The sequence below is a fragment of the Streptomyces sp. NPDC001393 genome, from assembly GCF_053597455.1.
This window is the reverse complement of the sequence record NZ_JBSFIH010000037.1, coordinates 1-57,002: the sequence shown is the minus strand read 5'-3', so window position 1 is coordinate 57,002 and position 57,002 is coordinate 1. Positions and strand designations below refer to the sequence as shown.

Annotated in this window: 45 protein-coding genes, 1 tRNA gene and 9 pseudogenes (1 of these 55 running past the window's edge); 26 read left to right on the top strand and 29 right to left on the bottom strand. The window is 69.2% G+C overall.

Annotated elements, in window-relative coordinates; all coding sequences use genetic code 11:
• On the top strand, window positions 1–574 hold the 3' end of the coding sequence (locus ACWC2T_RS31260) for a PQQ-dependent sugar dehydrogenase (RefSeq protein WP_450673690.1). Its footprint begins 1,457 nt before the window's first position; the window shows 574 of its 2,031 coding nt (coding positions 1,458–2,031); its start codon lies off the left edge, out of view; the stop codon is at window positions 572–574.
• Between the two features lie 16 nt (window positions 575–590).
• Here the strand turns inward: ACWC2T_RS31260 and ACWC2T_RS31255 are convergent, their stop codons facing one another.
• Both ACWC2T_RS31255 and ACWC2T_RS31250 read right to left on the bottom strand, forming a co-directional pair.
• The gene (locus ACWC2T_RS31255; RefSeq protein ID WP_450673689.1) at window positions 591–2,417 is read right to left on the bottom strand and encodes an AMP-dependent synthetase/ligase; all 1,827 of its coding nucleotides are present in this window, start codon (window positions 2,415–2,417) and stop codon (window positions 591–593) included.
• A gap of 349 nt (window positions 2,418–2,766) precedes the next feature.
• Window positions 2,767–4,254, bottom strand: a complete 1,488-nt coding sequence (locus ACWC2T_RS31250) for an MFS transporter (protein WP_450673688.1) — start codon at window positions 4,252–4,254, stop codon at window positions 2,767–2,769.
• 127 nt (window positions 4,255–4,381) lie between these two features.
• Between ACWC2T_RS31250 and ACWC2T_RS31245 the strand changes: the two genes are divergently transcribed.
• Window positions 4,382–5,353, top strand: a complete 972-nt coding sequence (locus tag ACWC2T_RS31245; protein ID WP_450673716.1) for an Lrp/AsnC family transcriptional regulator — start codon at window positions 4,382–4,384, stop codon at window positions 5,351–5,353.
• 6 nt (window positions 5,354–5,359) lie between these two features.
• Here the strand turns inward: ACWC2T_RS31245 and ACWC2T_RS31240 are convergent, their stop codons facing one another.
• Complete coding sequence (locus ACWC2T_RS31240) at window positions 5,360–6,229, bottom strand: LysR substrate-binding domain-containing protein (protein WP_450673687.1); 870 nt, start codon at window positions 6,227–6,229, stop codon at window positions 5,360–5,362.
• A gap of 158 nt (window positions 6,230–6,387) precedes the next feature.
• Here ACWC2T_RS31240 and ACWC2T_RS31235 point away from each other — a divergent pair, with 158 nt between their 5' ends.
• Window positions 6,388–7,404 (top strand): bile acid:sodium symporter family protein, encoded by a 1,017-nt coding sequence (locus ACWC2T_RS31235; protein ID WP_450673715.1) that lies wholly within the window; start codon window positions 6,388–6,390, stop codon window positions 7,402–7,404.
• Here ACWC2T_RS31235 and ACWC2T_RS31230 read toward each other — a convergent pair.
• On the bottom strand, window positions 7,354–9,231 hold the full coding sequence (locus ACWC2T_RS31230) for an exo-alpha-sialidase (RefSeq protein ID WP_450673686.1): 1,878 nt from the start codon (window positions 9,229–9,231) through the stop codon (window positions 7,354–7,356). The two genes, ACWC2T_RS31235 and ACWC2T_RS31230, sit on opposite strands and share 51 nt — an antisense overlap.
• Before the next feature lie 140 nt (window positions 9,232–9,371).
• Window positions 9,372–10,289 (bottom strand): quinone oxidoreductase family protein, encoded by a 918-nt coding sequence (locus ACWC2T_RS31225; RefSeq protein ID WP_450673685.1) that lies wholly within the window; start codon window positions 10,287–10,289, stop codon window positions 9,372–9,374.
• Window positions 10,290–10,417: 128 nt separating this feature from the next.
• On the opposite strand from ACWC2T_RS31225, the gene ACWC2T_RS31220 reads away from it, so the two are divergent.
• The gene (locus ACWC2T_RS31220) at window positions 10,418–10,855 is read left to right on the top strand and encodes a MarR family winged helix-turn-helix transcriptional regulator (protein WP_351212080.1); all 438 of its coding nucleotides are present in this window, start codon (window positions 10,418–10,420) and stop codon (window positions 10,853–10,855) included.
• Window positions 10,856–10,874: 19 nt separating this feature from the next.
• Window positions 10,875–11,411 (top strand): isochorismatase family protein, encoded by a 537-nt coding sequence (locus ACWC2T_RS31215; protein ID WP_450673684.1) that lies wholly within the window; start codon window positions 10,875–10,877, stop codon window positions 11,409–11,411.
• 133 nt (window positions 11,412–11,544) lie between these two features.
• Here ACWC2T_RS31215 and fdhD read toward each other — a convergent pair whose 3' ends face one another.
• From fdhD to ACWC2T_RS31195, 4 genes and pseudogenes are all read right to left on the bottom strand, one after another.
• Complete coding sequence (gene fdhD, locus ACWC2T_RS31210; RefSeq protein ID WP_450673683.1) at window positions 11,545–12,393, bottom strand: formate dehydrogenase accessory sulfurtransferase FdhD; 849 nt, start codon at window positions 12,391–12,393, stop codon at window positions 11,545–11,547.
• A gap of 7 nt (window positions 12,394–12,400) precedes the next feature.
• A pseudogene (locus ACWC2T_RS31205) lies at window positions 12,401–12,809 on the bottom strand (4Fe-4S dicluster domain-containing protein); the annotation flags it as partial.
• A pseudogene (locus ACWC2T_RS31200) lies at window positions 12,809–13,114 on the bottom strand (molybdopterin-dependent oxidoreductase); the annotation flags it as partial. The pseudogenes ACWC2T_RS31200 and ACWC2T_RS31205, both read right to left, overlap by 1 nt.
• Window positions 13,081–13,560: pseudogene (locus ACWC2T_RS31195) on the bottom strand (ketopantoate reductase C-terminal domain-containing protein); the annotation flags it as partial. The pseudogenes ACWC2T_RS31200 and ACWC2T_RS31195, both read right to left, overlap by 34 nt.
• 179 nt (window positions 13,561–13,739) lie before the next feature.
• Between ACWC2T_RS31195 and ACWC2T_RS31190 the strand changes: the two are divergent.
• The 4 genes from ACWC2T_RS31190 to ACWC2T_RS31175 all read left to right on the top strand — a co-directional run bounded on the left by ACWC2T_RS31190 (window position 13,740) and on the right by ACWC2T_RS31175 (window position 17,076).
• The gene (locus ACWC2T_RS31190) at window positions 13,740–15,080 is read left to right on the top strand and encodes an OFA family MFS transporter (protein WP_450673682.1); all 1,341 of its coding nucleotides are present in this window, start codon (window positions 13,740–13,742) and stop codon (window positions 15,078–15,080) included.
• On the top strand, window positions 15,055–15,183 hold the full coding sequence (locus ACWC2T_RS31185) for an MFS transporter small subunit (RefSeq protein WP_450673681.1): 129 nt from the start codon (window positions 15,055–15,057) through the stop codon (window positions 15,181–15,183). The genes ACWC2T_RS31190 and ACWC2T_RS31185 overlap by 26 nt, the downstream gene beginning before the upstream one ends.
• A 138-nt stretch (window positions 15,184–15,321) precedes the next feature.
• Window positions 15,322–16,269 (top strand): beta-ketoacyl-ACP synthase III, encoded by a 948-nt coding sequence (locus ACWC2T_RS31180; protein WP_450673680.1) that lies wholly within the window; start codon window positions 15,322–15,324, stop codon window positions 16,267–16,269.
• A 129-nt stretch (window positions 16,270–16,398) separates the two neighbouring features.
• Window positions 16,399–17,076: a GntR family transcriptional regulator gene (locus ACWC2T_RS31175; protein WP_450673679.1), complete on the top strand. Its 678-nt coding sequence runs from the start codon at window positions 16,399–16,401 to the stop codon at window positions 17,074–17,076.
• On the opposite strand, the gene ACWC2T_RS31170 is transcribed toward ACWC2T_RS31175, so the two are convergent.
• Both ACWC2T_RS31170 and ACWC2T_RS31165 read right to left on the bottom strand, forming a co-directional pair.
• On the bottom strand, window positions 17,077–17,856 hold the full coding sequence (locus ACWC2T_RS31170; RefSeq protein ID WP_450673678.1) for a low temperature requirement protein A: 780 nt from the start codon (window positions 17,854–17,856) through the stop codon (window positions 17,077–17,079).
• Window positions 17,853–18,029, bottom strand: a complete 177-nt coding sequence (locus ACWC2T_RS31165) for a low temperature requirement protein A (protein WP_450673677.1) — start codon at window positions 18,027–18,029, stop codon at window positions 17,853–17,855. Before ACWC2T_RS31165 ends, ACWC2T_RS31170 begins: the two co-directional genes overlap by 4 nt.
• A gap of 33 nt (window positions 18,030–18,062) precedes the next feature.
• Between ACWC2T_RS31165 and ACWC2T_RS31160 the strand changes: the two are divergent.
• Window positions 18,063–18,726, top strand: a pseudogene (locus ACWC2T_RS31160) (aldehyde dehydrogenase family protein); the annotation flags it as partial.
• A 174-nt stretch (window positions 18,727–18,900) separates the two neighbouring features.
• Window positions 18,901–18,985: transfer RNA gene (locus tag ACWC2T_RS31155), tRNA-Leu, on the top strand.
• Window positions 18,986–19,139: 154 nt separating this feature from the next.
• Here the strand turns inward: ACWC2T_RS31155 and ACWC2T_RS31150 are convergent.
• Window positions 19,140–19,451: a hypothetical protein gene (locus tag ACWC2T_RS31150; RefSeq protein ID WP_450673718.1), complete on the bottom strand. Its 312-nt coding sequence runs from the start codon at window positions 19,449–19,451 to the stop codon at window positions 19,140–19,142.
• A 206-nt stretch (window positions 19,452–19,657) separates the two neighbouring features.
• Window positions 19,658–19,810, bottom strand: a pseudogene (locus ACWC2T_RS31145) (recombinase family protein); the annotation flags it as partial.
• Window positions 19,811–20,053: 243 nt separating this feature from the next.
• Between ACWC2T_RS31145 and ACWC2T_RS31140 the strand changes: the two are divergent.
• A complete protein-coding gene (locus ACWC2T_RS31140) occupies window positions 20,054–21,712 on the top strand; it encodes an N-6 DNA methylase (protein WP_450673676.1) in 1,659 nt (552 codons plus the stop codon).
• A gap of 42 nt (window positions 21,713–21,754) precedes the next feature.
• Here the strand turns inward: ACWC2T_RS31140 and ACWC2T_RS31135 are convergent, their stop codons facing one another.
• From ACWC2T_RS31135 to ACWC2T_RS31125, 3 genes are all read right to left on the bottom strand, one after another.
• Window positions 21,755–23,884, bottom strand: coding sequence for a UvrD-helicase domain-containing protein (locus tag ACWC2T_RS31135; RefSeq protein ID WP_450673675.1), 2,130 nt, complete (start codon window positions 23,882–23,884; stop codon window positions 21,755–21,757).
• A gap of 66 nt (window positions 23,885–23,950) precedes the next feature.
• Window positions 23,951–25,189: an McrC family protein gene (locus tag ACWC2T_RS31130; protein WP_450673674.1), complete on the bottom strand. Its 1,239-nt coding sequence runs from the start codon at window positions 25,187–25,189 to the stop codon at window positions 23,951–23,953.
• On the bottom strand, window positions 25,186–27,003 hold the full coding sequence (locus ACWC2T_RS31125) for a DUF4357 domain-containing protein (protein ID WP_450673673.1): 1,818 nt from the start codon (window positions 27,001–27,003) through the stop codon (window positions 25,186–25,188). The genes ACWC2T_RS31130 and ACWC2T_RS31125 overlap by 4 nt, the downstream gene beginning before the upstream one ends.
• A gap of 98 nt (window positions 27,004–27,101) precedes the next feature.
• Between ACWC2T_RS31125 and ACWC2T_RS31120 the strand changes: the two genes are divergently transcribed.
• The 4 genes from ACWC2T_RS31120 to ACWC2T_RS31105 all read left to right on the top strand — a co-directional run bounded on the left by ACWC2T_RS31120 (window position 27,102) and on the right by ACWC2T_RS31105 (window position 31,317).
• Complete coding sequence (locus ACWC2T_RS31120; RefSeq protein ID WP_450673672.1) at window positions 27,102–27,413, top strand: calcium-binding protein; 312 nt, start codon at window positions 27,102–27,104, stop codon at window positions 27,411–27,413.
• A gap of 50 nt (window positions 27,414–27,463) precedes the next feature.
• Window positions 27,464–28,669: a hypothetical protein gene (locus ACWC2T_RS31115; protein ID WP_450673671.1), complete on the top strand. Its 1,206-nt coding sequence runs from the start codon at window positions 27,464–27,466 to the stop codon at window positions 28,667–28,669.
• A 230-nt stretch (window positions 28,670–28,899) separates the two neighbouring features.
• Complete coding sequence (locus ACWC2T_RS31110; RefSeq protein ID WP_450673670.1) at window positions 28,900–29,400, top strand: hypothetical protein; 501 nt, start codon at window positions 28,900–28,902, stop codon at window positions 29,398–29,400.
• A 75-nt stretch (window positions 29,401–29,475) separates the two neighbouring features.
• Window positions 29,476–31,317: a DUF262 domain-containing protein gene (locus ACWC2T_RS31105; RefSeq protein WP_450673669.1), complete on the top strand. Its 1,842-nt coding sequence runs from the start codon at window positions 29,476–29,478 to the stop codon at window positions 31,315–31,317.
• A gap of 54 nt (window positions 31,318–31,371) precedes the next feature.
• Here ACWC2T_RS31105 and ACWC2T_RS31100 read toward each other — a convergent pair whose 3' ends face one another.
• Window positions 31,372–31,842: an ATP-binding protein gene (locus ACWC2T_RS31100; RefSeq protein ID WP_450673668.1), complete on the bottom strand. Its 471-nt coding sequence runs from the start codon at window positions 31,840–31,842 to the stop codon at window positions 31,372–31,374.
• Window positions 31,843–32,025: 183 nt separating this feature from the next.
• Between ACWC2T_RS31100 and ACWC2T_RS31095 the strand changes: the two genes are divergently transcribed.
• Together ACWC2T_RS31095 and ACWC2T_RS31090 are read left to right on the top strand one after the other, a co-directional pair.
• Window positions 32,026–32,892 (top strand): helix-turn-helix domain-containing protein, encoded by an 867-nt coding sequence (locus ACWC2T_RS31095; protein ID WP_450673667.1) that lies wholly within the window; start codon window positions 32,026–32,028, stop codon window positions 32,890–32,892.
• Window positions 32,889–33,074, top strand: a complete 186-nt coding sequence (locus ACWC2T_RS31090; protein WP_450673666.1) for a DUF397 domain-containing protein — start codon at window positions 32,889–32,891, stop codon at window positions 33,072–33,074. Before ACWC2T_RS31095 ends, ACWC2T_RS31090 begins: the two co-directional genes overlap by 4 nt.
• Before the next feature lie 115 nt (window positions 33,075–33,189).
• Here ACWC2T_RS31090 and ACWC2T_RS31085 read toward each other — a convergent pair whose 3' ends face one another.
• From ACWC2T_RS31085 to ACWC2T_RS31075, 3 genes and pseudogenes are all read right to left on the bottom strand, one after another.
• Entirely contained in the window at window positions 33,190–34,440 is a 1,251-nt protein-coding gene (locus ACWC2T_RS31085; RefSeq protein WP_450673714.1) for a hypothetical protein, read from the bottom strand.
• 1,677 nt (window positions 34,441–36,117) lie between these two features.
• Window positions 36,118–38,043: pseudogene (locus ACWC2T_RS31080) on the bottom strand (Eco57I restriction-modification methylase domain-containing protein); the annotation flags it as partial.
• A 473-nt stretch (window positions 38,044–38,516) separates the two neighbouring features.
• Window positions 38,517–40,573 (bottom strand): annotated as a pseudogene (locus tag ACWC2T_RS31075) (C-terminal helicase domain-containing protein); the annotation flags it as partial.
• Here ACWC2T_RS31075 and ACWC2T_RS31070 point away from each other — a divergent pair.
• From ACWC2T_RS31070 to ACWC2T_RS31035, 8 genes and pseudogenes are all read left to right on the top strand, one after another.
• Window positions 40,573–41,388: pseudogene (locus ACWC2T_RS31070) on the top strand (CpaF family protein); the annotation flags it as partial. The pseudogenes ACWC2T_RS31075 and ACWC2T_RS31070 sit on opposite strands and share 1 nt — an antisense overlap.
• Window positions 41,388–42,302 carry a type II secretion system F family protein gene (locus ACWC2T_RS31065; protein ID WP_450673665.1) on the top strand — a complete coding sequence of 305 codons (915 nt, stop codon included), beginning with the start codon at window positions 41,388–41,390 and terminating at the stop codon, window positions 42,300–42,302. The pseudogene ACWC2T_RS31070 and the gene ACWC2T_RS31065, both read left to right, overlap by 1 nt.
• On the top strand, window positions 42,299–43,198 hold the full coding sequence (locus ACWC2T_RS31060; protein ID WP_450673664.1) for a type II secretion system F family protein: 900 nt from the start codon (window positions 42,299–42,301) through the stop codon (window positions 43,196–43,198). Before ACWC2T_RS31065 ends, ACWC2T_RS31060 begins: the two co-directional genes overlap by 4 nt.
• 45 nt (window positions 43,199–43,243) lie before the next feature.
• A complete protein-coding gene (locus tag ACWC2T_RS31055) occupies window positions 43,244–43,441 on the top strand; it encodes a hypothetical protein (protein ID WP_450673663.1) in 198 nt (65 codons plus the stop codon).
• Between the two features lie 3 nt (window positions 43,442–43,444).
• Entirely contained in the window at window positions 43,445–43,858 is a 414-nt protein-coding gene (locus ACWC2T_RS31050; protein ID WP_450673662.1) for a TadE/TadG family type IV pilus assembly protein, read from the top strand.
• Window positions 43,859–43,908: 50 nt separating this feature from the next.
• Window positions 43,909–44,289, top strand: a complete 381-nt coding sequence (locus tag ACWC2T_RS31045; RefSeq protein WP_450673713.1) for a TadE/TadG family type IV pilus assembly protein — start codon at window positions 43,909–43,911, stop codon at window positions 44,287–44,289.
• Entirely contained in the window at window positions 44,286–44,735 is a 450-nt protein-coding gene (locus ACWC2T_RS31040; RefSeq protein WP_450673661.1) for a Tad domain-containing protein, read from the top strand. The genes ACWC2T_RS31045 and ACWC2T_RS31040 overlap by 4 nt, the downstream gene beginning before the upstream one ends.
• A gap of 45 nt (window positions 44,736–44,780) precedes the next feature.
• Window positions 44,781–47,633, top strand: coding sequence for a BTAD domain-containing putative transcriptional regulator (locus ACWC2T_RS31035; RefSeq protein ID WP_450673660.1), 2,853 nt, complete (start codon window positions 44,781–44,783; stop codon window positions 47,631–47,633).
• A 468-nt stretch (window positions 47,634–48,101) separates the two neighbouring features.
• On the opposite strand, the gene ACWC2T_RS31030 is transcribed toward ACWC2T_RS31035, so the two are convergent.
• From ACWC2T_RS31030 to ACWC2T_RS30990, 9 genes and pseudogenes are all read right to left on the bottom strand, one after another.
• Window positions 48,102–48,578, bottom strand: a complete 477-nt coding sequence (locus tag ACWC2T_RS31030; protein WP_450673659.1) for a hypothetical protein — start codon at window positions 48,576–48,578, stop codon at window positions 48,102–48,104.
• Between the two features lie 183 nt (window positions 48,579–48,761).
• Entirely contained in the window at window positions 48,762–49,628 is an 867-nt protein-coding gene (locus ACWC2T_RS31025) for an immunity 49 family protein (RefSeq protein WP_450673658.1), read from the bottom strand.
• A gap of 468 nt (window positions 49,629–50,096) precedes the next feature.
• Window positions 50,097–50,471, bottom strand: coding sequence for a hypothetical protein (locus ACWC2T_RS31020; protein ID WP_450673717.1), 375 nt, complete (start codon window positions 50,469–50,471; stop codon window positions 50,097–50,099).
• Window positions 50,472–50,550: 79 nt separating this feature from the next.
• Window positions 50,551–50,796, bottom strand: a pseudogene (locus ACWC2T_RS31015) (DUF6308 family protein); the annotation flags it as partial.
• A 130-nt stretch (window positions 50,797–50,926) separates the two neighbouring features.
• Entirely contained in the window at window positions 50,927–52,363 is a 1,437-nt protein-coding gene (locus ACWC2T_RS31010) for a DUF6177 family protein (protein WP_450673657.1), read from the bottom strand.
• A 488-nt stretch (window positions 52,364–52,851) separates the two neighbouring features.
• The gene (locus ACWC2T_RS31005) at window positions 52,852–53,307 is read right to left on the bottom strand and encodes a hypothetical protein (protein ID WP_450673656.1); all 456 of its coding nucleotides are present in this window, start codon (window positions 53,305–53,307) and stop codon (window positions 52,852–52,854) included.
• A 27-nt stretch (window positions 53,308–53,334) separates the two neighbouring features.
• On the bottom strand, window positions 53,335–55,554 hold the full coding sequence (locus tag ACWC2T_RS31000) for a hypothetical protein (RefSeq protein WP_450673655.1): 2,220 nt from the start codon (window positions 55,552–55,554) through the stop codon (window positions 53,335–53,337).
• On the bottom strand, window positions 55,554–55,955 hold the full coding sequence (locus ACWC2T_RS30995; protein WP_450673654.1) for a DUF6507 family protein: 402 nt from the start codon (window positions 55,953–55,955) through the stop codon (window positions 55,554–55,556). Before ACWC2T_RS30995 ends, ACWC2T_RS31000 begins: the two co-directional genes overlap by 1 nt.
• Before the next feature lie 230 nt (window positions 55,956–56,185).
• Window positions 56,186–56,317, bottom strand: coding sequence for a hypothetical protein (locus ACWC2T_RS30990; RefSeq protein WP_450673653.1), 132 nt, complete (start codon window positions 56,315–56,317; stop codon window positions 56,186–56,188).
• Between the last annotated feature and the right edge of the window lie 685 nt (window positions 56,318–57,002).

Here is a 57,002-nt window from a genome sequence, read left to right as displayed (position 1 = left end):
CGAGGCCCAGCAGCCCGACCTCGCGCAGGACAGGAACTCCCTCAACGGCAAGATCCTGCGCATGACCACCGACGGAAGGCCGGCCCCCGGCAACCCCTTCGGCAATTACGTCTACTCCTTGGGCCACCGCAACCCGCAGGGCCTCGCCTTCGACCGCAACGGGCGGCTCTGGGAGGCGGAGTTCGGCAACAGCTCCAAGGACGAACTCAACCTCATCAAGCCCGGCGCGAACTACGGCTGGCCCATCTGCGAGGGCAGCTGCAACGTCGCCGGCATGACCAATCCCAAGGCCACCTGGAACGTCTCCGAGGCCTCGCCGAGCGGCATCGCCGTCGTCCGCAACGTGATCTACATGGCGTCCCTGCGCGGCGAACGCCTGTGGCGCATCCCCATCAACGGCGACACCGAGAGCGTCGGCACACCGAGCGCGTACTACGTCGGCACCTACGGTCGGCTGCGCACCGTGACCAAGGTGCCGGGCGCCGACCAGCTGTGGCTGTCCACCACCAACTGCGACAACAACGGAGGCGCCGCCGACGGGTCCGACAGGATCTTCAAGGTGACGATCAGTTGACGCCCCATCAGAAGAGTCACGTCCGGTAGAGCGCCTCGACCTCGTTGTCGTAGGCCTTCTCGATCGCCTTCCGCTTCAGCTTCAACGACGGTGTGAGCAGGCCGTGTTCCTCGGTGAAGGGCTGCGCCAGGATGCGGAAGGTACGGATCGACTCGGCCTGGGAGACGAGGGTGTTGGCGGCGACCACCGCCCGCCGCACCTCCGTCTCCAGGTCCGGGTCGCGCACCAGCTCGGCCGGCGTCATCCTCGGCTTCCCGCGCATCTGCAGCCAGTGCTCGACGGCCTCCTGGTCGAGGGTGACCAGGGCGGCGATGTAGGGCCGGTCGTTGCCGACGACGATGCACTGGTTGACCAGCGGATGCTCGCGGACCCGCTCCTCCAGCACGCCGGGGGAGACGCTCTTGCCGCCGGAGGTCACCAGGATCTCCTTCTTGCGGCCGGTGATGGTCAGATAGCCGTCCTCGTCGAGCGAGCCTAGGTCGCCGGTGGCCAGCCAGCCCTCGTGCAGGGTCTCGTCGGTGGCCTTCGGGTTGTTGAGATAGCCCTGGAAAACGTTTCCGCCGTGCAGCCAGATCTCCCCGTCGTCGGCGATGTGCACGGTGACGCCGGGGATGGCCTGGCCGACGGTGCCGTAGCGGGTGCGCTCGGGCGGGTTGGCGGTCGCCGCGGCCGTCGACTCGGTCAGGCCGTAGCCCTCGTAGATCTGCACACCGGCGCCCGCGAAGAACAGGCCCAGCCGGCGGTCCATCGCCGAACCGCCGGACATCGCGTTGCGGATCCGCCCGCCCATCGCCGCACGGACCTTGGAGTACACGAGCTTGTCGAAGAGCTGGTGCTGCATGCGCAGCCCCGCCGATGGGCCGGGCCCGGTGCCCCACGCCTTGGCCTCCACGGCGTCCGCGTACTTCACCGCGATGTCGACCGCCTTCTCGAACGGCCCGGACCTGCCTTCCTTCTCCGCCTTCCGGCGGGCCGCGTTGAACACCTTCTCGAAGATGTACGGCACCGCGAGGATGAAGGTCGGCCGGAAGGCCTGCAGGTCGGGCAGCAGGGCGGCGGCGTTCAGCTGCGGCTGGTGCCCGAAGCGGACCCGGCCGCGGATCGCGGCGACCTCCACCATCCGCCCGAAGACATGCGCGAGCGGCAGGAACAGCAGGGTGGAGGCTTCGTCGTCCTTCTTGGTCTGGAACACCGGCTGCCAGCGCTCGATCATCGTGTCCGCCTCGTACATGAAATTGGCGTGCGAGAGGACACAGCCCTTGGGGCGGCCGGTGGTGCCGGAGGTGTAGATGATCGTGGCGACGGAATCCGGGGTGACCGCCTGCCGGTGCCGGTGCACCAGCTCGTCGTCCAGATGCGCCCCGGCGTCGTACAGCTCCTGTACGCAGCCGGAGTCCAGCTGCCACAGCTGGCGCAGCTGGGGGAGGCGGTCGATGACGGTGGCGATGGTCATCGCGTGGTCCTCGTGCTCCACGATCGCCGCGGACACCTCGGCGTCGTAGAGCATCCAGAAGCACTGTTCCGCCGAGGACGTGGGGTAGACGGGCACCACCTGGGCGCCGATCGACCACAGGGCGAAGTCGAACAGGGTCCACTCGTAGCGGGTGCGGGACATGATCGCGACCCGGTCGCCGAAGCGGATGCCGCGCGCGAGGAGCCCCTTTGCGAGGGCCAGGACCTCGTCGCGGAACTCGGCGGAGGTGACCTCGCGCCACTGCCCGGCGGCGTCCTTGCGGCCGAGGGCGATGTGGGTGGGGTCCGTCCGGGCATGCTCGAAGACCGCGTCGGCCAGACCGCCCACCGGCGGTGCCGACGTGAGCGGCGGGTTGGTGAACTCGCGCAATCCTCGCTCCCCGGTCCTCACTGCTTGGTCACGCCCGTGATACGCGGCACAGCGCGGTGAAAGCTACCCCACGCCGTCACCGGGCGGGAGGGGGTCGGAAACCGAGCAAACGTCACGTTTCCCCCGGGCGGGTACGGGAAAATGCCCGCACATGGGGAAGGGCCGGACACGATACTGACGGGTCAGTAAGTTCCGGTCCCGTAATCTCCACCGAATCTGTACGCGCCGATTACGGCACACCCCGTACCAATCAGCGCAAACAAGGCGTGGACCAGGCCCGGCAGACGCACCTCGTCGAGGGCGGCCCCGGAGCACCTCCCGGAACCGCCCTCGACGCCGCGCCCCGTGGTCAGCGGTGCACCGGCACCGCCTCCTCCGCCTCCGCCCCGGCGGCCTTCCGCTGCGCGGGCCGGTCCGCCCGCACGAGCAGCAGCACCAGCGCGCCCGCGGCCATGCCCGCGAGCCCCGCCACCACCAGCGCCCCGTTCAGGCCGGAGGCGAACGCGGCGCGCAGGGTGTGCTCCGGGAAGCCGCCGCGCAGCGCACCGGCTCCGCCGCCGGCCAGGGCGTGGGCCGCGCCGCTGGGCAGCGGGCCGGTCATCCGCGCGGTGAGCAGCGTGCCGAAGACGGCCACGCCGAGCGCGTACCCGAGCTGCCGGACGGTGTTCACCGCACCGCCCGCCATCCCGGCCCGCTCCGGCGGCACCGCGGCCAGCGCGGCTCCGGCCACCGTCGGACCGACGAACCCGGTGCCGGCGCCGACCAGCACGAACCCGGGCACCAGAGCCGTCCAGGAGGCACCCGCGTCCAGGACGGCCTGGCACAGGTTGCCGGTGCCGATCAGCAGCAGGCCGCCGCCTATGGTGAGCCGCGCCGGCACTCCGTGCAGCAGCCGGCCCACCAGCACGGCCACGAGCATCGCCGCCACCGTCATCGGGAGCAGCGTGAGCCCGCCGCGCACCGGCGACATTCCCAGCAGCGTCTGCATCCAGATCGACAGGTACGGCGTCACGCCGAAGGCCGCCCCGTTGAAGGCGAACGCCCCCAGCAACACCCCGACGAACGCGGGCCGCCGCAGCAGGGCCAGGTCCAGCAGCGGATGGGCGGCGCGCCGCTCCACCACCACGAACAGCACCAGCGCCAGCGCCGCGCAGCCGAACGCCGCGAGCGCCCCCGGCGCCGTCCAGCCGTCCTCGCCGGCCCGCACCACCGCGTACGTCACCCCGCCCCCGAAGCCGGCGAACGCGGCCATGCCCGCCCAGTCCACCCGCATGCCCCGCGGCCCCCGGGACTCGGGCACCACCCGCAGCGTCAGCCACACCTCGACGACGCTCACCGGCAGGTTCACGAAGAAGATCCACCGCCAGCCGGGACCCTCGGTGAGCAGCCCGCCCAGCACCGGGCCGACCGCCGCCGCCCCGCCGCTCACCGCGCCCCACACGCCGAGCGCCGCCGACCGCTGCCTGCCCTGGTAGACCGAGCCCAGCAACGGCAGCGTCGTCGCGAACATCGCGGCCGCGCCCACCCCCTGCAGCGCCCGTGCCGCCACCAGCACGGCCGGCCCCGTCGAGATCCCGCACAGCAGCGAGGCCGCCGCGAACAGCAAGACGCCCGCCACATGCACCCGGCGGCGTCCGAGAATGTCGGCGGCGGCCCCCGCCCCGAGCAGCAGCGCGGCCAGCGCGAGCGCGTAGCCGTCCACCACCCACTGCAGATCACCCAGCGACGCGTGCAGCGAAGCGGCCATGTCCGGCAGCGCCACCACCACGATCGTCACGTCCAGCAGCAACATGAACGTGCCCAGGCACACGGCCGTGAGCGTCCCCCAATTGCGCATGTCCTCCCACTCCCCACAATTCCGTACGACGGCGTTCGATCGCTCCGTACGATGGCCCCGGCACGGCCGATCGGATGCGTGTGCCTCGTACAACCGGTGGAATCCGACAGGAGGGCACGTGCTGGGGATGGAATCCGACAAGCTGGACCTGCTCGACCTGCAGCTGTTGTCCGCACTGGAGGTCGACGCCCGGGCCTCCTTCAGCCGCATCGCGTCCGTGCTCGGCGTCTCCGACCAGACGATCGCGCGCCGCTACCGGCGCCTGTGCGCGGAAGGAGGCCTGCGCGTGATCGCCGTGCGGGACGGCTACGTGCTGGGCCAGGACCAGTGGATGCTGCGGATCCGCTGCGCCCCGGACGGCGCCCTGGCCATCGCGCAGGCTCTCGCCAAGCGCCCCGACACCTCCTGGATCGGCCTCGCCTCGGGCGGCACCGAGGTGCTGTGCGTGACTCGGCCGCGTCATCCGGGCGACCACGACGACCTGCTGCTCGGCAGACTGCCGCGCACCCCGAGCGTGGTCGAGATCCGCGCCCACCAGCTCCTGCACCGCTTCTACGGCGGTGCCGCCGGCTGGACCAGCAAGTTCGGCGCCCTCACCGACGAGCAGATCGCCGCTCTGCGCCCCGCCCTCGAAGCCGTCCCCGGACCGCCCCGCCTCGAACCCGAGGACGAACCCCTGCTGGCGGTGCTGGAACGCGACGGCCGCGCCTCGTACCCGCGACTGCAGCGGGCGACGGGCCGCTCCGAGTCCTCGCTCAAGCGCCGGCTGGCGCAGTTGCGCGCCTGCGGGGCGGTGTACCTCGACACCGAGTACCAGACGGAGACACTCGGCTACCCCGTCGCCGCCCTCCTGTGGATCACCGCCGCCCCGGCCGCTCTGCACTCCGTCGGCGAGGCCCTGGCCCGGCACGAGGAGACGGCCTGGGTCTCCGCGACGGCCGGACCGTCCAACCTCCTGGTCACCGCGCTGGCCCGCAGCACCGCCGGTCTCTACGCCTACCTCAGCGGTCCCCTCGGACAGCTGGAGGGAGTGCAGCACGTGGAGACCACGCCGTTCCTGCGCCGGGTCAAGCAGCTGACGTACCCGGTGCCCCGCTGACGGCTCTCAGCCACCCCGCCGCCGCAGCCGCTCCCCGCCCGCCAGGACGGCCGTGGCCAGCGCGCTCGCCGCCTCCTCCGCCGTGCCCCGGCGCCGGCCGTGGACGAGGACGAAGTCGACCTTGCCCAGGTCGGGCAGCCCGGCGCGGTCCGGCAGACGGAAGAGGCCGGGCGGGACCAGGCGCCGGGAGTGGGCCATCACGCCGAGCCCGGCGCGGGCCGCCGCGATCAGTCCGTTGAGGCTGCCGCTGGTGCATACGATCCGCCAGTCGCGGCCCTCGCGCTCCAGCGCGTGAAGCGCGCGGGCCCGGGTGATGCCGGGCGGCGGATACACGATCAGCGGGACGGGCCGGTCCGCGTCCAGGCGCAGCCGCTCGGCGCCGATCCACACCAGGTCGTCGCGCCAGACCAGTTCGCCCCGGGGATCCTCCGGGCGCCGCTTGGCCAGCACCAGGTCCAGCTTCCCGGCGGCCAGCTGCTCGTGCAGGGTGCCGGACAGCTCCACGGTCAGCTCCAGGTCGACCTCCGGATGGTCGTAGCGGAAGGCCTCCAGGATCTCCGGCAGCCTCGTGAGCACGAAGTCCTCGGACGCGCCGAACCGCAGCCGGCCGCGCACCCGGGTGCCGGTGAAGAACGCCGTCGCCTGCTCGTGGACCTGCAGGATCCGGCGCGCGAAGCCCAGCATCGCCTCGCCGTCCTCGGTCAGCTCCACCGCATGGGTGTCCCGGGTGAAGAGCTGCCGCCCGGTTGCGTCCTCCAGCCGGCGCACATGCTGGCTGACCGTGGACTGGCGCAGCCCCAGCCGGCGCGCGGCCTGCGTGAAGCTCAGGGTCTGGGCCACGGCGAGGAAGGTGCGCAGCTGCGTCGGGTCGTACACGCCTGCCAGGCTACCTGGCTATCGCGAAACGTGATGACAGTCAGAGTGGTGTGCGGGATTCCCGATCGGTGTGCCGTGGAGCACGATGGAGGGGGCCCCTGGGGGCCCGCGAACGAACGGAACGGAGCACTGTGAAACGCCTGTCCTGGCCGGGTTGGATGCCGGTCGACCCGTACATCGTGCTGCTGATCGGGACGGTGGGCCTCGCGGCGTTGTTCCCGGCCCACGGCACCGCCGCGCATGCCGCCTCCGGTGCCTCCACGGCCGCGATCGCCTTCCTCTTCTTCCTCTACGGCGCCCGGCTCTCCACGAGGGAGGCGGTGGACGGACTGCGCCACTGGCGGCTCCACGTCACCGTGCTGGTCTGCACGTTCGTTCTCTTCCCGGTGTTCGGGCTGGCGGCGCGCGCCCTGGTGCCCGTACTGCTGACCCAGCCGCTCTACCAGGGACTGCTGTTCCTGACGCTCGTGCCGTCCACGATCCAGTCGTCCATCGCGTTCACCTCGATCGCCCGCGGAAACGTGCCCGCGGCGATCTGCGCGGGCTCCTTCTCCTCCCTCGTCGGCATCGTCCTGACCCCGCTGCTGGCGGCCGGGCTGCTCGGCAACAGCGGCGGGGGGTTCTCCGCCGACTCCCTGGTCAAGATCGTGCTCCAGCTGCTGGTGCCGTTCCTGGCGGGGCAGGTGCTGCGGCGCTGGATCGGTGGGTTCGTCGCCCGGCACAAGAAGGTCCTCGGGCTGGTCGACCGCGGCTCGATCCTGCTGGTCGTCTACACCGCCTTCAGCGAGGGCATGGTCCGGGGCATCTGGCACCAGGTCAGCCCCGCCCGGCTCGGCGGACTGCTCGCCGTCGAGGCCGCACTGCTCGCCGTGATGCTCCTGCTGAGCTGGTACGGCGGCAGGGCGCTCGGCTTCGGCCGGGAGGACCGGATCGCCATCCAGTTCGCCGGCTCGAAGAAGTCCCTGGCCTCCGGGCTGCCCATGGCCAGTGTCCTGTTCGGCGCCCACGCCTCCCTCGCCGTGCTGCCGCTGATGCTGTTCCACCAGATGCAGCTGATGGTGTGCGCGGTCATCGCCAAGCGCCGGGCCCGGGACCCGGAGGAGGCCCCGGGCGTCGTCGGCGGGTCAGCGGCTCACCTGGTCCAGGGGCAGCCACAGGACCGTGTCCTTCGGTGACCGCAGCGCCCTGGGATCCGCCAGCTCCGCGTCGGTGAGGGCCCGGTCCCAGACGTGCACCTCGTCGATGGCGCCGGTGAAGAAGGCCCGGCTGTCCATGCGCTGACCGATGTGCACGCCGAAGGGGGAGTTGCGGCTCACCGAGCCCGGTACGTCGGCGACGGACCACTGCACACCGTCGACGAACAACGCCAGCCGCCCTCCGCCCCGGCGCAGCACGAGGTGATGCCACTGGCCGTCGTTGTATGCGGTATCCGTGCGCACATACGCGGTCTGCGGCGCGATCGCCCCGTCCCGTACCGTGATCAGCCCCTGTATGCGGTGGTTCGCGGGCTCCCCGCGCACCCACACCTGCGGCTGGGTGGTGCCGACCCCGCCCATCCACAGCAGGGGCTGCTCCCCGGTCGTGGCCGTGTACCGGAACCACAGGGACGCCGTGAAGCCCCTCGTCCCCAGGGGCAGTTCGGGGCGGAAGGGCAGGCGTAGGGCGCCGTCGGTGCCGTCGAACCGCAGCGCGCCACCGAAGACCCCGGCCGTCTCCTCGGCGCCGCCGAGCACCGCGGCCGGGCGGGCGTGCGGGGCGAGGTCGGCGGTGACCGGGTCGGGGCCACGGCGCGGGGCGAGCCAGTCCTCGGTGAAGCGGGCGAAGCGGATCTCGTCGCGTGCGTCCACCGCGCCGCCCTCGTAGACCAGCCCCACCGTGTCGGTGTCGAGACGAGCCATGTCGGAATAGCCGGACCAGTCCGTGGTGACGACCGTGCCACGGTCCACGCTGTCCCAGGTGCGGCCGCCGTCGTAGGAGGAGCGGATCATCATCGTGCGCCGCCGGTCGGGGTCGCCGGGGCAGGCCAGCAGCAGGCGGTCGCCCAGGCGCAGCAGCGAACCCTCCACCTGCGGGGCGTACAGGTCGGGCAGGTCGTGGAAGGGTGCGGTGAAGCTGCTCCCGCCGTCGCGGCTGACGGCCTGGGTGCGGTGGCCCAGGTCGGTGCCGTCCTGCTCGCGGCCGCTGACCAGGACGGAGCCGTCGCCGCGCTCGGCGAGGGCCAGTTCGGAGGGCTTCTGCCGGAAGGTGCCGTCGTCGGCGATGGGCCAGGTGTCGGTGGCGCCGATCCGCCAGTGGCCGCCGTGGTCGTCACTGACGATCAGCGCCGCGTGGTTGGCGGTGACCCGGGTGCCGTCCCAGGTCTCGGTGTTGACCCCGAAGACCAGCCGGCCCGCGTACCTGCCCTTGGTGAGCTGGATACCGTGTACCGGCCCGGTCGCGTACCAGGAGTTCCAGTCGGCGGGCAGGATCTCCGGGCTCAGGTCGCGCGGTACCGACCAGGTCCGTCCGTCGTCGTCGCTGTACTGCAGGTGCGGGGTGCGGTCGCAGGGGATCGAACAACTGGCGCTGTCGGTACGGCCGGTGTTGTACGTCTCCGCGAGCCAGACCCGGCCCGTTGCGCGGTCCACGATCGGCGCGGGGTTGCCGTGCGTGTCGCCGCCGCCGTCGTTGACCACCTGCAGCGAGCCCCAGGTGCGGCCGCCGTCGATGGAGCGCTTGAGCACGATGTCGATGTCGGCGGCGTCCCCGCAGTTGAGGACCCTGCCCTCGGCGAACGCCAGCAGCGTGCCGTCGGTCGCCCGCACGATGGACGGTATGCGGAAGCAGGCGTAGCCGGGGTCCTGGGAGGCCCTGAACAGGACCTGCTGCTCGAACTCGGGGTCGGCTGCGGGGGATTGGGCATGTGCCGGGTGCGGAGTTGCGAGCGGCACCAGGAGCAGCGCCGCCGCGGTGAGGGCGGCGGCGAGTACCGCTCTGAGACGGGCGCGGAGACCTGACGGCATGGTGCGACCTTGCCCTTCGTCGGAGGACATCCAGACATCCGCACATCCGGACATTCCATGTCCAACGCGCGCCCCAACGACGGTAGTTGGGGCCAGGTCGCCTCACAAGAAGCGTGCAGCACATGGAGCGCGTGCGGGGGCTACGGGCGCAGCACCACCTTGCCGAGGTTGGCCCGCCGCTCGATCGTCTCGTGCGCCTTCGCCGCGTCCTGAAGTGCGAACTCCGCGTGCACGGCGGGCTTCAGGGCGCCTTCGGCGAACAGCCGCCACAGCTCCCGGCGCCACTGCTCGTACAGGTCCGGCCGGCCGCGGGCGATCAGGGCCATCTGGAACCCGATCACCGATTTCGCGCCCACCAGCAGGTCGTAGGCCCGGACGGTGCCGCCGCCCGAGCTGTAGGCGACGAGGCGGCCGTGCGGGGCCAGGGCGGCGAGGGCGGGAGTGAGCAGGTCGCCGCCGACGGCATCCAGTACACAGTCGACGGGATCTCCCCAGCTGTCGTCGCCGTACCGAACGCAGTCGTCCGCGCCGAGCGAGCGGACGAAGTCCGCCTTCCCCGGGTCGGACACGGCCCCCATCACCCGCCCGGCACCCCGCGCCCGCGCCAGTTGCACGGCCAGGTGGCCGATCCCGCTGGCCGCCGCCGTGATGAGGACCGCCTCGCCCGGTGCCGCCCGCGCCGCCTCCAGTGCCCCGTACGCCACCAGGCCGCTGCGCACCAGTGCGATCGCGTCCACGGCATCGGCGCCGTCCGGGACGGGGGAGGCCATGGCCTCGTGCAGCAGGGCGAAGTCGGCGTACCCGTGCCCGAAGCACATCCCCGTCACCTGCTCGCCCGCCCGGAAGCGGGTCACGCCCTCGCCGACCGCCACCACCTCGCCGGCGATCTCGCCGCCCAGCGCGATCGGCTCGGCGGCCTCGGTGACCTTGCGAACCACGGGCAGGGTGACGCCGATCGCGGCGCAGCGCACCAGCAGCTCGCCGGGGCCGGGCTCGGGGACCGCCGCCTCCTCCAGGAACAGCGGTCCGCCGGTGGATTCGTATCGGACGCGACGCATCGCACACACCTCCAGGGCGGGTACGCCCGGCACCTCGATCGTTGGGAACACCCATGAACTCGTTGGGAGCCCCAACGGTAGCCGAGTTTCATTGGGAGGTCCAACGGTTTCTCGGATAGGCTGCCGACATGGCCGACGCACCCCTGCCCGCGATCCGCTCCCTGCCCAGCTGGCACCTCGGCCGAGCCGCAGCCCGGGGCCGTTCCCTGGTCGCCGGCGCGCTGGCGGCCGAGGGTCAGAAGATGTGGCACCACGTGGTCCTGTCCGCCGTCCGCGACCTCCAGCCCGTCGCCCAGGCCGACCTCGGCCGCAGCGTGGGCCTGGACCCCAAGGACCTGGTCGGCGTGCTCAACGACCTGCAGTCCGCCGGCCATGTCCTGCGCGCCCCCGACCCCAGGGACCGGCGCAAGAACGCCGTGTCCCTCACCGACGACGGCGCCCGCCTCCTGGTGCGCTGTGAGAAGGCGGCCCGCGAGGCCAACGACGAGCTGCTCGCCCCGCTGTCCGCCGCCGAACGCGATCAGTTCATGGGCCTGTTGATCCGGATTTCCGGCACGGACGGCTAACGGCGGCTAACGTTCCGTCATGACCGCAGCTTCCGTCCTCGACCCGCAGCGCACCGCCCTGGTCCTCGTCGACCTGATGGAACGCATCGTCGCGCTGCCCCTGGAACCCCGCAAAGGCACCGAAGTACTGGCCACCGCCGAAGAGCTGGCGCAGACCTTCCGCACCGCCGGAGCACCCGTCGTCCTCGTCCGGGTCGAACGCCCCTCGCTCGCCGACCAGCCGCCCGGCAGCGGACTCGTGCCCGGTCTCGCCAGGCACGGCGACCTGGAGGTGGTCAAGCGGACCATCGGCGCCTTCCAGGGCACCGGCCTGGACGAGCGGCTGCGCGAACGCGGCGTCACCACGCTGGTGTTCGGCGGCATCGCCACCAACCTCGGCGTCGAGTCCACCGCCCGCGCCGCCGCCGACCTCGGCTACGACCTCGTCTTCGTCGAGGACGCCATGGCGGCCTTGACCGCCGCCGAGCACGAGGCGTCCGTCCGGCTGGACTTCCCGAGACTGGGCACGGTGACGAGGGGGGCCGAGGTGACCTTCGCCCGACAGCGCCCAGCATGATCCGCCAGGGCCAGGGCCCGCCCCGGTGTCGAGAGGGCGAACGCACGCAGGCGCGAAGCGCTGAGCACGATCGGCCTCTCGACACCGGCTGAGGCGCCCCGAAGGCGTACGAAGCAATACGAACCAAAAAGAGTCAGCCCTGGGCGGCCGCCTCGCGCAGAGCGATGCGGTCCTCGCCCGCGTACACGTTCATCGAGCTGCCCCGCAGGAAGCCCACCAGCGTCAGACCCGCCTCGGCGGCCAGGTCCACCGCCAGCGAGGACGGCGCGGACACGGCCGCCAGCACCGGGATGCCCGCCATCACCGCCTTCTGCGCCAGCTCGAACGAGGCCCGCCCGGAGACCAGCAGGATCGCCCGCGACAGCGGCAGACCGCCGTTCTGCAGCGCCCGCCCGACCAGTTTGTCGACCGCATTGTGCCGGCCCACGTCCTCCCGTATGTCCAGCAGCTCGCCGTCCTCGGTGAACAGGGCCGCCGCGTGTAGGCCCCCGGTCCGGTCGAACACCCGCTGGGCCGCCCGCAGCCGGTCGGGGAGGCTCGCCAGCAGCTCCGGGGCGACCCGGACCGGGGGAGTGTCGGCGATCGGGAAGCGCGCGGTGGTGCGGACGGCGTCCAGGCTGGCCTTGCCGCACAGCCCGCACGAGGAGGACGTGTAGACGTTCCGCTCCAGGGTGAAGTCGGGGAGGGCGACGCCGGGCGCGGTCTTCACGTCGACCACGTTGTAGGTGTTCGAGCCGTCCACCGTCGCGCCCGCGCAGTAGACGATGTTCTGCAGATCGTCTGCAGTCGCCAGTACACCCTCGCTCACCAGGAAACCCGCCGCCAGCGCGAAGTCGTCGCCCGGGGTGCGCATGGTGATCGCGAGCGGTGTGCCATTGAGCCGGATCTCCAGGGGTTCCTCGGCGACGAGCGTGTCCGGCCGGGTGGAGAGTGCCCCGTCCCGGATGCGGAGGACCTTGCGTCGTTCCGTGACTCGTCCCATGTCCTGATCAGCCCCGGTTCTGTACGTGCTGGTAGCCGAAACGGCCCTTGATGCAGAGATTGCCGTGGGTCACCGGGTTGTCGTGCGGCGAGGTGACCTTCACGATCTCATTGTCCTGCACGTGGAGCGTGAGGGTGCAGCCCACTCCGCAGTACGCGCACACCGTGGACGTCCGCGTCTGCCGCGACTCGTCCCAGGTGCCCGCTGCCCGCTGCCCGCATGTCGAACTCCGTCTTCGGCGCGAGCGCCCCGGTCGGGCACACCTCGACGCAGTTCCCGCAGTACACGCACGCCGAGTCGGTGAGCGGGGCGTCGTGCTCGACGGCGATCCGCGCGCCGAAACCGCGCCCGGCGACCGAGATGGCGAAGGTGTTCTGCCACTGGTCGCCGCAGGCGTCGACGCACTTGCAGCACAGGACGTGCCGCCACCCGAGCCGAACGCCACCGACAGGCCCGCGACGCTCGGCGCGTGACAGGTCCGGTTGCAGGCGTCGACGTTGTGGGTGCCCATGACGACCCGGGCGAACTTCTGCGCCACGTAGTTCGTCTCGTTGGTGGCGCGGGAGCAGGAGAACATCCCGAGTGCGCCCTTGTCGCGTTCCAGGCCCCGGGCCGCCCGGTCCAGCGCCTCCTCCCAGCTCGCCCGGCGGAAGGGTGCGTCGCGGCTGTCCCGGACCAGCGGGTGGGTCAGCCGGGTGTAGGTCTTCGGTTGCCGTTTCCTCGTGCGGCGCTCCTCAGCGCGAGCAGGTCCGAGATGGCGTGTAAGGTGCGCAGCGCGGGCACCTCGACGCCGGTGATCTCCGCCAGTTCGACGACGGCCGCGAGCAGCACGTCCAGCTCCAGCGGCTTGCCGCGTTCCAGGTCCTGAAGGGTGGAGGTGCGGTGGTCGCCGACGCGTTCGGCTCCCGCGAGCCGGCGTTCGACGCAGACACCGACTGTGCAGCCGAGGGCCTCGGCGACCGCGAGCGTCTCGCGCATCATGGTCTCGATGACCCGGGGGGTGCCGCCGTGCAGGCACATCTGCCGCATGGTGGCGCGGGCGAGCGCGCTGATCGGGTTGAAGGAGATCCTCCCGCGCAGCTTGACCCAGATGTCCCCGCGCAGGTCACGCTCCACCGGGCACCTCGGCCCGCCGGTCCGCATGACCTCGCTGAGGTCCAGACAGCGCGCGGCAGGCGCCGATGGCGCCGGCGCCGAGAACTGCATACTCGCGTCGGCCCCTCTCCCCGACACTTCCACGGCATGGGTTCGCACGGCGACCGTTGAACGCGTCCCGGATACCGTTCACCGCATACGGTCGACCGCGGCCTTCTCAACTCCCGCTCCCCGACCTACCGTCCGCGGGCATGAGCAGCCACCCTCTCGCACCCCCGGGCTGGAGCCGCTGGCTCGTCCCGCCCGCCGCCCTCTCCGTCCATCTGTCCATCGGGCAGGCCTACGCGTGGAGTGTGTTCAAGCCGCCGCTGGAGTCCGCGCTCCACCTCGACGGCACGCAGAGCGCGTTGCCCTTCCAACTGGCGATCGTGATGCTCGGTCTGTCCGCCGCGTTCGGCGGCACCCTCGTCGAACGCAACGGGCCCCGCTGGGCCATGACCGTGGCCCTCGTCTGCTTCTCCTCTGGCTTCCTGATCTCCGCGCTCGGCGCCCAGACGAGGCAGTACTGGCTGATCGTCCTCGGCTACGGCTTCGTCGGCGGGATCGGGCTCGGCATCGGCTACATCTCGCCCGTCTCCACGCTGATCAAGTGGTTCCCGGACCGGCCCGGCATGGCCACAGGCATCGCCATCATGGGCTTCGGCGGCGGCGCGCTGATCGCCTCGCCCTGGTCCGCGCAGATGCTCTCCTCCTTCGGCACCGGCCACTCCGGGATCGCCCTCGCGTTCCTGGTGCACGGGCTGTCGTACGCCGTCTTCATGGCGCTCGGCGTGCTGCTCGTGCGCGTGCCGCGCGCGGACACTCCCGCGACGAGCGCGAGCGCGAACGGGCCGCGTGTCGTCGACGGCGTGCAGGTGTCCGCCCGCAGCGCGGTGCGCACCCCGCAGTTCTGGCTGCTGTGGATCGTGCTGTGCACGAACGTGACCGCCGGCATCGGCATCCTGGAGAAGGCCGCCCCGATGATCACGGACTTCTTCGCCGACAGCTCCACCCCGGTGTCGGCCTCGGCGGCCGCCGGTTTCGTCGCCCTGCTGTCGGCGGCCAACATGGCCGGCCGGATCGGCTGGTCGTCCGCCTCCGACCGGATCGGCCGCAAGAACATCTACCGCTGCTACCTCGGCGTCGGCGCGCTGATGTACCTGCTCATCGCCCTGTTCGGGGACTCGGCGAAGCCGCTGTTCGTGCTCTGCGCCCTGGTGATCCTCTCCTTCTACGGTGGCGGATTCGCGACGGTCCCCGCCTATCTGAAGGACCTCTTCGGCACCTACCAGGTCGGCGCCATCCACGGCCGGCTGCTCACGGCCTGGTCCACCGCGGGCGTCCTGGGGCCGCTGATCGTCAACTGGATCGCCGACCGGCAGAAGGAGGCCGGCAAGCACGGTTCGTCGCTGTACGGGCTGTCGTTCGGCATCATGATCGGCCTGCTCGTCGTCGGCTTCGTCGCCAACGAACTCGTCCGTCCCGTCCACGCCCGCCACCACATCCCCGCCCCGAGGGAGGCCGCCGATGCCCAGCGACAGCAGCCCGCCTAGCCTGCGGGGCCTGATCACCCTCGCCTGGCTGTGGGTGGGGGCACCCCTCGCCTACGGGGTGTACGAACTCGTACAGAAGGCGACACAGCTGTTCACCGGGTGACTGCTCGGGCGTCCGAGGGCCTGAGGGAAGCCGACAACTCGGACGCCCGATTCCTGTGGCTTCACCTGCCCTCGTACCCGTGGGTCACTGATCAGACTGGTGGATCCCGCTACCCACGGCCACGAGGGGACTCCCGCCATGAACGGCTCGCGCATCGCCGCCATCGGTCACTACCAGCCCGCCCGGGTGCTCACCAACGAGGACCTGGCCGGGCTGGTCGACACGAGTGACGAGTGGATCCGCAGCCGGGTAGGCATCCGCACCCGGCACATCGCCGGACCAGACGAGCCGGTGGACGAGCTGGCCGCGCACGCCGCCGCCAAGGCCCTCGCCGCCGCAGGCACGGCCCCCGGCGACATCGACCTGGTCCTGGTCGCCACCTCCACGGCGATCGACCGTTCCCCGAACACCGCCGCCCGGGTCGCGGCCCGGCTCGGCATCCCGCAGCCCGCCGCGATGGACGTCAACGTGGTGTGCGCGGGGTTCACCCACGCACTGGCCACCGCGGACCACACCGTCCGGGCCGGTGCCGCCTCCCGTGCGCTGGTCATCGGCGCCGACAAGATGTCCGACGTCACCGACTGGAGCGACCGCACCACCTGTGTCCTGGTCGGCGACGGCGCCGGGGCCGCCGTCGTCGAGGCCTGCCCGTCGGGTCAGGAGCCGGGGATCGGGCCGGTGCTGTGGGGATCGGTGCCCGACATGGGGCACGCCGTGCGGATCGAGGGCACCCCGCCGCGGTTCGCGCAGGAGGGGCAGAGCGTCTACCGCTGGGCCACCACCCAGCTGCCGGCCGTCGCCCGCAGCGCCTGCGAACGGGCCGGCGTGGCACCCGAGGAGCTCGCCGGGGTCGTGCTGCACCAGGCCAACCTGCGCATCATCGAACCGCTGGCCGAGAAGCTCGGCGCGGTCAACGCAGTGGTCGCCCGCGACGTCACCGAATCCGGCAACACCTCGGCCGCCAGCATCCCGCTCGCCTTCTCCAAGCTGATCGAGCAGGGGGAGCTCCGGTCCGGCGACCCCGTGCTGCTGTTCGGCTTCGGCGGCAACCTGTCGTACGCCGGGCAGGTCGTACGCTGCCCGTGAGGGCCGGGCTAACGGTGAAGTCGGCGCACACAGGCCTGGATTGTGTGCACCGTAGACTGTAGACAAAAGACAATCGGTACTGGCGTTCCAGCGCCCACGCGCCAGAACCGCCCAGGAGGGGGACCGAAGATGTTGTCGACCGGACTGCCGCACGGGGCCGTGCCCAAGCTGGACCGCCCCGGACCCCTGCGCGACCGCGTCTACGAAGCACTGCTGGAGCTCATCACCACCCGCGCGCTGCAGCCCGGCCAGCATCTGGTCGAGAGCGAGCTCGCCGGACACCTCGGCGTCTCCCGGCAGCCGGTGCGCGAGGCACTGCAGCGGCTCAACACCGAGGGCTGGGTCGATCTGCGGCCCGCGCAGGGGGCGTTCGTGCACGAGCCGACCGAGGAGGAGGCCGACCAGCTCCTCACGGTCCGCACCCTGCTGGAGGCGGAGGCGGCCCGGCTGGCCGCCATCGACGCCGACGCCTCGGGGATCGACGCCCTGGAGGAGCTGTGCGCCGAAGGGGAGAAGGCCGTCGCCGCCGACGACGTGGACCGCGCCGTCGCTCTCAACGCCGCCTTCCACGCCAAGGTGATGGAACTGGCGGGCAACGCGGTCCTCGCCGAACTCGCCGCCCAGGTGGACCGCCGGGTCCGCTGGTACTACACCCCGGTGGCCCGGCAGCGCGGGCGCCAGTCGTGGATCGAACACCAGGAGCTGATCGCCGCGATCGCCGACCGCGACGACGAGCGGGCCGCCTACCTGATGCGGTACCACACCGAATACACCCGTCGCACCTACCACGAGCGCAACACGTCCTGATCACATGGGTTCGTCTTCCGGCCGGCCTGATCGCATGGGTTCGTCTTCCGGCCGGGCCGCCGCGCACGACCGGGCCTCCACCGCCAGCATGGCCGCGAACACGGCCACCAGCAGCAGTAGTTCACCGTAGACCGGCAGGTGGATGCCGGCCGCGCTGCCGGCCAGGGCGAACGCGGCTCCGGCCGCCCGGAAGCGGACCGGCCGCAGCCGCAGGGCCGTACGGAAGGCCACGTCGCCCACGAGGAACAGGGCCACTCCACCCGTGAGCGCCAGGGCCGCTCCCGGCTGAGGGTGCTGGGCCAGATGTCCGAGGGTCTTCTTGATGCCCGCGGCGAGGTAGGTGATGCCGAGCAGCATCGGCAGGAAGGTGTAGCAGTAGGCGCTCATCGCAAGCCGCCAGCGGGCCGGGGCGGGCGTCGCCCGGAACGCGGCCTCGGCCCCCTCCTCGTCCCGCACGAAGTACGTCCACCACAGCGCGACCGACAGGGCCAGGGCCAGGAATGCGCCGCAGAACAGGCCGGGGGTGAGCGGAAGATCACCGATGCCGACACCGATGGAGACCACGGACTCGCCGAAGGCGGTGATCAGCAGCAGTCCGTGCCGCTCCACGAAGTGCGCCGGGTCCAGGGCGCCCAGCTGGACCCGCAGGGTCGCCGCGCTGCGTCCGTCCTTACGGCCGGGCCCGTGCTCGGCCACGAGCGGCGTCACGAACTGCAGGGGGATCGCCAGCAGCCAGAGCCCGTCCGTAGCAAGCCCGTGGACGAGCCCGGCGGCGGTCACCGACAGGGCCGCCAGCGCGTTGGTGACGCCGTACCAATGGAGTCCCAGCCATGGCTGCGGGTGTACAGGGCGGTGTGCACGACCACCACGAGCAGGAACCCGAGACCGAAGACCACGCCGGTGTCGTCGAAGACCCGGGGGATCGCGAGCGCGCACACCAGGAACGCGGCCATGCCGAGCATGAGCAGCAGCCGCCGGGACGGCCGGTCGCCGGCCCGGCACCGCTGGACGGACCCGTGTCCAACATCGCCAGCTGGCAAATCCGATGAGCGTCCTCGTGCACGCCGCCCTCGTGCAGGCCCTGGCCAGCAACGCGGCATCGCCAAGACCCGACCGACGGCGGTGTGGCCTGCCTCACCCTGGCCATGGCGCCGGCCGCCCGTGAGGGCGCGCCGGTCACGCTGGTCGGCGCAGGGACCGTGAGCTGAACCAGGCACTGGTGCGGGCGCCGGAGATCAGCTGCGTGTCGTTCGTCGGGGGCCGCGACACCGGCGCCGACGTCGCGACGGCGGTCGCCGGCCTCGGCAAACTGCACATCCTGGAACAGGAGGGCCTGAACACCTGGGGCATCTGGGATTTCTCCGGCTGGGAGCGGCTCACGGCCGTGGTCCCCAAGCTCTTCGACTACGGAAAACAGCGCTGCACCGCCTACCCGCGTTTCGTGGTGCAGCGCTCCCTGTTCGACGCGCTCCTGGACCGGCCACGGCATCCCTCGCTCCCGGGGCGACCGCAGCGAGCTCTTCGGCGGCTCCGGCGCCTCCTGGCGCGGTGCCTTCGTAGCGCGGCGACCTCCTGATCCGCGCCGTGACCGGGGGCCGGGTGGGGGAGCGGCTGCCCGGGAACTTCCCGGGCTACCAGGTCATGCCGTAACGCTCACGTTCTGTACGCAACCTCATCCATTCCGTACACGGCCCCGCCCGGGCGGCCCCACTCGTGCCGGGCCGTCCCTACGGGCCGGATACGCAGGTGAAACGCACTCCGAAACCTTGGTATTGTTGTCCCTGTCGCCACGGGGAACACCCCCGGCAAGGCGGCAGACACCTAGTCCGGGTGGCGGAATGGCAGACGCGCTAGCTTGAGGTGCTAGTGCCCTTTATCGGGCGTGGGGGTTCAAGTCCCCCCTCGGACACTCCTTATAACGATACGGAATCGAGGGCCTCGACCTGACGGTCGCGGTCCTCGTTGCGTGTTCGTAGCTAATGGTGATGCCCAGTGCCTCGTAGAGGGGGCCTTTCTTCTCGACGGTGGCGTTTTGGATGGGCTGTGCAATATCTCCTAGGCTCTCATGATTGGCCGGATCTGTTGCGCGTTGAGCGGGATCTGCCTCTTTCGGCGGCGGCGGGGTGCGCGTCGAGCTTCTTCTGAGCCGCGTCCTTGTCCCGCTGGGCCTCGTTGATCCACTGGGTGACGACGGCGGGGCCGGCTCTGGCGTCGAGGGCTGCCTGGTAGCGGGCGAGCCGCCGCTCGCATTCCTTGATCGCCTGGCGTGCTTGGGCCTGCTCCTGCTCGGGGGTCTGAGGCTCTGCGGCGTTGGCGTGGGTGAGCGCTTCGATGGTGGCGGAGAGCCGTCGGGGGCGAAGGTCCTTGCGATCCACCGGTCCAGGGCCTGGCACAGGATGTCTTTCCCGCGAGGCAGACGGTGCGCTGGTGCTTCAGGTCGGGGTAGAGGGCGACTTCGCGTAGGGTGCCCGCCCCACTTGCCGGAGCGCTCCTGCCGTCCCTGGTGGTGGGCGCACTGTGTGCGCACGGTGCGGGCGGCATCGAAGAGAGCGGGGCGGATGAGCGCTTCGTGGGCGGGCTCGTTGGAGTGGATCCACTCCTCGACGGGGTTGTGGCTCATGTGGGCGTGGTGGCCGAGGGTGACGTCGTCGACATCGAGAAGGCCTTTTTCCTTGCGTTGCTTGTTCCAGACCTCGTGGCCGGTGTAGCCGGGGTTGAGGAGGATGACGCGCACGGCACCCTGCTGCCATGCGGTCTTCTTGCGGTGCCGATTGCGGGCGGCGTCGTGGGCGGAGGGGCAGGGAGTTCCTTCCCTGCCAGCCCGATGTCGAGGCCGCTGGCCGGGAGTTGACGTCTCGCCGTTGCTGTCATTACGCGATGTGTCGTGTCAACTCCACTTCGTGCCATTCCGTATGTTAACGATGTCAACGATTGGCTTCATTGAGTCCCGTCGACTGCTCTGTGTACGGTGGCAGACATGACAGACACTTCCGCAGCCTCGGCCAAATCCTTGGTCACCGGCTCCGAGATCGCGCGGCTTGCGGGTGTCACCCGTGCAGCGGTCTCCAACTGGCGGCGGCGGTACGACGACTTTCCCGCGCCTTCCGGGGGTGGCGCGAACAGTCCGCTGTTCGATCTGGCCGAGGTGCAGGCGTGGCTGGACAAGCAGCGCAAGGGGCAGGGCCTCTCGCAGGAGGTGCAGCTGTGGCAGGCGCTGCGCGGAGCCTACGGTGACGAGATGATCGGCGGCCTGGCCGATGTCGCACAGCTCCTTGCCGACGCCGAGCGGGTGCCCCCGCACGGGCTGCCCGCGGATGCCGTCCGACTGGTGCGTGGCTTGGCCGCCAGCAGCCCTGCGGGGGATGTCGTGAGCGCCCTCGCCGAGCGCTTCACCGACTCCGTGCGCAGGGCCGGCTCGGACCAGGTCACCTCGCCACGGATCGTCCGCGCCCTGCAGCACTTCGCCGGTGAGGTGGAGGCCGATGCGACGCTTTTCGATCCGGCTTGCGGGATCGGCACCCTGCTGCTGTCGGTCGGCCCCGAGCGGGGGCCGAGGCGGTGCGGTCAGGAGTCCGACGTCCTCAGTGCCCGGTTCGCGCAGCTGCGAGCCGACCTCGCCGGGTGCACCGACATCGACATCGTCACTGGGGATTCCCTGCGTGACGACCGGTGGGCGGTCCTCAAGGCAGACCTGGTCGTTTGCGATCCGCCCGTCGGTGACACCGACTGGGGACGCGAGGAACTGCTCCTCGACTCCCGCTGGGAATTCGGCACGCCGTCGCGGGCCGAGGGCGAACTCGCTTGGTTGCAGCATGCTTACGCACATACCGCACCCGGCGGTCGCGTCCTCATGGTCATGCCCGCTTCGGTCGCTTACCGCAAGGCCGGCCGACGTATCCGCGCCGAGCTCGTACGCCGTGGGATCCTCACCCAGGTCACCGCCCTTCCGCCGGGCATCGCAGCCTCGCACGCGCTCCCCGTCCACCTCTGGCACCTGCGTCGCCCGCAGTCCCTCGGCGACGCTGCTACGCATGTCCGGATGATCGACCTGACCGCGAACGACCCTGACGGCCCCCTGACCCCAGAGCCCGGCCAAGCGGCGGACGTTTCTCTGATTGAGCTTCTGGACGACGTCGTGGACCTCACTCCAGGCCGCCATGTCGAGCAGTCCCATCGCGACTATGCAGCCGAATACCGTGCGTTGCGGCGCCAGTTGGCCGAGCAGGTACAGGTGCTGGCCGAGCTGCTTCCGGTGCTGACCGCAGGCGGCGGTGCCAGCACCACAGACGGGCCGACCGTCAGTGTCGCCGACCTCGCCCGCGCCGGGCTCGTCGAGTACGGCGATCCGGAGCCGGTCTCGGTCAGCGAGCAGCTCGACACAGACTTCCTTCAAGGCTTCTTGCGCAGCGCGGCCAACACTCGCCGTTCCACGAGTGCCAGCGGGTCCTTCCGGCTTGACAGCAAGGGGGCCCGTATCCCGCAGATGGACATTGCCGAGCAGCGCCGGTACGGGGCCGCTTTCCGTGCCCTGCAGGAGTTCGAGGAGCGAGCGAGAAGAGTGGCGGAGCTGAGCCGGGAAACCGTCGCGTTGGCGCGGGACGGTATCGGCAACGGCGCGTTGGCGCCGGGCGACTGACGCTTCGCTTCGTCACTCTTGCCGCCGGGCACTGACTTCACTTCACTTGGGGACGAAGGAACTGGCTGTTCCGCTCCAAGACACCACCAGCGCTTCCCGTGCGCGTGTGCAGGCCACGAACAGCAGGCACCGCTCGCGCAGCAGGTCGGATTCGTGCTGCAAAGCGTCTACCGCGGGAGACGTCACCTCACGCGCGAACGGCACCGCGCTCGCTGTCACTCCGAGGACGGCCACGCAGCGAAACTCGAGCCCCTTCATCGCGTGCATGGTGGCGAGCCGGACCCCGTCCACGTCCGACCCCGGATTGTCCCTGACCCGGACCACCGGCACCTTGGCCGCGGTCAGGTTGTCGTAGACCTTGTCGAGCAGCACGTTGAAGCGGGCGCACACGCCGATCTCGGACGGGCGGATGCCCCGTGCGATCCATCCTTCGACGTGCTCGACAAGCGCAGCCACCTCCGACTGCTCCGAGTCGTAACCGTCCACCTGCGGCCTTCGACCGTGCAGCAGAGAGCGGTAGCCAGCCAGCGTGTCGTTGCCCTCGCCGCCCAGGTCTTCGACCGGCACGGGGCTGAGGATCCCGGTCGACCATGCAAGGATCTCTTCGGTACTGCGGTAGTTGATGCGCAGGCGGTGAGTCCGCCCGGTGACCGATATGCCCAGTGACCCGAGGGAGACCTTGGAGTCGTAGATCCGCTGGTGCGGGTCGCCCGTGATGAAAAGATCGTCACTGCCGGGTGCGACCGCGCCGCGCAGGACACGCCACTGGGCCGGGTGCAGGTCCTGCGCCTCGTCGACCACCACGTGGTCGTGCGTGGGCGCCGAGGCGGCCAGGAGCTCGGCGGCCCGTGCGCAGACCTTGAGGTGCGTGGTGGCCTTCTGCTCGCGCAGCAACGACTCGAAAAGCTCAACGGCGGGCCACAGTTGGCCCCGCTTGGCCGGCGACAGTGCGCTGCCACGGCCGCGGCGGGTTGCCGCACGGTAGGCGTCGAGGCTGCGCAGGTCCTGGGACAGGATCACGTGCCGGTACTCCTGCGCCAGGAACTGCTCCGTCCACGGCGACCCGAGCTTCTTGAGGACCCGCTGCCACAGTTGCCGCTCCTCCCGGTCGTTGATGGGGGAGGGGGCCTTGCCGTCGAGGCGGGTCACGATGCCGTGCGCATACGCGTTGACCGTCGTCACCTCGACGCGGGCGAGCAGCGACCCGTCCCCGTCGAGGAGGAGGGACAGGTTCTCCCGTAGCGAGGCAGCCAGTGCGTTCGTGTAGGTGGTCAGCAGGACCCGGGTGTCGGGCGAGCGACTGAGCAGGTGCTTCACCCGGTGGAGCGCCGCGACCGTTTTGCCGGTTCCCGGGCCGCCCGTGACCTGGACCGGTCCGCCGTACGACACCCGATAGGCGACCCGGCGCTGCGAGGGGTGCAGGAACACCCGCCACGCCGCGAACGGCTTCTCCAGGATGTCGGCGAGCTCCTCCGGGCCGGTGACCAGCGTGATGCGGCTCGTGGTGTTGGCGATCGCGACGGCGAGGCTCTCGTCCGGATCGGGACCGGCATCGGCGGGACGCCGCACGGCGACCACGTCCCGGTAGACCTCCTCCGGACTGAACCCTTCGGCCAGGTACTGCAACACCTCGAACTGGTCCTCCGGCAGCAGCGTCCCGAAGGCCTCCAGCTGGGCCTTGTCCACGATGGTGCGGACCGCGCGCAGCACCTGATCGTCGATGCCGAGCTCGCGCAGCACGGTGTCCGAGTACGCGGCGAACAAGAGGGAATCGGCGGCGGCCGCCGCCGTCTCCAGCTGCGGGGTCAGCTGCTCGATCGCCACCACGTTGCGCACTTCGAGCGCCCTGGTGGCGGAGTTCGTCGTGTAGAGGCGCTTGGCCGCCCAGGTGTACGCGTCGTCATGGCGAACAACGTTGACGAGCAGAAACACGTCACTGCCGTCGTCCGGGGCGAGAACGACACCGCGCCAGAAGTCGTTGATGCGGATGGTCCGCATACGCGGATCGCGAGCGTTCTCGACGGACTCCAGGTGCAGCCCCTTGTCCGCCTGCAGTGCCGGAACCGTGAGCTGCTGGAACTTCTGCATTGCCTTGCGCACGCCGGCCCTGACGGGCCTCTCGAGGACGTCGTAGCTCTCCCAGAAGCTGTTGGCGAACGCGAGCTGCGGCACGACATGCACTCCCCACCCTGAACGGACATGCGCAGGCGATCATACGCGCCGAGTGGTCCGCGCAGGTCAGTCGCGTCCCGGGCCGGTCATGCGCCGGGCGGTCGCCGCGATGTCCGCGAGCAGCCCCGCCGGCTCCTGGTCGAGCTCCAGGGCATGCTGGTGGATCACGATGCCCGCGTGACGCACGCGGTGGGCCCCGTGTGAGGCGTTGCCCTTCGCATACACCAGGTGCCCTTCGCGGAGTCCCAGGGCGGTGCAGTACGCCAGCATCTGGTACAGGTCGGCGTCCGGAAAGCCGCCCCGCTTCTCCGCCTTGTACTTCGCGTCCGCCACCGCGCACGGGGTGCCGCCCGGCCCGTACAACACGAAGTCCGGTTTCATCCGGATCGCGGCGGCGTCGTCGAGGTGGTGCGTGTCCTGGAACCGGACGGAGAATCCCGAGCCGCGAAAAGCCTCCCGGAGAGCGACGGTTACGAAGTCCTCGAAAAGCTTGTTCATGTCGAGCAGGAATCCGTCGATCCGCAGCCCGCCGGGCGCGTGCTCGGCCGAGGTGCCCTCGAGCACGGCACGGGCAAGGAGGAGGGCCTGGTGATACCGGGCGTTGAGGCGCGTCGGCCGCCACTCGGGGAGCGGCTGTCCGCGGACGATCGCCGCGACGTCGGCGAGCCGGGCACGCTGGTGCAGCAGTCTTCGGCGCACGTCGCGCGGTACACCAGGCAAGCGCAGGAGACGCTCGACGGCCGCCCGCAGGATGCGGTTCTCCGCGATGTCCGTGGTGAACTCGTCGTATGCCACCTCCACCGGCAGGGTGGCGCCGAACTGCCGCCGTATCTGCTCGGCCTCCCGGATCCGGCCGCGCACGACGAGAGCCGTCTCCTCCGTGGCCCGGTACCCCTGCAACAGGCCTTGTCGCAGGGCCAGGTCCACCTTCCGCTCCACGGCGTGAGCGAGTGCGGGCAGCAGGCCGCGGTGCTCGGCCACCTCAACGTCCCCGTCCCGCCATGCGCCTTTGGGGTCGAGGCTGTAGCCGAGCAGGAAGAAGAGACGGGTCATGGGCACCTTGGGCTTGACGCGCACGGTGAAAGGCTCCCCGCCGCCCGGCACCGAGACGGCCACCGCGCCGACCGTGCTGCCGGCGCGCAACGACCAGCGGCCCGGCGTGTAGGCATCGGGTGCCGCATCCACGATGTCCCCGGCGGCGAGGGCCCGGCCGACGCCGTCCGGCAGGGCGAGGCTGACCGCCGGCGCGTGCTCCGTCAGCTCGACGGACGACGCCGGCCCTTCGACTGCGATGACGGCCGTCACGCCAGGGACTCCCGCAGCGCGGCCAGCCCGTACCGCTTCTCGATGTCCACGCCTTCCCCGTAGTGGTGCTCCTCCAGAAGCGGCAGTATCTTCGTCCGCCAGGTCCGCTCGAGGCCGCCCTCCCGATAGACCCCCTTCTTCATCAGGTACGAGGGCCCGATGCGGAAGTCATGGTCATCGATGCGGGAGTTGAGCGCGTCGAGCAGATCCGCGGGCTCTGTGTCCTTGCCCTCCCTGACCAGCCAGCGGCGCAGCAACCCGCTCGTCGGCTCCGTACGGGGCGAGAGCTCGACGAACGCGAAGCGACGACGCATCGCCGCGTCCACGAGCGCGATGGACCGGTCCGCGGTGTTCATGGTGCCGATCACGAAGAGGTTTGGCGGCAGCGCGAAGTCGTCACCGGAGTAGGTCAGCCGCACCGACTTGTTGCGGTACTCCAGCAGGAAGTACAGCTCGCCGAAGACCTTCGCCAGGTTGGCGCGGTTGATCTCATCGATGATCAGGAAGTGCGGGATGTGCCGGTTGCCCTCGCGGGAGGCGAGGTCGGCGAGTTCGCGCAGCGGCCCGGCGGTGAGCCGGAAGGCGACCTCCCGCGTCTCCGGGTTCTCCTGTGGCCGGAAGCCCTCGAAGAAGTCCTCGTACGCGTAGGAAGGATGGAACTGCACGAGCTTGACCTGCTCCGGGCCCCCACCCAGGAACTCCGCGAGCTTCAGCCCCAGGTACGTCTTTCCGGTGCCGGGCGGCCCGTACAGCACGAGCTGCCGCTCGTCCCACAGCAGGTCTCGGATCTCGCGCAGCCATTCCACGTCATGTACGAGGAGTTCGGCGGTCAGCTCGTTCGTCGGCTCGGGCAGTTCGAGTTCGCGGCGGGCGGTGAGTGCGGCGAGTTCGATGCTCGGATCCCGTTCTATGGCCTCGGCTTCCTCGGCCAGCTCCTGATCGCTCAGGCCCAGCCCCTCGACGAAAGCCTGGACGGACGACAGGTCGACGACGTCGTGCTGGACGGACAGCCTCTGCTGCAGTTCCTCGGGCAGTTCGTCGTACGGATGGCCATCGGGCCGCCACTCCACGGGCCGGCGCAGATTGGACCGCCGGTCCTCGGACTCCGTCTGTTCCACTTCACCGGTGATCTCCCCGACGTACAGGCGCCCATCGGAGATGGTGCAGACCGTGTCGCCGGGCTTCATGCGCGACAGGAACGCGTGGAACTCTTCCACCAGCTGTTGCTTCTGGCTGTAGGTGGCCGTGGACTCGTAGTCCTCCTGGACCAGTGCGCGCAGCTGGTCCTTGCTGACGCCCTGCCCGACACCCTGCCGAAGCCGCGACGCGGCGAGGGTGACCCGCCCTTCGGACAGCCACAGCCGCTGGACGAGGTCCAGCCCGCTGACGTTCGAACCGCGCACCAGCCACGGGCGGTTCGGGCCGGGCCAGGTCCCCGGCATGAAGTCGGCGAGGGGCCTGCCGTCCTCGGTCTTCCAGTCGACCCAGCCGTTCGGGTTGCGGCCCGTCAGCACCGCCGCCGCTCTCGACGGGGAACCGAAGGTGATTGCTTCCGTCGTCTCCAGCCAACCGGGCCACTTCTCGGACTGCCCGATCCGCCCCTCCCGAATCAGCTCCTCGCGCTGCCGCTGCGCGGCCGCCGCCCGGCCGGCGAACGATGGCACGACCTGGGGCCGAACGGGCTGGCCGGCATCTACGACGAAGCTGCGGCTGCCGTTGTCGCCCACCTCATCCGTAGGGCGCCCTTGGGCGACCGGCCCGCCGTTCGGCAGCCGCAGATAGAACTCCGGGTACTGCACGCCGTCGCCGGCCATGGTCACCACTCCCCCCACACCACGCAAAGATCCACCGAGAACGATAGGGCCCTCCTCCGACAACGGCGAGTGCCGACGTGGGTCGTTAGTGTTGCCCCATGAGCCCGTTGGACACGGCCGAGCTCGAGGCCATGATCGAAGAGGCGACTGTCGACGCCTACAACGAGGACGAGCAGCTGACCGGTCTGTTCACCCTGCTTGAGGAGCATCTCGACCTGCCCTTCACCACTGTGGTTCTCGGTGTCGAGGTGACCGTGGGCGGCATCGACGTCACGCCGGACGGGAGGATCGTCGCCCTGTGCTCTCGCGGCGGCATGCGGCAGTCGATCGGAATCCTGGATCTGCCTTTGCCCAGCCCGGCGCCCGAGGGTGCGCGGTGGATCGAGGCGTACCGTCACTGGGCCGGTTGAGGCCGGGCACCTCGTACCCATGCGGAACCGGTTGTGTGGAAGGGTTGGACATGGCTGACGCCGAACAGGGCACGCACCAGGAAGTCGGCGAACGGTCGCTGACCCACCTCATCGAGCGCAGTGCCGAGTTGAAAGGGCAGCTGGTCGCCTTCGGGCAGAGCTCCCGCTTCGACCGGTGGTTGACGCCCCTCCTGCTGGAGGCCGCAGGCCCAGAGCTGCAGCTGGACGAGGGCGAGGCGATCCGGATCGTCGACCACTTCATCCTGCGGTACCGCCTGCCGGACGGTTCGACGGTGGTGGACCGGTTCGTCGCCGGACGGAAGGACTTGACCGCGGTCGACCGGGAGATGTTGCTCGGCTGGCGTGACCCGGTTGAGGGCATCTTCGAGATCCAGCGCAAGGAAAAGGATGCCGTCGTCCTGCTGAACCTGGTCGACGACCTGGAGTACCACACGTACTCGAGTGTGGGACGGGCGGCATTCCGCGGAGTGTCCAAGGGGGGCTTCCTCCACACCTGCCTGGTACCGGTTCACTCGGCCGGCGGGGCGTGGCTGGTGTCCGGGTCGATGTCGAGCTACCCCAAGTCCAGCGCGACCGAGATCGCCCAGGCCGCTCTCCAACTGGCCACCAGCCGACCCGAACTGGTCTTCCGCAACCCCCAGAAGGTCGAGCAGGGGTGGCAGGCGATGCGGGAGGACCGGGCCGCGTTCGTCGAGTTCTGCGGCGGCGACGAACTGGCCCTTCCGCCTGCCGAAGCCCAGGACCTCCTCAACGCCTACTACCGCCACCGCCAAGAGGCCGCCGTCGCCGGACAGCCCGACCGCGCCCGGGGCAGGCGGCTGCCCGGCCCGGACCTGCCCTTCTTCGAGTTGCCGCCGGAACTGGCGGGCTCGGACACCATCGGTGTCATCTACGACCAGGTCGACGGGCTCAACTTCTACGCGGACTACGGAATGCTGCGAGACCTCTTCACGGACCCGGCGCTCGCGGGCCGCAGGCAGTACCAGGACCTGCTGCGCACGTATCTGCGCGAGGAGTCGATCGGGCCGCTCCCGATCCGCCGACTGGCTGCCGCGCACCCGGAGACGGCCGATGCTGTGTTCCGAAAGCTGCTACGGAAGCCCGGATTCACGTGGAGCGAGCACGGCGAGGCGCTGCTGCGCCGGCGTAAGCCCTGGTACTACGCGAACGAGCCCCGCCCTGGTGTCTCCGTCATCGGCGACCGCCTCAGCGCGCTTGCCGCCGGCCGTCGATAGTCACCGTTCGCGCGGCCGTGACTGCGGCGCAACACCGGTAGGTGCAGAGAGTGAGGCCGGAGGCGCTGGCGGTCGTGCTGGGCGGGCCCCCGTCTGTGAGACGGCTGCCGGGGCGGAAGCCCCGGCCCGGGGCCCCGGCTGCGGTCAGCATCACCAGGTGACCGCGCGTGATACGGAGGCGTGGAGCCGCAGGCGCGCCCGGCGGCCCGACCCCGGCTATCGTGATCGGCATGCCGTCCACGCACCTGCTGATCATCGGAGACCGAGCCGCCCTGAGCTGGGTGGTGACCGAGCAGCGGATGGCGTTCCCGGCGGGGCGGTCCACGGCGGCCCGAGCCCTGGAGGAGGGTGACGAGGTCTTCCTTTACACCACACGACTCTGCTTCCGGAACCCCACGCGCGACCTGGGACGTGTCATCGGCCGGGCTGTGGTTGCCAGTCCCGTGCGGGTCCTGGACGAGCCGGTCGTCTTCGGGGAGCGGACGTTCACGGAGGGCTGCCGCCTGGAGGTGTCCGGCCTGGCAGGCTTCCGCGAGGGACTGGTCCTGCGCGACCTGGTTCCGCGGCTGTCGGTCTTCCCCGACCCCGCCACGTGGAGCGTCCGCATGCGACGGGCGTCGCTGACGCTCCCGCCGGGTGATGCCAGCCTCGTGCGGACGGAGCTGAAGCCGCTGTTGCGGCCGTACGGCGAAGTCCGCGACGGGTACCGGTGGGAGCCTGCGTCGCTCTGAGCGTCGCCGTTCGCTGCGGGGCCCCGACCGGGAGCGATACGGTGTGGACGAAGTCTGAGTCCGGTGGGGGGACGCATGTCATTCCAGACGCCCATCACGATCGCTAGCGCGCTGGAGCGGATCCATCGCCGCGAGTACGTGTTGCCGGCGATCCAGCGGGAGTTCGTCTGGTCGCGCGACAAGATCACCCGGCTGTTCGACAGCCTGATGCGCGGCTACCCGATCGGCTCGTTCCTCATGTGGCAGGTCCAGGAGGGCAACGCCGGCCGCTTCACCTTCTACGACTTCATGCGCGACTACCACGAGCGTGACAACGCCCACTGCGCGCCGACGGGCCCCCTCGGCAGCCGGGCGGTCACGGCGATCCTGGACGGCCAGCAGCGGCTGACGGCCCTGAACATAGGTCTGTACGGGTCGTTCACCGCGAAGCTCCCGCGCATGTGGGCGAACAACCCCCTCGCCTACCCGAAGAAGTTCCTGTACGTGGATCTCCTGCACCGCGGACAGGACGACGACCTGGGAGTCGAGTACGACTTCCGGTTCCTGACGCCGGAGGAGGCCACGGCGGGGACCGAGAGCGGCGGCGCTCACTGGTACCGTGTTCAGGACGTGCGTGAAGTACGCACCGTCCGGGACGCCGTCCGCACCCTTCAGCACCGCGGGATCGTGGACAACGACACGGCCGGCGATGTGCTGAGCCGCCTCCAGGAAGTCGTCCACGTCGTCCCGACCGTGAACTTCTTCCTGGAGGAAGCGCAGGAGCTGGACAAGGTCCTCAACATCTTCATCCGGGTCAACTCGGGCGGGGCGGTTCTCTCCTACTCCGACCTGCTGCTGTCGGTCGCCACCGCGCAGTGGGGCGAGCGTGACGCCAGGGAGACCATCCACCGGCTCGTCGACGAGCTGAACGCAGTAGGCCAGGGCTTCGCCTTCAGCAAGGACCTGGTCCTCAAGACGGGTCTGGTGCTGCTCGGCAAGGGGGACATCCGCTTCAAGGTCGACAACTTCGACCGCGAGACCATGACGAACCTGGAGAAGCACTGGTCCGACATCGAGGGCGCCCTGCGTCTCGGTGTGGCACTGCTCGCTGACTTCGGGTTCTCCGGTGTCACGCTCACGGCCAACAGCGTGCTGATCCCGCTGGCCTACTACCTCCATCGCCGCAACCTGGGTGAGAACTACCGAACTTCGGAGGCGTTCCGGGACGACCGCGCGGCGATCCGCCGCTGGCTCCAACGCTCGCTCATGAAGTCCGGCGTGTGGGGCAGCGGTCTCGACCGGCTGCTCACCGGCCTGCGCACGACTCTGGAGAAGGAGGGCGGCCAGGGCTGGCCGACCGAGGCCATCGAACGTGAGATGGCCCGACAGGGCAAGTCGCTGCGCTTCGAGCCGGCCGAGATCGACGACCTCCTGGACCTCAAGTACGGATCGAAGCGGCTGTTCCCGATGCTGGCGATGCTGTATCCCGGTGTCGACACCCGTGACCACTTCCACGAAGACCACATCTTCCCGCGCAGCCTCCTGCGGTCACGGGCCAAGCTGCGCAAGGCAGGTGTACCCGAGGACGCGCTTCCGCTGATCGAGGACCGCGCGGACAGGGCAGCCAACCTGCAACTCCTCAGAGGAGGCGAGAACACTTCCAAGCAGGCCTCTCTGCCGGCCGACTGGCTTCGGAAGCACTTCCGGTCGGACGCCGAGCGGGAAAGCTGGCTGCGGGAGTTCGACGCCATCGGCCTGCCCGAGGACGTGACGGGGTTCCTGGAGTTCTACGACGTACGCCGGGAGCGCATGCGACAGCGTCTCGTGACCCTTCTGGACGTGCACGCCCGCACGGACCAGGAGCCGGCCGCCGTCGCACTGGAGGCCGGGCAGACGGTTCCGGACGATGAACCCGATCCGGGGAACGAGGGGCTGTAGGGCCGGGGAAGAACGGTCCGCTCGCCCGGCCGGTGAGCTGGTGACTCGCAACTCCTAACCGATTGGCCTCGGCTCGCGCTGACCGAGGCCGAGTTCGGCCCACACGGTCTTGCCGCCGGGCGGATACGGCTCGGTGCCCCATCGGTCGGCCAGGGTGGTGACGAGCAGGAGCCCACGGCCCGTTTCGGCGTCGGGTGGTGTCTCGAAGTCCGTCGACGCGGCGGGCAGTTGGTCGCCTCGGGCATCGGTGACGGCGATGCGGAGGACGACGACGCCGGCGGACGGGTGGTCCAGGGTGAGCGTGAGGCGGAAGTCACGGCCTTGGACGCGGCCGTGCAGGACGGCGTTCGCGGCCAGTTCGGCCACGATCTGCTCGGCACGCTCAGTGACGGTGGGGGACACCTCCCAGCAGCGCAGCTGCTCGTAGGTGAGCAGGCGGGCGAGTCGGGCTCCGCGGCGGGTGGACGACAGCTGCTGCGCGAAGTCGCGTAGGGGGGAGCGGAGCTGAGGCGTGGTCGTGTTCATGGGGCCACGGTGGCGGGCGCACGGGAGCGTGATCCAGGGGGGCGGCCCGTACGGTGCGTCAGCGTACGGGCGCGTTCTGTGGACGGTACGCGAAACCTGCGGTCACGCTGGGTGTTGTCCAGTGCTGGGACGACGGCAACGGCTGGCAGCGGCCATGCAGGCAGGCATCGGAGGTGACCGCGTATGACGGGCGGTGGCGTGGGGGCGAGTGATGAGCTGACGGTGTGCGAGGTGGAACGGGAGCCGGACCCGTCGGACAGTCTGCGGACGTTCGGAGCGGTCGTCCAGGCCCTGCGGGAACACGCAGGGTACAGCAGGGCCGAGTTCGGGGAGCTGGTGCGGTTCTCCAAGCACACCGTGGAGTCGGTGGAGTTGGGGCGGCGGATGCCGGACGAGTCGTTCGTGGAGCGGGCGGAGGAGGTGCTGGGGAACACCGGGGCGCTGCGGAGGGCTGCTCGGTTCCTGACGAGGGGAGAGGCGGGGCTGGCGGCTTGGTTCCGGCGGTGGGCGAGGCTGGAGCGGGTGGCGGTGAGTCTGTGCACGTATGAGTGCCGGTTGGTGCCCGGGTTGTTGCAGTCGGAGGGGTATGCGCGGGCGCTCTTCGAGAACCGGATTCCGCTCCTGACGGACGAGCAGTTGGAAGCACAGGTGGCGGCGAGGCTGGAGCGGCAGACGATGCTTCGGGAGCGGTCGACCGTCCCGTTCAGCTTCATCGTCGAGGAGGCCGTCTTCCGGCGCAGGTTGGGCGGCGTCGACGTACTGCGCGGCCAACTGGAGCACGTATTGGAGCACACCGCTCCTCGCAACGTGACCCTGCAAATCGTGCCTCTGGAAGCCGAGTATCACTCGTGCATGGACGGCCCTTTACGGCTACTGGAAATCCCTGAGGGCAGGCGGCTCGCGTACTCGGAAGGGCAGGAGAGCGGACGGCTGATCACTGGGCCGAAAGAGGTAAGCCTCCTCCATCAGCGCTATGACACACTGCGCTCGCAGGCCCTGAACCCCAAAGACTCGCGGGGTCTGCTGGAGCGACTGCGAGGAGAGCTATGAGCACGACGGAAATCGTCTGGTTCAAGTCCAGCTACAGCGGCAGCTCGGGAGACGACTGCGTCGAGGTCGCGGTCACCGCGCAGGCCGTTCACGTTCGAGACTCCAAGGATGCGATGCGCACTCCCCTTGCCCTGGGCCGGGACGGCTGGTTGCGCTTCCTGGACTTTGTGGCGGAGGCCTGAAGGCACCGCGTCACGGTGGCAGGCCCGCATGCGCACGCCACCGTGACGCGCCAATCGGCTCTTCGCAGTTGGGGGTGTAGTCGGGCTGCGCACGTGGCTGGCGGTCGGCGCTCTCTCAGCCTTCCCCGTCGCGTTCCTCCTCGTCCCCGAGCAGACGGCGCGCTCGCTCGGCGATCCCGCTGGAGAGTTTGCCCGTTACCGAGCTGGCCCGGTCGAGGGTCTCGTTGCCGAGGCTGATGGCGGCGTCGACGCTTTTTGCTCCTGTCTCGAGCGCCTTGTCCCTCGCCTCCGCGGCCGCGTCCACCCATCGTCTCGTCTCCGAGGACTGGCGACCGGACTCAATCCCGAGCCGCCCGTGGAAGTCATGGACGCTGGTTACGACATGGTTGCTGGACTTGACTACAGCCGGGGACTTGATTGGGTTCAGCAGCACCTTCGCGTTGGCCGTGCCAGCAGCCGCATCCATCCGGGCCACCAGACGCTCGGTGCTCCGCGCGATGAGATCCAGCCGGTTCCGGCGTGCAGCCCGAAGCCCGAGACGATGCTGGTCCAGCTCGTCCGGAGCCGCGTCGAGCACTCGGTCGAGTTCGAGCACGGCGATCGCGTCCTGCAGTTGGAAGCAACGAGCCAGCACAGCGAGCCACTCCTGCGTCTTGGACTCGGCTTCCTTGGCCATCGTGGCGAGATCGCCGATCTTGGTTTTGTGCTCCATCTTTTCCGCGAGTGCGTCGAGTTGACGCAACGCGTACGCCTGGGTGTCTGCGATCGTCGCTGGCGCGGCCTGCACCTTCGACCACGTGACCTCGGAGACCCGGCCCACCTGCTCTCGGATGGTCATGGTCTCCTCGATCATGAGGTCCACTCCGATCATGCGGGCCACCACGGCGTCCTTCTGGGCGCGGAGCACGTCATCGACCTTTTCGTCGATCGTGGCGAGATAGTCGGTGATCTCATCCATGGTCTGCTGCATCGCGAGCTGTGCCATGATCCCCGCAGCACCAGACAGAAGCGCCGGGTTGGTGAGGAACGAGCCGGCCCCCTTCTCGATCTGGAGCCATGACTTGATCGAGCCAGGTTTCCCCACCATCGCATGGCTGACGCCTGGTGTCTTGCTTTCCATCAGCCCGAACTTCTTGACACGCTCCGCGGACTCCTGGGTCAGCTTCACCCAGCGACCGGAGGCGGCGGCGATCTCCGAGCCTGCCTGCGCGGCTGCAGCCCCGGTACCGAAGACGGACTGGAGCCGTTGCAGTCCGAGGTCCTTGGACGGCAGTCCCTCCGAGACGAGGAAGCGTTCGACATCCGTCGCATTCCCGATGACCGCCAGTCCGTCACCGTCACTGATCAGCTGAATCTCGTTGTCCATCGCCCGCTCCTGAAGTGGCTTCTCGCAGTTGAGGACGGTCGGGGTGCGCGCGGCGATCGCCGGGCGGTCAGGCAGGGTGCCGGGGCCCGGGGGCGGGGTGAGGGTGGAGGTGAAGTTCTCGCCGTCCACCAACGGGTTCTCGAGGCTGACGCCGGCTGCGGCCATGCGATCGTACTCAGCGAGGATCAGGTCCTTGGTGTGGTATGTGCCGTACTTCGCCTCGTCCTTGCGGCGGGCGATGGGGAAGGTGTCGAGCACGTAATCGGCGTCCATCCGGGAGAATCCGTAGAGGTGGAAAAAAAGGGCGTCCAGTTCGGCCCGCGTCACGGTACGTCTGTGGTCGTCCCAGCAGAACGGGGCGGCGGTGTCGCCCAGGTCGCGTGCGAACGGCGCCATATCGTGTGCTGTGTATGTGAGTTCAGCGACACGCGGCACGATGAACTCGCGGTGCCGTCCGAGATCGTCCGGGAACGGTATGGGCACTTGCTCGAACGTGCTCTGCGGAACGCTCGGCTGGCTGAAACTGTTCCGCAGAGCGTAGTCATAGGGGAACGAATTGTATGCGGCTACCAGAAGAGCGAGCTGTTCGGCGGAGGGACCGAACGACAGAGTCCATCCGTAGGAGACCGCTCCCCACGGCAGGAGTGTGGCGATGGACGTGCGCTCGTCGTTGTTGCGTGCGATACGCCGCTGCCCGAGCAGCGCAGTCTGGCAGTCGGTACGTCGGCGTTGCTGACGCCTACGTGTCTCCTCACGGGATACCCAGTACTGGGGCTGCACGGTGAAGTCGGCGGTTGCCAGCTCGAGTCGGGTCGTCTCGTGCGATCCCGCCGAATCGGAGAAACGGTGGTTGTACTGGTGTCCCATGCGCCCCTCGTAGAGAGGTAGCATCTCGTCGCTCTCTTTTGTGAAGCGGTTACCGACAAGGGTCCAGCCCGCGGCTTCGAGTGACGGGCGGGTGTGGAACAGATGCGCGTCCTGGGACATGTGGAACATCCGTCCCAGCGAGATGCCCCAGCGGTTGCCGTCGGTGCCGTGTGCTCGGATTAGAACCGGGACATGGCGGTAGAGGGAGAGGCAGAGCTCGGCGTCGTGGCGGGACCGGAAGACGGGGCACGTGCCCGTGTTGGGGTTGAGGAGGGTGATCTCCTCCGGAGCGAGAGTGAACGTCTTGTCCCCGTCATTCAGCTCCGCCGGGTCATGGAGGAAGAAGGCGAAGCGTGCAGCCGGTTCGCGGAGGGCGCGGCCGGTGAGGGATAGGATGCTGAATTTCATGCGCGAGTCAACGGCGGGGAACAGTCCGCTGCGATTCTCGAAGTCGTACAGAGCCGCGATGGATCCGTTGCGCACCAAATCCTTGAAGAAGAATTGGGTCGTTGCGTCCGTCGCGATACCGGTCGGCACGATGACGCCCATGCGGCCGCGTCGTCCCATGAGTCGTCGGCCACCCTCTGAGAAGGCGGCGTACGTGTTGACGGTCCCCAAACCCGTGAGGGGATAAGCGGCCGAGTCTCTGATGAAGTGGGCTTCGCCATCTCCCTGCCGCTTGGTCGCCGAGAACTCTTCCGCCAGTTCCTGATTCGTGCGTGGCAGCGCTGCGATGAGTGCACGGCGCGTCGCGGCATTGGCGGCGGTCGCGATGGCGGTGTCCCGCTGGGCGAAGAACTCCTGTTCCTGCAGCTTGATGCGCTCCCACGGCGGATTCCCCAACACACAGGAGAAGCCCCCAGCCCACCCCACCCACGGATCAATGCCCCCGCCCGCAGCCTCCGAGACCGCGAACACCTCCGGAAACTCCAGGTGCCAATGGAAGAACTTGTACTGCTGGGCAAGCCGGATGATCTCGTCGTTCGTGCTCACGGGGATGCCCGCGCCCGCGCTCTGGAGGTCGCGGAAGACCCCCTCCGTCACCGGAGTCGGCGCGCTCTGGAACTTGGGCCAGACGAAGGCCGCGCACCAGGCGTCGCCGATGTGCAGCGCCCGGAGATAGTCCGTCGACTGCTCCAGTTCCCGGAAGCGGCTCGACTGGAGGCGGACGTCGCGCAGGGTGTCCGCTGAAGCGGCAGTGATCTCACGCAGGCTCGCCGCGAATGCCGCGTTCGACACCCAGATGCGCTCTTCCGTGTGGAAGCTCAGCTGGCCACTCCGCTCGGCCGCGTTCCGCTTCTTGATGGCCGCCGCGATCTTCTTGTCATCCCCCTCGATCGGCTTGAACGCATCATCAGGGATGCCCTTCGCCAGCAGCGCCGGCGTAGCCCCGATCAGCGCGTTGCCGTGCTTGACGTGGGCGTCCAGGAAGCCCAGCGGCTTGCCCGGCTCCAGGGCCTCCAGCCACAGCGACACCTTGGCCAGCTCGACCGCCATCGGGTTGAGGTCGACACCGTAGATGCAGCGCGCGACCACCTCGTGCAGCGCGTGCCGCACCGCGTCGATCGTCGGCTCCGGGTTCTGCTCCCGTACCGCCGCCACCCGCTTGGCGATCCGCCGAGCCGCAGCCACCAGGAAGTGGCCGGAGCCGCAGGCCGGGTCGCAGACCGTCAGGTTCAGCAGTTCCTCGACGATGGCCGGGCCTGGGTCCGGTTGGCCCGAGCGCGTCGCCCGGATCTCGCCGCGCTTCACCGCGTCGTCGATCACCGGGTCCAGCGCCGAGTCCAGCAGGCACTCGATGAGGGAGGACGGGGTGTAGTAGGAACCCGTTGTCTTCCTCGCGTTGCCCGCCAGTTCGACCAGCTCGAAGGTGCGCTCGCTCGCGTTGTGCTTCGGGACCAGCTCCAGCAAGGACTCGTAGATCGAGCCCAGCTCCTCCGCGTCCAGGTGGCGGTAGTCGACCACCCGGTTCCGCTTGCTACTCGTGTCCCGCACGATCGACAGCGCCCGGACCGCCTCCAGCAGCGGCTCGTTCGACAGGGACAGGCCGTGCAGGACCTTGTCCGCCTCCGTGTCGTCGAAGATGCCGCCCAGGCCCGGCAGGCCCAGCTCCGGCAGGCCGTCATCGTTGCCCAGGCCCGACAGCACGAAGCGCAGCGCCTGGTACAGGTCACCGTGGGCCGTACCCCGGCGGCGGTGGGCGTGCCGGCGCAGGCGGGCCGAGGAGAAGTACGCGGCGTAGCGCTCCCTCGCCGTCTCGTCCGCCCACGGGGACAGCAGGACCTCGCGGTCCTCGGCGACGAACAGGAACAGGAGCCGGTAGACCAGGCGCAGCAGCGCGTAGTGGAAGGTCTTGACCTCCAGCGACTCCCGCAACTCCCGGTTGTCCGGGTGCTTCAGGAAGCCCGTGCCCAGGGTCGTGATGGCCCGCTGGACGCCCTTCCTGAGCTGGTCCAGAGCACGGGTGCCCTGGGCGATCGCCTCCGTGCGCCACTTCTCCAGCCAGCACGTCGATGGCGCCGCGTCCTCCGCGACCTCGAAGCGGGACACGTGCAGCAGCTGGTACAGCAGCACGAACTCGCTGAACAGCTCGCCGTCGAAGATCGCCTCCAGGTCGAACTCGACGTACGACGCCGTGGCCAGCGCGCTGGAGTCCCGGAGCAGCCGGACCTGGCGGCCGTTCGTCAGGATGCCCCACAGGTGGGCCTCGGTCCGGTTCAGGCACTCCTGGAGCATCGACTGCGGCGGGACCGTGCCCGCTCCGCCCGGTCGCTTGTCCAAGTTGGCGTTCCATGCCACCTGGTGGATGAGCGCGTGCTGCCAGCGGTGCGAGACCTCGAACCGCTTCTCCGCGTCCGAGTCGGCTGTGACGCCATCCGTACCGATCGGCGTCAGGCGGCCGAAGCCCAGCTCCCGCCACAGCGGCGCCAGCCAGTCGGCGCCCGCACGGCCGGTCGGGTCAGTGGCGGGCAGGCCCGTTTCCCGGTCCTCGGGGAGGTGCTTGCGCAGCTCGCGCCAGAGCGGCTTCAGGTACTCCCAGCTGCGCTCGGCCTCGTCCCGTACCGAACGCGACGACGGCAGGCCGTAGTCGGCCGGCTTCGAACCCGGGACGTCCTTGCCCTCAGAGATGCGCAGCAGCATGTCGGCCGGCAGCAGACCTCCTACCGTGTGGACGGCGGTGAACACCTGGTTGCGGGTCGTGGCGGACATCAGGCGGACGCTCCAGAGACAGCAGCAGGGGCAAGGGAGGAGGCGGAGGGGTTGGCGGGCAGGTACAGGTACGCGCCCAGGACATCGGCCGGCTTCTGGGCCGTCACCGACAGGCCTCGGACGATCTCGCCGGAGGCCTGCCGCACCCGGCGGTGCGAGGAGTCCAGCTCGGCGGCCAGTTCCTCGCCGTACGTCTCCAGGTAGTCGTTCCCTTCCGGGAGTTGGTCGAGGATGCGCTTCATCATGCGCTCGCCGAAGTGCGGGTCGGTGTTCTCGGACGCCGTCGCGTCCAGCAACGCCGCCGCACGCTCCTGCGGCAGCCATACCGCGTTCTTCGGGGAGCCCTCGAAGGCCAGCAGCCTCGCGTCCTCCGCGACCAGTTGCTTCTCGCCGCTGCGCGACGGCAGGGTCAGGTGGAAGCGGTAGCGGACCAGCAGCAGGGTCGTCCGCGTCGTCACCACGTCCGTCGTCACCACACCGCAGCGGCGTGCCGGGCGGGCGCCGTCCGCCAGGGTGTCCAGCGCCGCGTTCAGGACGTGCGACGCGAGCGCGCCCACCACCGGGTCCGTGCGCACCAGCGCCGCCTCGCCCCGCGCGACCGCCGGGTCCGTCCGGAACGGGATCGGGCGGTCCTGCTCGATCACCTCCGCGCCCACGGCCGTCGCCAGCGCGTCCCGCAGGCCCGCCGGCGTACCGCCCACCTGGGCCGTGAAGTCCTCCGACGGGTCGGCTCCCCGCAGCACCGCGCCCAGCGAGCCCAGCGCCTCCCGTACGAACGTCTTCACCTCGCCCGTACCGCCCAGTGCATCCCGGATCGCGGCGACCTCCCGGGCCACCTCCTCCGGGTGGATCGAGCGCTGCGCGAACCGCGAACGCGACGCCTTCTCCCGCTCCGCCGCCGAGTTCCAGTCGCTGTCGAGCTGCGCCGTGCTCACCTTGAACGCGTCCGCGCTGAACAGGGCGTCCTCGTTCTCGCGGCCGCGCATCAGCAGCCACTCCACGATCGCGTCCGTCACACCCGTGGACAGCTCATCCGGGACCGACACCGAGATGCCCAGGTCCTTCTTGATCTGGCGGTGCTTCTTGATGAGGACTTCGAGGACCTTGCCGTCGATGCCGTTGTCCTCGCCGTACAGGGTGATGACGCGGACCTCGTCCCGGCGCTGGCCGTAACGGTCGACGCGGCCCTCGCGCTGGTCGTGACGGGTGGGGTTCCAGGCCAGGTCGTAGTGGACCACCGCGTCGAAGTAGTGCTGGAGGTTCACGCCCTCCGACAGGCAGTCGGTGGCGATCAGCACCCGGCGCGCGGCGGCGTCCTCGCCGGCCTCCGTCGCCAGTGCCTCGATGTTGTCGATGCGCTGCTGCGGCGACAGTTCGCCCGTGACCGCCTTGACGACGGTCTTGGCGCCCAGCGGGCCGCGCTTCTTGGTCTCCGGGTCGTTCGCCAGCTGCTCGGCCAGGTACTTGGCCGTGGGGATGTAGCGGCAGAAGACGATCGGGTTGTAGCCCTCGGCGAGCAGGCCCTTGAGGTGCTTGATCAGGGCTTTCAGCTTGAGGTCGTGCGCGGGACCCTCCAGCTCCTCCGCCCGGTCGGCGAGTTCGGCCAGGCGCGAGCGCGATCGTCAGCCTCGATCTCGGCGCCCGGCGCTACGTCCATGCCCTCCATCGAGTCGCTGTCGGCCGCGTCGCTGTTCAGCGGGGCACCGAGCTTGTCGGCCTCCTCCGCCGAGGACGCGACCGCCGCCGCGGACCTCGTGCGCAGTGTCTGCCCCGCCGCCCGCGGGGACGACACCAGCGAGCGCAGCAGCGCGATCGCCGACCACCACGCTATTCGGGCCTCCCTCCGGCCCCGGCCGTCTGCCTCCTCCACCCGCTCGCTCGCGTAGGCGATCGCGTCGTCCAGCAGGGCCCGGTACTCCGGGGACAGCTTGTACGTCTCGTCCTTGAAGTAACGGTCCGAGGGGAACGCGGTCCGCTCCGCAAGGGAGTCGTCGGCCAGGCCGTCCTCCTTGGTGAGGTACTGGCGTACGTCCGCGCGCTTGCGGGCCACGAAGTGCGGTGATGGCGGTCACCGGACGGGTGTCGCTGACGATCCGACGTCACCGCTTCCCTGCCACCTCGATGGCGGAGCTGGTGCGGCTGGGCGTGTGCGACGAGCAGCTCGCGGGATTCCTGCGGGCGCTGGTGCGGGCGCGCAAGAACGTCGTGATCGGCGGCGGCACCAACGTCGGCAAGACCACGGTGCTCAGAGCCTTCGCCCACGAGATCCCGCCTGAGGAACGCCTCGTGACGATCGAGGACACCTTCGAACTCGGCCTGGACGCCGACCCGGCGGCGCACCCGAACGTGGTGGCCATGCAGGCACGCGAGCCGAACATCGAAGGACAGGGCGGCATCGACCAGGCGGAGCTGGTGCGGTGGGGGCTGCGCATGTCCCCGGACCGGGTCATCGTTGGGGAGATCCGCGGAGCCGAGGTCATCCCGATGTGCAACGCCATGAGCCAGGGCAACGACGGGTCGCTGTCCACCATCCACGCCTCCACCTCGCGCGGAGTGTTCACCAAACTCGCCTCCTACGCTCCGCAATCCCCGGAACGCCTCACGCTGGAGGCGACGAACCTGATGGTGGCCTCCGCCGTCCACTTCGTCGTCCATCTGGGCTGGGACGCCGCAGGCCGACGCGTCATCGACTCGGTGCGCGAGGTCATCGACGCGGACGGTGCACAGATCGTCTCCAACGAGGTCTACCGGCCGGGCGCGGAGGGGCGCGCCGTGCCCGCCACTCCACCGCGTACCGAGACCCTCAACGACCTTGTCGCGGCCGGGCTGGACGCTAGGGAAGCCGCTTACCAGTGGTGGGGAGCGGCGTGATGAACAGTCTGTTCAGCCCCGCTGCCTCGACGGGCGTCGCGGTCGCGTGCGGGACGGTGTTCGGGCTCGGCCTGGTGGCCATCGGCTACGGCGCTGTGCGGCGGGCGGCGCGAGAGCAGCGGCCCGGCCTGTGGCGTGCACTGGTATCGCGGCTGCCTGCGGACTGGACCACGCGGCGCGTGGTGATCGCGGTGACGACCGGGGCGGTCGCCGGGACGCTGACGACATGGCCGGTAGCGGCGGTACTGACCACCATCGCCGTGCTCACCCTTCCTGGCCTGCTCGGCCCGGACCGGCACGCGACCCGGCGTACGGAGCGGATGGAGGCGCTGGCCACCTGGACGGAGATGCTGCGCGACACCCTCTCCGCCGCGGCAGGTCTGGAGCAGGCGGTGCTGGCGACCACGGACATCGCCCCGGCCGTGCTCGAACCCGAGATGCGGCAGCTGGCAGCCGCCGTCCGCTCCGGGCATCCCCTGCCGACCGCGCTGCGGGCATTCGCGCAGGAGGCCGATGACCCACTGGCCGATGTCGTGGTCGCCGCGCTCGTGATGGCGGCCGAGCAGCAGGGCAGTCACCTCGCGCCGCTGCTGGGGGAGCTGGCCGATTCGGTGCGCGAGCAGGTGGCCATGCGGCAGCGCATCGACGCCGGACGGGCGAGCGTACGTACCGGAGTGCGCGTCACTGTCAGCGTCACTCTGGGCATGGTGCTGGGGCTGGTGGTCTTCAACCGCCCCTACATGGACCCCTTCGACTCGCTGACCGGGCAGGTGGTGCTCGCCGTGGTGGGTGCCCTGTTCGCCGCGAGCTTCACCTACCTGAGCGTTATCGGGCGCATCGAGGAACCCGTGCGGCTCATCAGCCCGACCGCTTCCCGCACCACGGCGGGTACCGAACCGGGAGGCGCACGGTGATCGTCATGCTGCTCGGCGCCCTTTTCGGCGCCGGGGCAACCGCCCTCGTCTACGGCCTGCGCCCACCCCGGCCCGCACTCGCCGATGTCCTCACCGCACTCAACGCCCCTGTTCCACATACGGCTTCACGTACGGGCGAGGCGGGTGATGTGGAGTGGGCCACTCGGCTGGGCAGATGTGCCGTACCGCTGGTGCGGGCGCTGGGCTTCCCCAGCGCCTCGCTGCGCGCGGACCTGGCCGTATGCGACACGGATGAGGAACGGCATCTGGCGGGCAAGGCGGTTTGCGCCGCCGCAGGACTCGTCGGCCCGTGGGCCGCCACGCTCCTGCTGCGTCTGGAGGCCGGTATCGGGGCGGGCTGGTGGGTGCCGCTGGCCGGCTCCCTCGCCTTGGCCGTCGTGCTGTTCTTCACCCCCGACCTGTCGGTACGCCAGCAGGCCGCACGGCGACGCCGCGAGATGCGCCACACCCTCAGCCTCGTCCTGGACCTGACGGTGATCGCCCTCGCCGGCGGCGCCGGAATCCAGCAGGCCCTCGCCCAAGCCGTGGCCGCACCCCAGGGATGGGCGGCGGCGAGACTACGGCACGCCCTGCACATCGCCCAGCTCACCCGCACCAGCCCCTGGTCCCACCTGGGCGATCTGGGACGCCACCTGGACGTGACGGAACTGACGGAGCTGGCCTCCACGCTCAATCTCGCCGGAAGCGAAGGCGCCAAGATCCGCGGCTCGCTCGGAGCGAAGGCGCGGGCGATGCGCCGGCGGAGGATCTCCGAGGCCGACGGCGCCGCCCAGGCGGCCACCGAGCGGATGTCACTACCCGTGGTCGGCCTGTTCGCCGCGTTCCTGCTGCTGATCGGCTACCCGGCCCTCGCCCACGTCATGTCGATCACCTGAAGCGCCCACCCTTACGAGTACGAACCCCGTAGAGAGAGCACCACCATGTTCCCACTCGACATCCTGGCCCGCCTGGTACGCGCGCACCTGACCGAACTCCGCCGACAGGCCCGCTCGGACGCGGGCTACACCACCGAGACCATCGTCGTCACCGCCCTGCTGGCGATCCTGGGCCTCACCGTGGTGGGCATCATCGTCGCCAAGGTCACCGCCAAGGCGAACAGCATCGACCTGGGCGGCTAAACGGTGACCACATTCCGTCGCAGACTGCGCGGCGACCACGGGGCGGCGAGTACCCAGCTGGTGCTCGTCGTCCCGGCCCTGCTGCTGATCGCGCTGCTCGCGGTGCAGTTCGCGCTGGTCTGGCACGCACGGCACATCGCCCAGTACGCCGCCCAGCGGGCCCTGGCCGCCGCGCGCACCGAGAACGGCACCGCGGCGGCCGGCCGGGCTCAGGCGCGACGCAGCCTCGCAGCACTGGGCAGCCGCGTTCTGACCGCGCCGTCCGTGACCGCTGAGCGCACCGTCACCCACACAACCGTGCGCGTGCAGGGAACGGTGATCCGCGTACTCCCCGTCCCGGGGCTCGTGCTGCACGCCGCAGGCACCGCCTCCGGTCCCACGGAACGGATCACCACACCCACCGGAGGCCAGCCTTGACCGGGGCGGTACGCCGCACACGCGACGACGCAGAGCGGGGTTCGGCGGCGGTGGAGCTGGTGCTCGTCACGCCGCTGCTCGTCCTCGTGTTCCTGGTCGTGGTGGCTTTCGGCCTGCTCGCCGATGTCCGCCTGGTCGTGGCGGACGCCGCCCACCAAGCAGCCCGCGCCGCCTCCCTTGCCCGCACCGACAAGGACGCCCACACCCAGGCCGAACGTGCCGCTGACGCGGCAGTGCGCGAGGCGGGAGCCTCCTGCACGCGCCCGAGCGTCCGCCTCGCCACCGGCGGACTTACACCGGGCGCCACCGTGACGGCACGCGTCTCCTGCACCGCCGATCTGGGCCACCTCACCCACACCGGGCCGCCTGGCCACGTGACGCTGGCCGACACAGCCTTCTCCGTCGTCGACACCTTCAGGAGCACCCCGTGAAACGACGACTGCGAGAACATCTGACTCAGGTCCGTGTTCGGCTGCCGGCCGGGGACGACCGAGGACAGGTCACCGCGTTCGTCGTCTGCGTCTTCGCCGCACTGTGGCTGTTCGCCGGGATCGTGGTCGACGGCGGCCTCGCCCTGGCCGGCAAGGCCCAGGCCCTGGATGTGGCGCAGGAAGCCGCCCGCACCGGCGCCCAGCAACTGGACATCGGCCGTCTTCGGCACGGCGAAGAGGTCCGGCTTGTACGCGACAAGGCCGCAGCGGCGGCCCGTGCATACGTCGCCTCCACCGGAGACAGCGCCACCGCCACCGTCCAGGGCGAAGCCGTCACCGTCCATGTCACCCACCACCAGCGCACCCAGATCCTGCAACTGATCGGCCTGCGCACCCTCACCATGCACGCGACCAGCACCGCGCACGCCGAACGCACCACCCCATAGGACCGTTCACCTCACCATCCACTCGCAGACGAGAGCGAACCGGCGATGACACACCCACCGCAGCTGCCCCAGCGCCTGACAGCTGCCGCCACGGCCACCGGGACCCTGGCCGTCACGCTCACCCTGCTGGCCGGAATGCCCTACGTCCTATGGCGAGCCACCGGTGTGCCCTGGCCGGAACACATCTCCTCACTCGGCGAGGTCGGGCAACGGCTGACGCAGCCGGTCAGCGACCCCTTGATGATCAGCCTGTTGGCCGTCGTGGGCTGGGCGTGCTGGGCCGGCTTCGCCTACACCGTGGTCCGCGAGACCATCTGGTACGTCACCCACCTTCCGCAGCTGCTGCGCGACCGCCACGCACACCATGAACACGTCGCTGCCCTATCGGTGAAGGGCTCGCTGGCCGCGCTGTGCATCGGCACCCTCGTCGTCGCACTAATCGGGCTCTGGCGCCCCGAAACGGCCAGTGCCCAGAAGCCCTTCTCCCCGGGAGACGTACGGCCGCACACCGCCGCGACAGCCCCTCTCATCCCTGTCTCGACCCGGCATCGGGCCGCAGACAAACCAGCCTCGGCGCGCGCCACGACGACCAACTCCACTACGACACACTCCACACTGCCCGGACAGGCGCGAGAGGCTGAGGCCGTCCGGCACATTGAGTACACGGTCGTCGAAGGCGACACCCTGTGGAATATCGCGCGCATGCACCTGGGCGATCCTCTCAAGTGGCCGCGCATCTATGCGCTGAACAAGGACCGCGTCCAAGGCGACGGAGCCCGGCTCACCGACCCGGACCTGATCCTGCCCGGGTGGCAACTGACGATCCCCGCCAGCGGGGCCGCCACGCCGCCGCCGGCATCTGTTCCCGCCCCGACAGGTCCGGCACCGGCTACCACACCCCCGAAGCCCTCCGAGCCCGCACCGGCGCAAGCGCCGCCGACCCTCGACCACCGCAAGGACACTGGCCGACAGGAGGCTGGCCAACACACTCCCGCACAGTCCGATCGGCACGACGAGGCCACGACCGCAAAACCCTCCGCCCCACAAGGTCCCGCTGCCATCACTTTTGGGGAGGCGAGCCTGATCGGCATCACCGCGGCGGCCGGCCTGCTGGCCGCACGCCGCTATTGGTACTGGCACCAACACCGCCGGCGGGGGCCCGGCCAGGAGACGGACGTACCTGCTCTGAGCCCGCTGGTGGACAAGGCCGCACAGGCCGCCCACGCGGCAACCCGGCCCCGCCAGCCAGCCGATGCCCACCTCCTGGCCCCCCGCCGCACCCCTCCCCAGCAGCCCCTTACCCCGGGCACGGTCACCATCGGCGTACGGGAAGACGCCGAGGTCCCCCTCGACGAGTTGGCCGTGACTGGAGGTTGCGCCTGGACCGGTCCCGGCGCCGAGGGCGCCGCCCGCGCCCTGCTGGTCGGCGTGCTCACCGCCGCTGAACGCCGCCGCCCCGGGCCACCACGCGTCACGGCGGTCGTCCCCCAGGACTTGGCAGACACTTTGCTGCCAGGACTGCCCGCTGAGTTCAGCGCCCTGACCCAGAGCGCCGACCTCGCAGACGCCATCCGATACGCAGAACAGCACCTGATCGCCCACGCCCGCGCACACGACGAGCAGGACACCGCGCCCGCGGCAACCTTGCAGGCGAGCCCACACTCCGCTCCGGAGACCGAGCCGGGCCCCCTGCTCCTGCTCGCCACGCCTGACGCGGCCCACACGGGACAGCTGCAGGCGCTGGCCTCGCGCAGCAGACCAGGAACCCTGATCGTCCTCAGCCTGGGCACCATGCTGCCCGGCTCCAGCTCATGGCACATCGCCGACGACGGCACCGTCACCAGTGAAGGTCACGGTCAAGTACCCGGGACACTCAGGCTGTTCCACCTCACGCCCGAGGCCGGACGAGACGTGACCGAGGTCCTCCTCACCGCCCACGGCCAGCGCCCCCGCCTGCGCGTTCTCCCGACCCAAGCCCCGCGCCCCGATTCCGAACATGAAACCCCCACCCCGCCTCCGGCGGACGACGAGCCCCCGCACCCGGATGCGGTCGAGCCCACGCACCCGCATTCGGTCGAGATCCTGCACCCGGATGCGGTTGAGCCCACGCGACCGGCACAGACCAAGCCCGTACGCCTTCACGTCCTCGGCCCCATCACCCTCTACGCCCGTGGCCACCAAGACCCCGTCGGCACCAACCTGCGGGCGGAAGTCCACGAATTCCTCGCCCTCCTCGCCGCCCACCCCACGGGCCTGCTCGCCTCCGACATCGCTGACAAACTCCACCTCGCCCCCGGCAGCGACCAGAACGCACTCAAAAACCTGCGCCGCGCCGTAAGACGCGCCCTGCGCGCCGCTACCGGCATCACGGCGCAGGAGTTCATCCTGCTGCAAGGGGAACTCCACAAACTCAATCCAGAACTCGTGGAAACTGACCTGGCGGAGTTCAGTCGCAGCCTCAAAGAGGCATTTTCCGCATCCGATACGGAAGAAGCACGGAGCGATGCCCTCTCCGCCGTACGCGACGCCCTGTCCCATTACCGAGGCCCCTTCGCCCACGGCAGTGACTACCTGTGGGCGGACACGGTCCGCGAACACCTCACTATGAAGGCCACCGACGCCGCCCTCCGCCTGGCCCGCCAAGCCGAACGCGCCGGCGCCACGCCGCGTGAGCTCGATGTAGTCCTTGCACTACTGGAACACCTGGGCACCGTCCACCCCGACCACGAACGCCTCGCTCAGCACACCATCCGCCTCTACCAAGCCGCCGGACGCCACGACGCCGCCCGGCACACCTACATCCGCCTCACGCGTCACCTCGCCGAGCTTGGCATCGAACCAGAACCGGCCACTCAAGCCCTCATCGCACCCCGTATCCGGAGCCGGCAGATGAGGTAAAGACGCAGCTCACCCGCCAGTGGCGTTGGCCCCGACACGGACTTTTCTAGCGGGCTCACGGTTGTCCGGTATCGGCGCTTGGGCACCAGACGACAATCGCCGGACAACGGGCAACGCGGTGGCACGACGGAGCCCTGCACGCCGGCGCAGGTCACCGCCGTGCAGGGCTCCGTGATGCGTATTTCCGCTATCAGCCATCTGTCTTGCCCCTCGGACACAACGACAACGATTGACGATACGGTGACGAGGGCCTCGACCTTACGGTCGCGGTCCTCGTTGCGTGTTCGTAGCTGATAGTGATGCCCAGGGCCTCGTAGAACGGACCTTTCTTCTCGACGGCGGCAGAACGCGGCATCGGTCAGCAGGTCTTCACGATCGCCTGGCGCTGTTGCCTCTACACGTGGCCAGTCCACGATCAGTACCTCTATCGCCACCCCCATCACACCAAGATACGGCGTGGACGCGGATCTACGACGGCCAAACGACCGTACCGTCACGCACAACCAGTGGCTCGGGCCGGCGCTCTTCGTGAAACCGGATCCATCCCAGGCCAACGCTGCCGTCGGAGTCTCGGTGCCGTTCGCTGGCCCTGGCCGCGAGCCAGCTGAGGAGTTCACCAGTGCGCTCGAAATCGTCCGGATGGATCTCCTGCCGGCTGGTCAACGCCCAAGCGTCAGGCCCTGCGTCCTGTCGGCGCAGCAGCACCGAGATAAGCGCACCCCCGACCTTGTAGCCTTCGCCGTGTTGGCCCAGAAGGGGCTCAGGGTGATCCTCGATGACGAACTCTCCCTGTTGGTCCTCTACCACGACTGGAAATTCCGTCACGATGCGAAGTGTCTCCGGCTGGGGCCCCGTTCCGAGATGCCATCGCAGCTCGGCGAGATCCTCCACCGACAACTCGTCGCGCAGGTCCAACGCCAGCGCGAGCTCAAATATGTCAGCCACAGTCACTCAGGCTACTGAATCTGAGTGCGCGACGTCGGGCAAGCCGCCCGCCGTCGGGGCTGGTGGCAGTGAGGCATCTGTCGACCAGGTGCGGGCAGCAGTGAAGCTGCCTGAGCCTGTGCTTGAAGCGGTGCATCGGCAAGTGGCGCCCGTTCAGCCGTATGCTGCGGCAGACCAAGCCGATCAGGTGGGGAATTCGCCGACCCACCTACGCTCCAAGAGGTACTTGGGAAGGTACTTGGACTCGGTTTCGACCGGGATGTCCGCATCAAACGCCATACAGGCGATGGCTAGCGGTCCCAGAGCCACGAGCCCCGCCCCGCTCTTGGCTCGCGTCTGGTCGGCAGTCCAGTACTCGCGGTGCCAGGTGAGCGCATCTGCCAGGGCCTTGTTGAACGGTTCGGGCTCTTGCCGCTGGTAGCGGTGAAAGACTTCCAGCGGTGGGTAGAGGATCTTCAGCATGAGTTCGGCACTGGCGATGTGGGGTGCTGCAGGGTCCGTGCCGTTGATGGCGGCGGCGAGGGTGTCCCAGGTCTCGCGGCGGCCGAACCAGGCGTTCTGCAGGGTCTCCACCCACGCATAGATGTACTCATCGAATTCCACCCCGGATGCTCGAAGAAATGAGATGGGCACGCGGGCCAGTTGTTCGAGGCGCTCGTTTTCGCGGCAGATAACGGCCAGGTAGTATGAAGTGAGCCAATTACCCGCGTGTAGGTATTCCTGAGGGCCGGTCGCCGGGAGGTTCTTGATCTCGCCGTCTCGCCCAATACGGCACGGCACCGGGCCTTCCGGGGCAGCGCCCGAGATGAACAGGCCCGAACCGACCTGCATGGCTCTGACCCACACCTCCCATGTCGCAAATTCCCCTACCGCAGGATCCGTCAGGCAGGACCACTTGGCCAGGGTCAAGGCGTAATCCAGAGCATCGAAACGGTCGAACTCCGATGTTTCGAGCTCAGATAGTGCCTCTTCAGCGCCCCGGATAATCGGCTCCATGGCCTTGTCCACGTTGTCCACGGGGAAATCGTGACGGGGAATGCGGATGACCACGTGCCCTCCTCTCTGTCAGGGGATCTGCATCTCCTGGATCAGCAACCTGATCAGGGTGTCCAGGTCGTTACTTGAGCCGGCGGAGCTCTCCCCAGGCTGCGACAGGGTCGTCAACCCCATGTCGGACTTCATCTGTCCGTCAGCTCATCCTGCGACTTCTCCGCGGACCGGGCCCGGACCCTGGACACATCCCGTCCCGCGTCGTGGAACGGCAGCACCGCCGTTTCCCGGTAGACCTCCACGCACATGCAGTCCGGACCGCTGGCTGTGTGCCTGACCGCGTTGCCCACGGGCTCCGAGGCGACCAGAACGGCGTCGTCGACCCGCTCTGACGAGGCACGTCCCTCGAGGACCTCGCCTACATGTCTGCGTGCGAGGCCCGAAGGCTCGGTACAGTGGCTGCAATCGGTCGACCTGAACCGTCTATAGGAGGGCGAGTGACGGTGATGCGTCCTGTGCATCCAGGGGTCAGACCGGATGCCAGCCCAAGTCCAGGCCCGTCGAGTCCATGAGGACCTTGTTGAGCGCTTCGGCCTCTGCTCGGTCCTCGAAAAGGACGCGGGAAAGGTGATCGGAGGCGACGGGGCCAGTGCCGTGCAGGACGTCGTCGTACGCCGACGCCACGGCAGCGCCCAACAGCAGGTCCGTGGCCTGGTCCAGGTTCACGTGCTCCGCCGGCCACCGGTAGTCGCCCTGGCTGACCTGGAAGACAGGGAACAGCCACCACATGTCCTGGCCGGGCTCTATGAACCGGAGCGCCCTGTCCTTCAGGAAGTTGACCCCGTAGTGGGAGATCGCGCACACGTCGTCCTCGCGGAGATCGAGCAGACGTGAGGCGCACATGAAGGAAACGGCAGGAGTCCGTTCGGCCAGGTGCATCGGTGTGGTGGCGGCTTCCCGCAGCTCCGAGAGACCGGACAGGATCGGCGAGCAAGTTGATTGCCCCGTGCGGCTCAAGGGAAACGCTGAGCATGGTGATGGCCACCAAGTCGTTGGTGTCGAAGCGGTCGGCGACGTGCTCGCCGTCACCGCCCCCACCCAGGCGCTCGAAGTGCGCGCCGGAGTGGAAGAGGCCGCCGCTTGTGCGCCGACGGTTGAAGTACTCCACCAGCAGACCTACGGCGTTCTCATCGTCCCAGTAGATCTCCGGGATGTTCAGTGCGGTCACCGCGAAGCCCCCCGGTGCCCTGCCAGTGGTGATCGGTGTGGTGCACGGTACACCGGTGGAGGCCAACCGTGGCTCACAGCTACAACCCTGCGCAGAGGAATTGGATTGTTGCGCCGTGGGCGCAGCGAATTCAGGATGGCCGAGCAGCCGCCCTGCTTTTGCGCTCGAGGTGCTCGTTGATGTGTCGCAGGCGTTGCCAGGCGGCGGGGTCGGTGCCGTCGCCGAGGGGGTAGTGCAGGGCGGGGTGAGTGGCCGGGCCGAGTTGGGTGGGGGCGTTGTCCGGCAGGGCGTTGTGGGCATGGCTGGTGCCGAGTTCGGCCACTGTGTCGGGGCCGAGGGTGAGGGAGATCGGGATCGGCGGTGGTTCGTAGTGGGCCGGTGTGGTCAGGTCCGCGCGCGCTGCACGCAGTTCGCTGATCATTGTGGCGAGGTTGTGCTTGGCCGCGAGGGACTCGGCGAGCTGGGGCAGCAGTTCGATCGGTGCTCGCTCGTCGGCGGCGTAGCCGAGAGCCAGGGTGATGTGCTCCTCTACGCCGTCTCGCGTGTGAGCGATGCGAAAGGCGGCGATCGCGGGGCGGTCGGCGGTGCCTACGGCGACGGCCCAGGTGGGCTGGGACTGGCGGGCGCGGTTGCGGGCCAGGTCGGTCAGTTGCCATGGCAGCCAAGGGACGTTGATGGGCTCGGCAGTGGCCCATCCGGCCGGCGGCGATCCGGTGAGGGTCTGCCAGGCGTCCTCCAGAGCGCCACCGAGTATCACGTGCTCGTGGGCGGGGCGGATGGTGCGGATGGACAGCAGCAACTGCCGGTCACCGCCCTTGCCGAGCGGGGGTTGGAAGGCGTCTGCGATCCAGGGGCCGTTGGCGGCAGCCGGGGTGAAACGTCCGTCGTGCCAGCGCAGTACGGCTCCGGAGAGGCCGTCGTAGTAGCCGTTTTCGGGGTGGCGTACGACCCAGCGTGCGGGTATGCGCTCCAGCACGGTGCGGGTGGGCAGGCTCAGCCGGGTATGGGGAGAGGTGACGATGTACAGCTCGCGTCGGCTCTGTGCGGCCGTTCGCACTGCCTCGGTCAGCCATGTCGTGGCGGCAACGACCGGGCGGTCGTAGATGACGACGACGCTCTTGTCAGTCTGCACATCCACATCGGCCAGTACGTCCACGTCAGCGGGCTGGACTGTCACCTCACCCGTGGCCGGGACGGTCACGACGTCGGTATGGGCGGCTTCCGGCGGCCATGTTGTGCCGCCGAGCAGCGTTGTCAGCCGCCCCGCCACGGAGCCGGCGAGCCGCCTGGCTTCCGCGATGCCGGTGGTAGCCCGCACCTCGGTCCACCACACCGGTCCCTCTGTCTGAGTACCGGGTCCCAGCAGCCGCTCTGTCTCGCCCGGCACTTGCAGGTAGCGCGGGGCCTCCACGGAGACCAGGAGCTTTCCGTCGTCTGTGCGCAACTGGGCGACGGATCCTCCGCCTGCCTGGTTCACGCGCAAGTCGGGCCCGCCGGCGTGCAGTGCGGCCAGCAGCGTCTTGATGTCCGGCATCTGCGGGGTGAGGGCGATGACGTCCTGGGGCATGTGTTGCTTTCTGTCAGAGGGGACGGCGCCCGGCGCTCAGTACCGGCCCGAGAGTTCTTCGAGGGCGTCCAGGGACGGGGCTTCTTGAGGGGCGTCCACGGTGACCAAGCCGATCTCGGGGCGCGGCGGGCGCTGCGCCACCCACGAGAGCGCGGCGAGCGCACTGAGCCCTTGGCCATGGGCGGCCCGCAGGCGTAGGTGCCATTCGGCGCCCGCTTCGAATGCCGACTCGCCAGCAGCTGTTTGCGTGTGTGGCCAGGACGTTTCGGACCGCTTCGGCCGTTTCCGTTACTCGAATGAGGCGGATACCTTCAGCGCTCGGCGTGACTTCCCAAGTCCAGTCACGAGTTAGAGATGATCACACCATGCCCTTGGGAAGAGCTCCTTCGAGCTGCTCCGCGCGGGCTTCTGTGTCGTCGAGAGGTAATTATTGAAGTTTGGTCGAGAATTGGCAGGCCCTCACTGCCGTGCTGGGGTTCGCGCCCTGCTCATTCGTCATCATCAGCCTGGGGAACGAGGTTCAAGGTGAGCTCTGCGCTGGCCAGTATCCGGACGATTTCGATGGGTCGGTGAGCGAATTCTTTGGCTACGACATCGATAGGGTCGACCCGACGGGTCTGTCCGTCGAGTCCAGTTGCCTCGATGACATAGCGGAATCCAACCGGCCCAGTGGGATCATCCGCGACCATCCAGCGCGCACCGTACTTATGGATGAGGAAGTCGGCGACGTAGGACGCCAAGTCCAAGTGCAGAGTCACCCAGTCGGACTCCTCGAATTCGCTCAGAGGAGCGCGGGACACATAGTCGTCCAAGGCCGGGATGAGCCCTGTTGGGTCACTTGCGTAAATTTCGGGGGGCACTCCGAGCATATCCGCAATGTCGATGGCGTTCCGATGCCTCTCCTCGCTCCAGCCCTGGAGGTCGGGTTCATCTGCGTTTACCACGCTATGTTCCTTTCGCGGCTTTCACGGTTACTTGGGGGCTGGTCCGAACTCGATGAAGATGATGTGGGCATGTATGAGGTAGTTTCTCAGCGCTTGCGACGGAGGTGCATGCAGGAAGACCCAGCGTGGATCGAACCTTGGGTTCAGCCGTCTTAGCGTGAGATCCTTGTTGATTTGCTCAATGATACCTTCGTTGAGCGGGACTTCACCCCTCACCCGACGCGTGCCGCCACCCTTGAGTTTGATCGTCCTCCATTCCAGGTAATGCTTTACCTCCACAGCCAGAGTACGGTCGCCAGGCATGTCCACTGGGACATCGACATTTCGGCCTCCTGGCGCCTTTACAGGGTAGTAGGGGTGGTCATGAGTGGGCACGCGATAGTGTCGCTCAGGTGCGCCGCCCGCAATCTTGCGGACGTAGTCCTCTGCCCCCTTGTACCTTTCCCGGCTGTGACGCATGCGCCGCATCTCGTGCAGAGTTCTGTCAGCCGTACCCGGTGGGAGCGCGCGGCGTGTGTAATCCGGTTCTGCGCCAGAGACGTTGTGATGGTGTGGATCGGACGAGTGGCTGCCCGGGTCAGCGGGTGAATCATGTCCAGTGTGCTCATCGCCAGCGTCATGGTGGGCGGAGCCGTCGTCGGATGCCGATCCGTGAGGGCCAGGCCCCGTTCCTCCGGAACCATGACCTCCTGCTCCGCTACCCGCTCCACGCCGGCTGACCGGTTCTGCACCGGCACCTCTGGTGGAAGAGCCTTCGGACGATGCAGCGTGACCACTGGCGTATCCGCCTGCCTGCCCCGGTGTCCGCTCACTTGTGCGTGCGGAGCCGGCGGTGTGTTCTGCCCGGGCACCGGCTCCGACCAACTCGTGTGATCGGTTGGAGTGGGCGGACGTATCCGCTGCGCCGCGTGACGAATCTGACGTCGCGTGGCTCAGTGGCGCTTCGCCGCCACGGTCAGCGGCGGCAGGCTCGTGCAGGGCCTCGGCAAGGTTGGGCGTGCCGTCGGCGTTGATCGGAATGAGCCGGCCGTTCTTGTCGACCCTGTAGCGGTTGCTGAGGTCGTCCAGGGCGCCGTCGGGGAACCTCGTCTTCGGCAGTCGCAGGTGTTCGCTGACGTTGGTCAGTACCTCGGAGACCTTCGGCAGGTCGGACAGGGCCCTCGCCGCCCTCGCGGCGCCGGAGATCGGATCCAGGGCACCTCCGACCTTCGCCACCGTGCTGGCGGCTTCCACGAATCTGCCTGTCTTGCCCAGTGCGCCAAGCTTGCCCAGCTCGCCCAGCCTCGCGAGCGCCCCACCGGCGCCCCCCACCATGGTGAAGATGTTGAAGCTGGCGACGGCGTGGGCACGGGCGGGGTCCTTGTGCCACTCGTCGTAGGCGACGAACTGCTTGCCGAACTCCTTGGCGTACGCCTTGCTGTCCCGCTGCCAGTCCGAGAGGTGGTCGCCCAGACCGACCTCGTCCATGCCGTAGGCGTAGGCACCGACGATGGTGCGTTTGAGGCCGTCCCAGGTCTGGTGCTGTGCGTCGGAGCCGTTGACGCCCAGGAGGTTGTCCTCGAAGGTGCCCAGGCCGACAAAGCCGCCCCAGAGGCTGTCTTTGACGATGCCGTCCCACGCCCAGCTCTTGATACCGTGGCCCCACCAGTCCAGGCTCCAGCGGTCGTAGGTGCGGGCAACGGGAGTGCCCCACGGCAGGTCGGGCATGGACTCGAGCTTTACGACGCTGATGCCGTACGTGCTGCCCTCGTCGCCGACGGGGCGGCACATCGCCGGGCTGATGGCGCCGATCTTGACCGCCGCGTTGTGCTCCGCCTTCTGAAAGCCCACGACGGCTTCCGCCACGCCGTGCATGAGGGCTTGGTGCTCGTCGACCTTGTGCTGGTCCTTGGTCCAGCCGTCGTCGCCTTCGACGCTGTCGACGAAGGCGATCGCCTTCTCCTTCAGATGCTTCAAGCGGTCCGCATTCGGCTTCGCTTCGGCGACGAAGGTGTCCAGGGCGTTGGCGAGGGACTCGATGTGGCCGGCGAACTCGTCCGCCGTGTCCATCACCGGCTGGGTGGAGGACAGGAGCTGGTCCGCCTCCGGCGCCTTGTAGAACGCGCCCGTCGCCTGGAAGCGTGAGTGGACGTCCTGGCCGGCGTGACGGATGCCGATCGCGTATTTGCGCAGCTCGGTGACTGCTTTGGACAACGTGCCGAAGTCGCCGGTGTACTGGGGTATCCCACCCGGCTCGATCATGTCCACTACGCCCCGCCCCCGTGGTGCTTGGTCTGCTCGCCCACGGCCCGAAGCTCGGCCGGGGTGGGCACCTTGGCAGCGTCACGCTGGGCCTGGGCGGCCATCGCCAGATCACCGTCGATGTACTCGCCGGTGGCCTTGAGCGTCCCGTCCATCGTCTTCTTGATACGGGCCGCCATGAACTTGATCGAGCTCTCGGTGTCGGACACGAAGTTCGCGACCGCGGCACCCACCGGCCCCACCGGCGGGCCACCGCAGTACGGGCCGCTGATCGTGCCCGCGGACTCCGCGGCGTCCTGGACACTCGTTCCGTAGCCCTTGATGTCCTTGCTCAAGTCGTCGGCCGCAAGACCCACCAACGACAGAATGGACTCCACCCCGCTGGGACTGATGTCCCACCCCGTCACGTCAACCCCCGTGTTCTACTGCAGATACGTTCCCTCAGCGCTGCTCAGCATCGCACGCGCCACTGACAACAGGACATTCATCCCTATCAGATCGGTTGTTGCAGCATCCACACGCTTCAAGCCAAAGGCGCCTCGAACCGATCAGCGACCGTTCTGGGATCGGTAGCCGGTGACCTCTTCGGCGTGACGGATTCAACGCGAGGGCGAGGATTGCCGCATACGCCATCCAACTAGGTCAGGCCATATGTCCAGACAAGAGGCCAGCCCGGGATCCCGAGGTCGGAGCCGCCGGTGCGCAAGGCGGCGAGCAGCGTCGCGGGGGCGGGCGTCTTCTCGGTGAGCACGATGATGTCCTTGATCATGCTGGCGCCAGAGTGGGCTCGGGCTCGGGTGAGAGGGCGGTCTGGATGAGCTGGTGGCGGTGGCCGCGGCGGACCAGGGCCCGTCCGAACCTGTCATCGCGCCGAAACCGCCGGCTGCGGTGTTCCAGTGACCTGTCCGGGCGCTGGCGCGGAGGGTGCGGTCGGCGGAGGCACAGAAGTCCCGTAAGGACTCTTCCCGATCAGCCGATGCGTGTTGAAAGACCACCCCACACACCCCGCACAGACCATCGCGACGATCACCACACCCGCGAACAAAAGCGGTTCGTCATCGATGCCGACACCCGGCTCGTCGTGGCCGTCAGCCGGCCGCTGCCGGGCACCGCAACGTCTACCGGGTAGCACCATTGGCCGACAGCCCTCCGAGGAACTCGTGACGGTCTTCGGCAACAGCTTGTTCGCCTGCTTCGTCTAGGGTCTGTCCAGCCAATGGCTCTGGCTCACATCCGGTGGTAACACATCGTGCCAATGGTTACTGACGGCAAAGTGCGCAGGTTGGAAGGGCATTCGGAGGTTGTCAGGCTGAATCCTCGTCCCCGTATGCAGCGACAATGAGCCTTTTCCAACCTGCTGCTGCAGCCTGGTAGTTGGGCTGACAACATGGTGAAGCCCCTGGTAGATGGGTTTTCGACCAAGAGAACCGTGTCCACCAGAGGCTTCACGTGCT

What these genes read in the sequence shown, in the direction of transcription:
- ACWC2T_RS31100 (WP_450673668.1), bottom strand. Translation starts at nt 31,842, where the DNA reads ATGAACACGACCACGCCTCAGCTCCGCTCCCCCCTACGCGACTTCGCG.
- ACWC2T_RS31125 (WP_450673673.1), bottom strand. Translation starts at nt 27,003, where the DNA reads ATGGCCGGCGACGGCGTGCAGTACCCGGAGTTCTATCTGCGGCTGCCG.
- ACWC2T_RS31220 (WP_351212080.1), top strand. Translation starts at nt 10,418, where the DNA reads ATGGCCGACGCACCCCTGCCCGCGATCCGCTCCCTGCCCAGCTGGCAC.
- ACWC2T_RS31105 (WP_450673669.1), top strand. Translation starts at nt 29,476, where the DNA reads ATGTCATTCCAGACGCCCATCACGATCGCTAGCGCGCTGGAGCGGATC.
- ACWC2T_RS31230 (WP_450673686.1), bottom strand. Translation starts at nt 9,231, where the DNA reads ATGCCGTCAGGTCTCCGCGCCCGTCTCAGAGCGGTACTCGCCGCCGCC.
- ACWC2T_RS31090 (WP_450673666.1), top strand. Translation starts at nt 32,889, where the DNA reads ATGAGCACGACGGAAATCGTCTGGTTCAAGTCCAGCTACAGCGGCAGC.
- ACWC2T_RS31185 (WP_450673681.1), top strand. Translation starts at nt 15,055, where the DNA reads ATGCCCAGCGACAGCAGCCCGCCTAGCCTGCGGGGCCTGATCACCCTC.
- fdhD (WP_450673683.1), bottom strand. Translation starts at nt 12,393, where the DNA reads ATGGGACGAGTCACGGAACGACGCAAGGTCCTCCGCATCCGGGACGGG.
- ACWC2T_RS31055 (WP_450673663.1), top strand. Translation starts at nt 43,244, where the DNA reads ATGTTCCCACTCGACATCCTGGCCCGCCTGGTACGCGCGCACCTGACC.
- ACWC2T_RS31235 (WP_450673715.1), top strand. Translation starts at nt 6,388, where the DNA reads ATGCCGGTCGACCCGTACATCGTGCTGCTGATCGGGACGGTGGGCCTC.
- ACWC2T_RS31175 (WP_450673679.1), top strand. Translation starts at nt 16,399, where the DNA reads ATGTTGTCGACCGGACTGCCGCACGGGGCCGTGCCCAAGCTGGACCGC.
- ACWC2T_RS31180 (WP_450673680.1), top strand. Translation starts at nt 15,322, where the DNA reads ATGAACGGCTCGCGCATCGCCGCCATCGGTCACTACCAGCCCGCCCGG.
- ACWC2T_RS31225 (WP_450673685.1), bottom strand. Translation starts at nt 10,289, where the DNA reads ATGCGTCGCGTCCGATACGAATCCACCGGCGGACCGCTGTTCCTGGAG.
- ACWC2T_RS31115 (WP_450673671.1), top strand. Translation starts at nt 27,464, where the DNA reads ATGGCTGACGCCGAACAGGGCACGCACCAGGAAGTCGGCGAACGGTCG.
- ACWC2T_RS31095 (WP_450673667.1), top strand. Translation starts at nt 32,026, where the DNA reads ATGACGGGCGGTGGCGTGGGGGCGAGTGATGAGCTGACGGTGTGCGAG.
- ACWC2T_RS31120 (WP_450673672.1), top strand. Translation starts at nt 27,102, where the DNA reads ATGAGCCCGTTGGACACGGCCGAGCTCGAGGCCATGATCGAAGAGGCG.
- ACWC2T_RS31215 (WP_450673684.1), top strand. Translation starts at nt 10,875, where the DNA reads ATGACCGCAGCTTCCGTCCTCGACCCGCAGCGCACCGCCCTGGTCCTC.
- ACWC2T_RS31085 (WP_450673714.1), bottom strand. Translation starts at nt 34,440, where the DNA reads ATGGACAACGAGATTCAGCTGATCAGTGACGGTGACGGACTGGCGGTC.
- ACWC2T_RS31250 (WP_450673688.1), bottom strand. Translation starts at nt 4,254, where the DNA reads ATGCGCAATTGGGGGACGCTCACGGCCGTGTGCCTGGGCACGTTCATG.
- ACWC2T_RS31165 (WP_450673677.1), bottom strand. Translation starts at nt 18,029, where the DNA reads ATGGCCGCGTTCCTGGTGTGCGCGCTCGCGATCCCCCGGGTCTTCGAC.
- ACWC2T_RS31010 (WP_450673657.1), bottom strand. Translation starts at nt 52,363, where the DNA reads ATGCCCCAGGACGTCATCGCCCTCACCCCGCAGATGCCGGACATCAAG.
- ACWC2T_RS31110 (WP_450673670.1), top strand. Translation starts at nt 28,900, where the DNA reads ATGCCGTCCACGCACCTGCTGATCATCGGAGACCGAGCCGCCCTGAGC.
- ACWC2T_RS30990 (WP_450673653.1), bottom strand. Translation starts at nt 56,317, where the DNA reads ATGATCAAGGACATCATCGTGCTCACCGAGAAGACGCCCGCCCCCGCG.
- ACWC2T_RS31190 (WP_450673682.1), top strand. Translation starts at nt 13,740, where the DNA reads ATGAGCAGCCACCCTCTCGCACCCCCGGGCTGGAGCCGCTGGCTCGTC.
- ACWC2T_RS31035 (WP_450673660.1), top strand. Translation starts at nt 44,781, where the DNA reads ATGACACACCCACCGCAGCTGCCCCAGCGCCTGACAGCTGCCGCCACG.
- ACWC2T_RS31245 (WP_450673716.1), top strand. Translation starts at nt 4,382, where the DNA reads ATGGAATCCGACAAGCTGGACCTGCTCGACCTGCAGCTGTTGTCCGCA.
- ACWC2T_RS31140 (WP_450673676.1), top strand. Translation starts at nt 20,054, where the DNA reads ATGACAGACACTTCCGCAGCCTCGGCCAAATCCTTGGTCACCGGCTCC.
- ACWC2T_RS31065 (WP_450673665.1), top strand. Translation starts at nt 41,388, where the DNA reads ATGAACAGTCTGTTCAGCCCCGCTGCCTCGACGGGCGTCGCGGTCGCG.
- ACWC2T_RS31020 (WP_450673717.1), bottom strand. Translation starts at nt 50,471, where the DNA reads ATGTGCGCCTCACGTCTGCTCGATCTCCGCGAGGACGACGTGTGCGCG.